At 48.7% G+C, this 40,884-nt stretch carries 31 protein-coding genes and 2 pseudogenes; 14 read left to right on the top strand and 19 right to left on the bottom strand.

Annotation, left to right across the window (positions count from 1 at the left end; translation table 11 throughout):
- Positions 1–95: 95 nt before the first annotated feature.
- The 6 genes from H6A28_RS13015 to H6A28_RS13040 all read right to left on the bottom strand — a co-directional run bounded on the left by H6A28_RS13015 (position 96) and on the right by H6A28_RS13040 (position 7,138).
- The gene (locus H6A28_RS13015; protein ID WP_204480732.1) at positions 96–329 is read right to left on the bottom strand and encodes a hypothetical protein; all 234 of its coding nucleotides are present in this window, start codon (positions 327–329) and stop codon (positions 96–98) included.
- Between the two features lie 52 nt (positions 330–381).
- Positions 382–603 carry a hypothetical protein gene (locus tag H6A28_RS13020; RefSeq protein WP_204480733.1) on the bottom strand — a complete coding sequence of 74 codons (222 nt, stop codon included), beginning with the start codon at positions 601–603 and terminating at the stop codon, positions 382–384.
- A gap of 140 nt (positions 604–743) precedes the next feature.
- The gene (locus tag H6A28_RS13025; RefSeq protein ID WP_204480735.1) at positions 744–2,417 is read right to left on the bottom strand and encodes a response regulator receiver domain; all 1,674 of its coding nucleotides are present in this window, start codon (positions 2,415–2,417) and stop codon (positions 744–746) included.
- A gap of 5 nt (positions 2,418–2,422) precedes the next feature.
- A complete protein-coding gene (locus H6A28_RS13030) occupies positions 2,423–5,305 on the bottom strand; it encodes an ATP-binding protein (RefSeq protein WP_204480736.1) in 2,883 nt (960 codons plus the stop codon).
- Positions 5,292–6,359, bottom strand: a complete 1,068-nt coding sequence (locus H6A28_RS13035; RefSeq protein ID WP_204480738.1) for a DNA cytosine methyltransferase — start codon at positions 6,357–6,359, stop codon at positions 5,292–5,294. Before H6A28_RS13035 ends, H6A28_RS13030 begins: the two co-directional genes overlap by 14 nt.
- A gap of 167 nt (positions 6,360–6,526) precedes the next feature.
- Complete coding sequence (locus H6A28_RS13040; RefSeq protein WP_204480740.1) at positions 6,527–7,138, bottom strand: HU family DNA-binding protein; 612 nt, start codon at positions 7,136–7,138, stop codon at positions 6,527–6,529.
- Positions 7,139–7,417: 279 nt separating this feature from the next.
- Here H6A28_RS13040 and H6A28_RS13045 point away from each other — a divergent pair, with 279 nt between their 5' ends.
- From H6A28_RS13045 to H6A28_RS13055, 4 genes are read left to right on the top strand one after another with little or no spacing between them, the layout of a single operon-like run.
- The gene (locus tag H6A28_RS13045) at positions 7,418–9,187 is read left to right on the top strand and encodes an AAA family ATPase (RefSeq protein ID WP_204480742.1); all 1,770 of its coding nucleotides are present in this window, start codon (positions 7,418–7,420) and stop codon (positions 9,185–9,187) included.
- On the top strand, positions 9,187–9,660 hold the full coding sequence (locus H6A28_RS15215) for a TLD domain-containing protein (protein WP_239465366.1): 474 nt from the start codon (positions 9,187–9,189) through the stop codon (positions 9,658–9,660). The genes H6A28_RS13045 and H6A28_RS15215 overlap by 1 nt, the downstream gene beginning before the upstream one ends.
- On the top strand, positions 9,657–11,315 hold the full coding sequence (locus H6A28_RS13050) for an LlaJI family restriction endonuclease (RefSeq protein WP_239465367.1): 1,659 nt from the start codon (positions 9,657–9,659) through the stop codon (positions 11,313–11,315). The genes H6A28_RS15215 and H6A28_RS13050 overlap by 4 nt, the downstream gene beginning before the upstream one ends.
- A gap of 12 nt (positions 11,316–11,327) precedes the next feature.
- Positions 11,328–11,864, top strand: a complete 537-nt coding sequence (locus tag H6A28_RS13055; protein ID WP_204480744.1) for a very short patch repair endonuclease — start codon at positions 11,328–11,330, stop codon at positions 11,862–11,864.
- On the opposite strand, the gene H6A28_RS15220 is transcribed toward H6A28_RS13055, so the two are convergent.
- Together H6A28_RS15220 and H6A28_RS15225 are read right to left on the bottom strand one after the other, a co-directional pair.
- Positions 11,851–12,273, bottom strand: a complete 423-nt coding sequence (locus tag H6A28_RS15220) for a (deoxy)nucleoside triphosphate pyrophosphohydrolase (protein WP_345944571.1) — start codon at positions 12,271–12,273, stop codon at positions 11,851–11,853. The two genes, H6A28_RS13055 and H6A28_RS15220, sit on opposite strands and share 14 nt — an antisense overlap.
- A gap of 3 nt (positions 12,274–12,276) precedes the next feature.
- Positions 12,277–13,017, bottom strand: a pseudogene (locus H6A28_RS15225) (MBL fold metallo-hydrolase); the annotation flags it as partial.
- A gap of 75 nt (positions 13,018–13,092) precedes the next feature.
- On the opposite strand from H6A28_RS15225, the gene H6A28_RS13065 reads away from it, so the two are divergent.
- The 3 genes from H6A28_RS13065 (at position 13,093) to H6A28_RS13075 (ending at position 15,007) form a co-directional block, all read left to right on the top strand.
- Entirely contained in the window at positions 13,093–13,584 is a 492-nt protein-coding gene (locus H6A28_RS13065; RefSeq protein WP_239465368.1) for a DUF4112 domain-containing protein, read from the top strand.
- Positions 13,585–13,628: 44 nt separating this feature from the next.
- Positions 13,629–14,027, top strand: coding sequence for an FKBP-type peptidyl-prolyl cis-trans isomerase (locus H6A28_RS13070; protein WP_072542485.1), 399 nt, complete (start codon positions 13,629–13,631; stop codon positions 14,025–14,027).
- Between the two features lie 77 nt (positions 14,028–14,104).
- Positions 14,105–15,007, top strand: a complete 903-nt coding sequence (locus H6A28_RS13075; protein WP_204475948.1) for a helix-turn-helix domain-containing protein — start codon at positions 14,105–14,107, stop codon at positions 15,005–15,007.
- Positions 15,008–15,040: 33 nt separating this feature from the next.
- Here the strand turns inward: H6A28_RS13075 and H6A28_RS13080 are convergent, their stop codons facing one another.
- The gene (locus H6A28_RS13080) at positions 15,041–19,198 is read right to left on the bottom strand and encodes a hybrid sensor histidine kinase/response regulator transcription factor (RefSeq protein WP_204480746.1); all 4,158 of its coding nucleotides are present in this window, start codon (positions 19,196–19,198) and stop codon (positions 15,041–15,043) included.
- A gap of 238 nt (positions 19,199–19,436) precedes the next feature.
- Between H6A28_RS13080 and H6A28_RS13085 the strand changes: the two genes are divergently transcribed.
- The 5 genes from H6A28_RS13085 to H6A28_RS13105 all read left to right on the top strand — a co-directional run bounded on the left by H6A28_RS13085 (position 19,437) and on the right by H6A28_RS13105 (position 29,163).
- Complete coding sequence (locus H6A28_RS13085; RefSeq protein ID WP_204480748.1) at positions 19,437–22,646, top strand: SusC/RagA family TonB-linked outer membrane protein; 3,210 nt, start codon at positions 19,437–19,439, stop codon at positions 22,644–22,646.
- Between the two features lie 23 nt (positions 22,647–22,669).
- Positions 22,670–24,658 (top strand): RagB/SusD family nutrient uptake outer membrane protein, encoded by a 1,989-nt coding sequence (locus H6A28_RS13090; RefSeq protein ID WP_204480750.1) that lies wholly within the window; start codon positions 22,670–22,672, stop codon positions 24,656–24,658.
- Positions 24,659–24,741: 83 nt separating this feature from the next.
- Entirely contained in the window at positions 24,742–26,199 is a 1,458-nt protein-coding gene (locus tag H6A28_RS13095) for a sulfatase family protein (RefSeq protein WP_204480752.1), read from the top strand.
- A 2-nt stretch (positions 26,200–26,201) separates the two neighbouring features.
- Entirely contained in the window at positions 26,202–27,605 is a 1,404-nt protein-coding gene (locus H6A28_RS13100; protein WP_204480753.1) for an alpha-L-fucosidase, read from the top strand.
- Positions 27,606–27,621: 16 nt separating this feature from the next.
- Positions 27,622–29,163 carry a sulfatase gene (locus H6A28_RS13105; RefSeq protein ID WP_204480755.1) on the top strand — a complete coding sequence of 514 codons (1,542 nt, stop codon included), beginning with the start codon at positions 27,622–27,624 and terminating at the stop codon, positions 29,161–29,163.
- 166 nt (positions 29,164–29,329) lie between these two features.
- Here H6A28_RS13105 and H6A28_RS13110 read toward each other — a convergent pair whose 3' ends face one another.
- The 4 genes from H6A28_RS13110 to H6A28_RS13125 form a co-directional block, all read right to left on the bottom strand.
- Positions 29,330–30,133: a TrmH family RNA methyltransferase gene (locus H6A28_RS13110; RefSeq protein WP_204480757.1), complete on the bottom strand. Its 804-nt coding sequence runs from the start codon at positions 30,131–30,133 to the stop codon at positions 29,330–29,332.
- Positions 30,134–30,221: 88 nt separating this feature from the next.
- On the bottom strand, positions 30,222–30,794 hold the full coding sequence (locus tag H6A28_RS13115) for a flavodoxin (RefSeq protein WP_204480759.1): 573 nt from the start codon (positions 30,792–30,794) through the stop codon (positions 30,222–30,224).
- A gap of 135 nt (positions 30,795–30,929) precedes the next feature.
- Positions 30,930–31,757: a helix-turn-helix domain-containing protein gene (locus H6A28_RS13120; RefSeq protein ID WP_204480761.1), complete on the bottom strand. Its 828-nt coding sequence runs from the start codon at positions 31,755–31,757 to the stop codon at positions 30,930–30,932.
- Positions 31,758–31,858: 101 nt separating this feature from the next.
- Entirely contained in the window at positions 31,859–32,467 is a 609-nt protein-coding gene (locus H6A28_RS13125; RefSeq protein WP_204480763.1) for a hypothetical protein, read from the bottom strand.
- Between the two features lie 153 nt (positions 32,468–32,620).
- Between H6A28_RS13125 and H6A28_RS13130 the strand changes: the two genes are divergently transcribed.
- Positions 32,621–33,259 carry a DUF1847 domain-containing protein gene (locus tag H6A28_RS13130; RefSeq protein WP_204480765.1) on the top strand — a complete coding sequence of 213 codons (639 nt, stop codon included), beginning with the start codon at positions 32,621–32,623 and terminating at the stop codon, positions 33,257–33,259.
- Positions 33,260–33,506: 247 nt separating this feature from the next.
- Here the strand turns inward: H6A28_RS13130 and H6A28_RS13135 are convergent, their stop codons facing one another.
- The 5 genes from H6A28_RS13135 to H6A28_RS13155 all read right to left on the bottom strand — a co-directional run bounded on the left by H6A28_RS13135 (position 33,507) and on the right by H6A28_RS13155 (position 37,550).
- A complete protein-coding gene (locus H6A28_RS13135; RefSeq protein WP_204480766.1) occupies positions 33,507–35,054 on the bottom strand; it encodes an ATP-binding protein in 1,548 nt (515 codons plus the stop codon).
- Positions 35,055–35,181: 127 nt separating this feature from the next.
- A complete protein-coding gene (locus H6A28_RS13140) occupies positions 35,182–35,742 on the bottom strand; it encodes a flavin reductase family protein (protein WP_204480768.1) in 561 nt (186 codons plus the stop codon).
- A 26-nt stretch (positions 35,743–35,768) separates the two neighbouring features.
- On the bottom strand, positions 35,769–36,815 hold the full coding sequence (locus H6A28_RS13145) for an alcohol dehydrogenase (RefSeq protein WP_204480770.1): 1,047 nt from the start codon (positions 36,813–36,815) through the stop codon (positions 35,769–35,771).
- Between the two features lie 11 nt (positions 36,816–36,826).
- Positions 36,827–37,129 carry a TIGR04076 family protein gene (locus tag H6A28_RS13150; protein WP_204480772.1) on the bottom strand — a complete coding sequence of 101 codons (303 nt, stop codon included), beginning with the start codon at positions 37,127–37,129 and terminating at the stop codon, positions 36,827–36,829.
- 13 nt (positions 37,130–37,142) lie between these two features.
- The gene (locus H6A28_RS13155) at positions 37,143–37,550 is read right to left on the bottom strand and encodes a DUF1810 domain-containing protein (RefSeq protein WP_204480773.1); all 408 of its coding nucleotides are present in this window, start codon (positions 37,548–37,550) and stop codon (positions 37,143–37,145) included.
- A 591-nt stretch (positions 37,551–38,141) separates the two neighbouring features.
- Between H6A28_RS13155 and H6A28_RS13160 the strand changes: the two genes are divergently transcribed.
- On the top strand, positions 38,142–40,076 hold the full coding sequence (locus H6A28_RS13160) for an AAA family ATPase (RefSeq protein WP_239465370.1): 1,935 nt from the start codon (positions 38,142–38,144) through the stop codon (positions 40,074–40,076).
- Positions 40,077–40,234: 158 nt separating this feature from the next.
- On the opposite strand, the pseudogene H6A28_RS13165 reads toward H6A28_RS13160, so the two are convergent.
- Positions 40,235–40,668 (bottom strand): annotated as a pseudogene (locus H6A28_RS13165) (lipocalin family protein); the annotation flags it as partial.
- Positions 40,669–40,884 lie beyond the last annotated feature (216 nt).

Here is a 40,884-nt window from a genome sequence, read left to right on the forward strand (position 1 = left end):
CAACCGGTGCTGACTGCAACATATAGGTTCAACAAAATAATAGCGACTGCAACTATTAGGTTTATAGTGACAGTCGCTATTGTTGTATATAAAGTTCAATACCTGTAGTTTAACGAATGCTTACCTTCATTGCCTGCCTGGATCAACTCTTCAGGAATACCTTCCACTTCTACAGGTACAACTTTCTTCTGTGTCTTCTTGAACCAGTCATAGAATGCCGTGTAAGGAATGTTGTTGCTAATACAGAATGAGTTGATGGAAACTCCTTTGGGTTCGCCCTCGGTCTTGTAGAGGAACCACAGTCTTTCAAAATCTTTTTCGCTAAACATAATCTTTCGAGTTTTAAGTTTAGCACGAAGGTAAAGGAAAGGGACATACTAGTCAATACGCCAATTTTGGAAGCTTACCTGTCCGAATCAACTCTTCCGGAATTCCTTCCACTTCTACAGGTACAACCTTCTTTTGTGCCTTCTTGAACCAGTCATAGAATGCCGTGTATGGAATATTGTTGCTAATGCAGAATGAGTTGATGGAAACCCCTTTGGGCTCACCCTCGGTTTTGTATAGGAACCACAGTCTTTCAAAGTCTTTTTCGCTAAACATAATCTTTCAAGTTTTAAGTTTAGCACGAAGGTATGGGAAAGAACCATGCTAGTCAATACGCCAATTTTGGAAGCTTACTATTATTCACATCGGGAAATACCACCTCTATTTCATACAATCAATTATCTGCCATAAAACTCTTACTGAATATGCGGTAAATCAACTCCAATTCTAAGGGCATGGTTAAAAATCTTATTTACAATGCGCTGGGCATAAAAATCTTTTAGCCCCCCAATATACTCTAATTGTATATCCTTATTTTCTATTTTAACAGTAATTTCCTCCTCAACATTAAATACATTATTTTCTATATAAATTGTCAAGAAGTTATCATTCCATTTAATAGCCTGATTTTCTGAAATGATAGAATAACAATTTTCTTTCTCAATATTTCGTAAAGCAGTGCTAAGTTTAACGTCATAAGTATTTCCATATGTAAAAGCATAGTTATTATGAATCTTCTTAGGATGTAAACAATCACAGCTTTGTGAAACACAAATAATATACTCCTCAAACTCAGCATTCCCAGATCCATCTTTAGAAATAGGATACAATTTCGTCTTCAATCTAAAAATATCTCCAGTTTTTATTTGGTGGCGCTCTTGATTTGATAATTTCTTTTTATCCACAAATGTTATAATCTTATTAAAGAGAGCTAATTCACAATCTTTTACTATATCTTTTTTCTCGTCATCACCTCTCCCAAAAAGGCTTTCTATTTTTCCGGTATCTATGTATGTCCTCATTGATTCCGCTATATCCTCTTTAATACACAACACAAGAAACTCAATGAGGTTATCAATATTTTTTTCTTCATAAGACTCCCAATGATGTAATAACATTCGATCAGTTATTCCACCTAAACCTTTTCCACCTATGCCTAATTCTTCAGAAAGTATATTCTTCAACATTAAAGACAACAACAATGTACGTTGATTTGGAATATTACAAATAGCATCTGTTACTTTTCCATAAACATCATCAGGAGTTATCTCTTTCTTCAAGACAAAAATGACAGTCCCATTAATTAAAAGATAATTTCTACCCAATATATGGACAGAGTATTTTTTTTCATCCACCCTGTGTAATATCTCTAAATTTTTACTAACAATCTCATAATATGTCAATAAAATATTTAAATCATCTTTTACTATATCCCTCAACTTCTTACAACATTCACGACTATCCTCTTGAGGGAACAAACTATAAATATAATGCTTAAATTCTTTAATTATACAGTCTTGCTCTTCTTTAGGACTTAGCGTAAAAGCTGAAACAATATCATTAAGTTTTTTCATAAAATCAGTTTCAACATCTTCTGCTTCTGATTTTTCCTCAACTATTCCCAATACTTCAAAAAATTTATCATTAATTTCCGCCTTGAGTTCATCAGATGTTTTCCTAATACAAAAATAAGCGTATATATTTAATAAAATATTATAATCATCCTGTTCGTTAGTATATATTGCTACCCATCTTATATACTTATTAGCAACTGCATTATCTAAAATCTTTAATGTGCTCTCATGCTTTATTCGGAAAGTAGCATCTAATTCCCAATCAAGAATCATCAAGTCTTTATGATTCAGCAAAAAGTCTTTATCGTTATCAAATCCATCATAACCTCGAAATTTATATATGTCAAGATCACATTTTCCATCTTTCCTAAATGAAATATACAATTCTTTTGAATCATCAAAATATTTCCGATTTTCAGGGATGTCACAATATGGAGACTCATATTGATCATCTATACAAATAGCTGAATTAATTGCATTATATATAACAGCTTTTTTATCTTCTGTACTTATCATAATTGTTATTTTTTATATGGCCTAATGACAAAACAAGCTCCATTTAACTTATTATACTCTTTGTCATTACTTGCGATAATATCCAGACCTATAGAATTCAAATTTCTTCTAGCTAAGTATAACCCTATTCCACGCCCATTAGATTTTCTTGTAAAAAATAAAGTAAATATATCTTCTAATAAATTGTCAGCTATTTTTTCACCATTATTCATTACAAGAATTTCTTCATTTTCAGTACAATATTCAATATATATCCTACGCTCAGAAACAGGAATCAGCCAATACAATGCATTATTTATTATATTGATAAATGTCGAATAAATCACCGATTCAAATGTAAAAAAAGTATAATTCTTAAAATCATCACTAGCATCAAAATTGACCTCCAAATCTCTAATTTTAGAAGCAAAAAACAATTTTAGAGATTCTAACAAATTCAAACCTGTAAAAGTCTTTTTTTGCCTACGTGACATTCTATATAGAGGCTGTAACATTTTATAATTAGCCTCCATATGCTCAAATGCCACTTTTAATTGACTATATTGATTTGATATTTCAGAATGATTTGCTGCATAATCTCCTAAATAACGAATAGATGCAGCCATTTGGGAATGGAGCACATTTAATTCATGATCTATAATTTCAGCAGAAATACCTAGTTGAGCCAATTCATCAGTAGCCTCCAACTTTTCTTCTAATTTTTTATGTTGTTCTTTATACCATCCAATTAAGACGTCATCATCTATATCAAAACTCAGATTTTCAATATGTGTAACAAATGATGAATATCTTGAATCAATTTGTGCTAAAATAGATTCTTTACTTGACAATATACACTCTATAGCCTTTTCATACTCTTCTTTTGTGTTTAAGGTACTAATCATATTTGAAATCTCTTCTTTAAATGAGTCACTATATGATTTACCTTCCTCCATAAAATTGTTACGAATATTTTCAAATGCTAAAGATGTACGTTTCACATATGAATTGACAGTAGTTGTTATTTCTCTTAATACTGCAAGATAATTGTTTTCATAATCCTTTCTAAGATTCTCAACATCAAATTTTTGCCTTACTTTTATTATTTCATTATCACAAGCAATCAATGACTTTATAATCTGATTATATACTCCAGTATATTCTGTATATTTTTTCTCCTGAATTGAACTTAATTTTATACGCGACGGCTTTTGTATTTTCAAACTTCGAAGCTGTTCTTTCTTTTGAGAAAGCAACTTCGCTAAATCCTGGTACTCATTATAAGTTGTTTCCAAAGATTTAGATTTCAATTCTAATTGGAGATGGAGTTCTATTATCTCATTCTGTAACTCAAGAATTTTTACTTCATTAGCTTTCAAGTCTGAATTTAACTTTGCTTTTGTCTGCTTAGCTTTTTTCTTTTCAGCCTCTAGAACTTTTTCATTTTTTCGAGCAATCTCATCCATTTGGATAGAATGAGCTGTGACATCATCCTTAGAGGAAGCAAAAAAGTTCTTAGCTATATCAGTAAAGAAATCTATTAAATTCTTTTTGAATTCTTTATAAGCTTTATTTTCTATAAGCCCTTCCCTCCCAGCTTTATCTGTAAGAGTTTTATTTTTCTCTCGCGTAATAGCTATATATCCATACATATTACGATGACTAAAGAAATAGTGCCCTGCACTTTTAGATCTACGTTCCTCAAATTTAAGGAAATCGTAATCTGTTCTACCATAAGGTAGGACCCTAAAATTATCTCTATAAATATATAGTCCTCCAAACTTCTTGGTTTTTTCATCCATGACGTCATATTCTTCAGGGGACAGCAATGAATATTTTTGACGTCCTTCAATTTCACCAAGTTCTATTTCAAATGGGCCATAAGGTGTTTTACCTGGCAATCGAACAGGTCTAAATTTATAAGAAAAGGTCTGTTTATAAACTCGCACAATACCATCAAAAACGCCATTTTCATTAAAAGATCCCTTTATATAATGGTCAGCCTTTTCAAAATCACTATGATCAAAAAAATCGCGAATTATATCATACTTACCATTTTCGTCCCTAATATTAAAAGCTGTATTAAAATCAGGCTTTTGCTGCATAAACAAATTATATATTCCACTGAGAGAACGTTTAAGTTCAGACAGTGTAGAATTATCATCATCATTAGCATTGTAATAAGCCAAATCTAAAAGTTGTTCATCAGGTTGAAAGATGAGAAAGCGTGTTCCATGTTTATCTTGCGAAAGAAACAAATCCTCTATTTCTTTTTCTATTACATTAGGAACTTTAACGGAAGTAACACTATCTACAATATTTTGATGCAAACTTTCTTGTTCACTCCAAGCACTGATATTATTTTGAAAGTTACTCAAAAATTCCAATTTCATAATTTGAAGATTATACCGAAATTGTTCAATATTTCTAAACTCAGAAAGAGGAATATTTACATCATCAACAAATAGATTATAATTTTCAAGAATTCGCCAATCCATTAAAAGCATTTGACAAGGCTCTTCTTTTTTTTTGGTTAACATCAACATTGGAGAACCTAAATATGCTACAGACAAACGACCAATACCTTTCTCACCCATAGGTGTTCTTGGGCTTAAATTAAAACGTTGTTCATCCGTTAAAAAAGTTTTTCCTCTTGATTTCGAATCTGTGCCTAAAACAATCCACTTTGTTAATATGTCATTTTGCGTCATACCGAAACCATCATCCGACAAACTAAAAATAGGAGATTCAACGTCTGCATAACCGGGTAAATACAAATCACAATTTAACTCTTTTGCATAAGCATCATATCCATTCTTCCATAACTCAGAAATAGCTGTTGGCAAATCTGCAATCTGACCTTTTCCCAATAAATCAACAGCTCTCGCTTTTGTTCTAAATTGTGCCATTGTACTTTTCTTTTAATTCATATAATAAAATTCCTAATCTTCTTGCATATTCAGGAGGTACCGCATTTCCTATAATTCTTGCATTGGCTAGAATACTATTTGCACAAAACTTATAATCTTTAGGAAAAGTCTGTAACGTAGCACCTTCACGTATAGATAATCCTCTATTCTCCGTTGGATGTGCAAAACGTCCACTTGTAATTTTTACAAAATTTGTGGTAATAGTAGAAGAAGGTTTATCCCAACGCAGTCTACCGTATACATCAGTAAAGCTATGATCTTTACCTACATAACATTTAAGTTGAAGAGCCGGGTCATCCTTCCACACCAGGCGTGAACCTCCATTCAAAGGAGTTATTTCCAACCTTTTAACATTGATTGGAGCTAATTTTGAAGCTGTATGCATAAATTCTGTTTCATCTTTATGTCCAGCTTCAATACATGGGAATCCATTCTCCGGGCCTATAAATTCGCATAATAAAGATGGCTTTTCATCTGGTTTAGGTAGCTCCACATCACCTAATCTTGAAGCAATAAGGGAAAATCTCTTCCTTGTTTGTGGAACCCCATAATAGCACATATTTACAATTTCAAATTTGTATAAATAATTTTTACTTTTAAGGAACTGTTCAAATTCAGGGAAAACGCTATCTGATTTAGAAAGAATGCCAGGAACATTTTCTACTAAAACAAATCCTGGATTATAATAATCAACAAACCTTATGAATTCTTTTAATAAATCCTTACTACCTCTTGATTTATTTTTACTTGTATTTATTATGCTGTAATACTGACAGGGACTACACCCTATCAATACTAAATTATCATCATTTCGTTGAATAGAAAAATGCTTTTCAAAATAATCAACTTCCAACTGTTTTATATCTGAATATACAAACTTTGAAGTTGGGTTATTTATTTCATAAGTTTCTTTACATTCTTTAGCAAAGTCAATGCCGGCAATTACATCAACACCCGATTGGCGAAGACCATACGTCATACCGCCTCCTCCACAAAAAAAATCAATTGCTTTTAATGAACAGCTATTCTTCATTATTGTTATTCAAAAATTACTTCGCAAATTTAACCTTTTTCCCAATTAAATTATTATTCCACACTGCAAAAAACTTTAACATATGGGCTTCTATTTTATTTAGTACAAATTCACACAATAAAATTTGTCAAAACATATTATCAAAATTATGTTAGCAAGTATCGAAATCAACCAACCAAACTGTCATATATACTCAAATACACCGGCTGAAACTTCGTCCCCGCATTCTTCAACACCCCTTTCTGCACCAGCTCCCGAATCACCCGCGTAGCCTTCGACTGGTTGAAACCCGTGAGCCGTTCAAAGTCGCGGCGTTGCAGGAAAGAATGAGTCTTGAAGAACTCCGCCAACTTCTGTTGCACTTCTTCTTCGTCCAACTTGGCAGAATGATGTGCCTCGTCCACCTCCCTCTCCAGATACACACTCCGGAAACGGTCAATCAAGTCTTTGTCGGGCGTGAACTTGATACTTCTCACCTCTACATCGTCGTCCTTCACATACTTCGGGTTAATGTCCGGCGCACATTTCAGGCTCAGACTGAAATACCCGATGCCGTCCAAGTGCACAGCGTACCCGTTGCTCAGGTACTCATAAAGTTCATCGTTCAGGGCCGTGATGACGGCAGCCACATCCGCCGGGGCCACGGTACATTTCCTGTGTATCGCCTCCCGGATTTCGCGGGTGGTCACCACATCCTTTGTAATCACTTTTGCATGCAGCTTCGGGGCAGCAATTCCGTCCTTTACCGGATTCTCAAACAAGTCAAATTTAATAGCCATAACCGTATCTGTTTTATCGTTTCACTCTTCCTTTCCAAACTCTTCCACAAAAATACCTCGACACGTAGCTGCCGAGACCTCATCACGAACGTGACGAGACATCCGCACGAACGTGTCAAGACCTCGTCACGTTCGTGTCGAGGTAAATTTACAAAATTTTTCAAGAAAAAACAATGATAAAGCAACACAAAAAAGAATATTTCTGTCATTTATTATTGTGTTTTATAATACCTTTGTAATTACATAACTCAATGAATTATCTATCAAAATAAAACCATTATGTCACAATATACACCACTCCACAAGAACGATTCATCCGAAAACGGACAAATACGAATAATAGATGAAGACAGGCTTTGCTATCTTGTAGAGTCTACAAGTAAAGGAGCATACGGTTTGCGCACTATATCAAAATCTCTCCTGAAAGAATATATCGACTATTTTGAGAAACACCCTGATGCTTCACCTACTGATGCTCGTAATGCCCTGTCTGGACTAACCCAAATTGATAAGTTTGAATATGGATATACTTCCACATTGACATTAATGGCCAAAATGGCTTTAGGAAAGGAGAAAGTCATCAATACTGCAACCAACAACAGAGTACCGCACAAAGACAAAAAGCCACACCAGATTATCTTTTACGGTGCTCCGGGTACAGGTAAGTCATACACCATTAATGAAACAACCAAGGATGAAAGCGTTATCCGTACCACATTCCATCCAGACAGTGATTATTCCACATTTGTCGGTGCCTACAAACCTACGACCATCCAAGTAACGATGCGTGACGTAGCTGGTCATAAGATTATCGAAGGAGGAGAAGAAGTCAAGGAAGACCGGATTGTATATGAATTTGTCAATCAGGCTTTTCTTCAAGCCTACATACAGGCATGGAAATTCTATGCAGAAACGGCTGAGGACGCAGAACCTCAAAAGCAATATCTCATTATCGAAGAAATCAACAGAGGTAATTGCGCCCAAGTATTCGGCGATTTGTTTCAACTTCTTGACCGAAATTCTACAGGATTCTCTGACTACCCCATCTATACAGACACCGACATGAAAAAGCAGCTTTTCAAAGCGTTCAATGGGCTTTCCATTCCTCAGTCGGAACGAATCAATAACTTATACAACGGGCGACAGATTACAGAACAAGTGCTGAAAGGAGAAATTCTGCTTTTGCCGAACAATCTTTATATATGGTCAACCATGAACACCAGCGACCAGTCACTCTTCCCTGTGGATTCAGCTTTCAAACGCCGCTGGGAATGGCAGTACATGCCTATAGGAAAAGGTTATGATGATAATGGAAACGAGCTGAACTGGAAAATCAGTGTAGGTACTAACGAATACGACTGGTGGTCATTCATCGAAAAAATCAATCTTCAGATTGGCTCAACCACTAATTCAGAAGACAAAAAACTAGGTTTTTTCTTCTGCAAAGCCGAAAACGGCTATATCAGTGCAGAAACTTTTGTGGGAAAAGTCATCTTTTATCTATGGAATGATGTATTCAAGGATTATGGATTCGACGGAACCATCTTCAAGGATACAGACGGAGGTACACTTTCTTTTGACAAGTTCTATAAGGCTGACAGAAGCGGTAAAGCTATTGTGCAGAATGAGAAGATTGACTTATTCCTGAGCAATCTGGGTGTTGAGGTTTCCAACAATGACCTTGAAGTAGATGCAGAAGAGAACGATGATGAGGGAATTGATAAAAATGGGAATAGCAGGCTGAAAGTTCGATTCCCAGATGGAACTGAGATTGTCGGAAAAACTCGTTTTGATGCCTATCTCAATACCATAAAGAAGATTGGAATGACACAAATAGCACCGATAATTCCAGATTTGAAATATTCACGTTTAGGCTGTCCAATAATAAGCTCCAACAAATATGAGAAAATAGAAAATAATACTGGAAAATATTCATACATTGAATCTGATGGTTTCTATTTCATAAAAGGAATGAATGGAAAAGCAATGTGCAATATTTTAAAGGCTATATCTAACAAATTAGGCCTTAACCTAAAAGTCGAATACTGATGAGAATTATCATAGAAGGACATAAATATCTTGCGGCAAGCGTAAAAGACATTCTCCATGGCATTGATGCCTTGGAAAATGTGGAGGGCTACGTGGTTCTGAATTACGTGGGTTATTTTTACAATACCCAACTGCACGACTGCGTATTTATCTTGCCCAAGGTTCTTCTGGAAGACATAGATGGGAAAGAAATGGTTTTCGGTAAATATAAGCCGGAGGACATCATTCATCTTGATAAAAACACCCAGCTTACCCAGAAGGAAAAGGACTTCATTTATGAGTTTTCCGTATGGATTTACCGCACGATTGATGTATTCAGAACAGATCGAAACAACCAGACGGACATCGTATATCACAAAAAGATTATTCAAATAGGAAAAGGCAGTCGCAGGTTAAGCAACACGTTCCTGGACATACTGCTCTCGCTTATCCAATTCAACAAGAACAACCGAAACTTTTTTTCTTCATCTTGAAAAACCTGCATTCAGGATACAACAAGATAAACTGGACACGTACCATAGGTACAACCACAGCCATCGTTCAAAACAATCGTCCTGTATACCTGAATCCGGTCAACAAAAAAAGGCAGATAAACTTTGACGAGGAACTTCTGATTATATTTTTCTCCATCCTGAACTACATCGGTGACCATTACGGATTTGCCAAAGAAATAGACTGCCACTTTAATCTGATCAAGGGGAAACAGTTTGAAACATACTTGAACGGAATCGGTAAAACACGCCTGCTGCAAATCAAATACAAATATTTCTCCGACAAGGCACTGGAATTATGGAATCTTTGCTATGCCTTTTTTGATGCGGCAAGACAGGTACAGATAAATACGGATTTGCAGGAATACCTGCTGGTAAAGAATTTCAACATCGTTTTCGAAGCGATTATTGATGAACTTATCGGTGACAAGAATATTCCTGACGGACTGAAGGAGCAGGAAGACGGCAAGTTGGTAGACCACATGTACACCTACAAGAGTCTGACAACTACCGAGGAACAGCCTATCTACTACATAGGTGATTCTAAATATTACAAGAGAGGCAATGTTATAGGTCGCCACTCTGTGTACAAACAGTTCACTTATGCACGCAATGTGATTCAATGGAACCTAAACCTCTTCATGAATGGCGAGGACGAGAAAGTCAACCTGTCCAAAGCAAAAGGTGTCTCCAAACTGCGGGATGACCAAACTGAAGGTTATAACATCATTCCAAACTTCTTTATCAGTGCCCGTCTGAATGAGGAACTAAACTACAAAGAAGAGTTGCAAATCACTGACAAACAGCACACTTATTTCTGTAACAAGCAATTTGACAACAGACTGTTCGACCGCGACACCTTGCTTGTATGCCATTATGACGTGAACTTTCTTTATGTGGTTTCTTTGTACGCCCGAAACAATACCCTACAAAAAGATTCATGGAAAGCCGCAGTCAGAGAGAAATTCCGACAGGAAATACAGAAAATGCTAGAAGATAATTTCCAGTTCCACGCCATGAAAGCTCGTAGCGGAGTAAACGCAGCATCCTATATCAAAGAGCACTTCCAGGAATTGCTCGGAAAGATTTATACTCCCTATCCAGAAAAAGACATTTATTCTCTGGCTCTCAGCAAAGACTTTCCAGATGAAAACAGGATTCTCCTGGATAAATTGGATGAATATTTTGTCATTCAGGAATGTAAAATGGGAGAAAATCCGAGACCGATGTTTGAACAGTATGATTCGGAAACACATAGCGCAATTCCAACGGAAATGGTAACCTCTGTAAAAAATGTGTTTACAGGACTTATCCGTGTCAAGGATGAGAATTATAAAACTTTCCGCACCCATCAGGCCCAACTATACACGATGGAAAAAATTCCGCCAACTAATCTGATTGAAGTCAAATACTTCCTGCCTATGGTGAGCGGAAAAATTGACGGCTTCTATCAAATAGAGAAACTACAGTTCGGCAGTTACAAAGACAAAGAAGGTAATACACAACCTTGCCTGAAGTTCAAGCTGGGGAAATATATTCATATCGGAGATACCTGGAAATCTATTTATGAGATAATGCGCCCGGGAGAGGTTATCTCCATTGAGGATGTAATCAAGATGTATAATTACATAAAATAGCAAAACAGAATCATGGACACCCTCTCTCAAGACCAGCGGCACAAAAACATGGCTGCCATTCACGCGGCCAACACCAAGCCGGAAATGATAGTCAGAAAGTACCTGCTCGCCCACGGATTCAGGTACCGGCTGAACCATCCGCGTCTACCAGGACGTCCGGACATCGTGCTGCGGAAATACCGCACCTGCATCTTCGTCAACGGATGTTTCTGGCACGGACATGAAAACTGCAAATATTACACTATTCCCAAAACCAACACGGAATTCTGGACACGGAAAATCACACGCAACATAGAACGTGACAAGCAGGTGCAGCAGAAACTGGCACAAATGGGCTGGCATTGCATGACGATATGGGAATGTGAGCTGAAGCCTCAGAAACGAGAGCAGACGCTACTGGCTCTGGAATATACGCTCAACCATATTTACCTGAAAGACCACGCCGTGAGCTACTCCATCGAGGAAGAAAAACCACTTATGGCTGCGGAAGATACAGAAGATACCTATCACACTACTCCCCCAACAAACAATCCAGTCACTCATGAATAAAGTTACGGCTGGAAGAAGCTAACTGACTCTTTATCTCCTCCACCACCCTCACATCTGCCGGAAGCCACGCTACACTCTCCAGCTCCTCCCGCTTCAGCCAAGCGGCATTCTCGTGCTCCTTCAGCACCAGGCTACCGGAAACCACCGAGCAAAGGTAGCAGTGCATGGTGAGATGGAACGACGGATACTCGCAGTCCACCGTGGTGAGGAAGGCATCCACCCGAATGTCCGTGTCCAGCTCCTCGCGGATTTCCCGCACCAGAGCCTCTTCCCTGCTCTCGCCCGGCTCCATCTTCCCGCCGGGGAACTCCCAGTAGTCCTTGAACTCGCCGTAGCCGCGCTGGGTAGCGAAGTACTTCCCGTCGCGGACGATGACCGCCGCCACCACTTCGATGCGCTTGCCCACCACATACGTCTCTCCTTCTTGCCGGATGCTCCAGAACGGGACGGACTTGGCGTCGGTGAACTCTTTCATCCGCCAGGCCGATTCGAAACCGCTGGCCACGAAGTGCATGGGCACGAACAGACCGACCTGAAACACGTCGAGAAACTGACGGGCCCCACGGGTGTAGCCGTTGCCGATGCGCCCGTCTACGGGGAACATTACCACGTCGAAACGGTCGGTGAGCTTGCGGATGTCTTTCAGCTCGCCCAGGTAACGTTTCTCTTCCTTCAAGGGGTCGATGTCCATGCCGAAATCGGGACTGTAGACCATACCTCCGTGGTAGTCGTCGGTCAGGAAGCGGGCGTACCAGTTGTTCAGGTCGCCGGCATGGAAGATGCGCTTGCCGCCGGTCTCAATCACCCACGACACGCCGCTGTCGGTGCTTCCGGTGGCGGCCACGTGCACCAGCTCGTCTGCCCACGTGGCCCCCTTGCCCAGCCAGGCGTCGGCTTCGTCCTTCTGCGCACGGCGGTGTTTCAGGATGTCTTTCGAAAGGATGTAGCGGAGGTCCGTCTTCGTGGTCCGCCAGGAGAAGATGTCGCGGTTGAAATGGTCTTCGTGGAAATGGCTGGAGAAAACGTACATCGGCTTGGGCGACCGCAGCAGACGGGGCATCACGCCGGCAGGGTCCATCCAATAATCAAACACGAGGATGCAGCGGTCGGTCTCGAGGGCAAAGCCGCTGTGGAAGATATAGGTGAGTTGCATAGGTTTCTTGAATAGTTTATGCAAAGATAGCGTTTTTGCCGGGATTTACTATCTTTGTACCTGACAAGCCACCCAATGAAGACTACAAGACAAAATATCCAACGTATGGAGTGGGAAACCGACCCGCTCTACCGACTGATCAGGACCATCAAGAACGTGATGGACCGGTATTTCCTGGACCCTCTCATCGGTCTGCTTTTTCCGACGGCGGGCGATATCTTCTCGTCTGTCATGACGCTGCCTTTCCTCGCCGTGTCCCTGTTCAGAATCAAGTCTATTCCTCTCACCTTAGCCATCGTCTACAACATGCTGACAGACATGCTGCTGGGCATCATCCCACTCTGGATTGGCGACTTGCTGGACATTTTCAGCCGCTCGTACACCAAGAACTTCCGGCTGATTGTGGGCTTCGTGGAGGGCGACCAGGAAATCATCCGGGAGGTGAACCGCAAGGCCGTACTCACCGCCGTGGGCATCCTGTTGCTGTGCGTGCTCATCTATTGGCTCGCCCAAGCGGTGGTCTACCTCAGTACGGAGCTGTGGGAATGGATTCAGGGACTGTTTTAACTTTCCGGGGAAAATCCGTACCTTTGTCCCAAAATCATTTGTAAATGGGAAAGAAAGAATACATGCAGGCCAACAAGGACTGGCTGGCCGAAAAGGCGAAGGAAGAGGGAGTACAGGCGCTCCCCAAAGGAATCTATTACAAGGTACTGGCTTCGGGAGCGAACGACGGCAAGCATCCCACGCCGCGGAGCATCGTCACCGCTCACTACACGGGATGGACCATCAACGGGAAGAAGTTTGACAGCAGCCGCGGAGGTGCACCTGCCGCTTTCCGCCTGAGCGACCTCATTGAGGGATGGATCATCGCGATGCAGCAGATGTGCGTGGGCGACAAATGGGAGATTTACCTCCCGGCAGAGATGGGCTACGGCAAATTCTCACAACCCGGCATCCCCGGAGGCTCCACCCTGATTTTTGAGATTGAATTGTTGGGGATAGCGTAAGGAAAGGCCACCAAGGGAATATTGCGGTTTCCAACAATAAATCGTAAATTTGCCAGAGAATAAACGGAGGAAAGACGATGAAAGAAGAAGTGATTGAACTGGATTCAGTGGAAAAATACAACCAGCTCTTCGGACTGGAGACCCTGCACCCGATGGTCAGCGTGGTCGACTTGTCGAAGGCTACGCGGTGGCCGCAGGAGTTTAAAGTCAACTATGGAGTGTATGCCCTGTTCCTGAAAGAAATCTGTTGCGGAGACATCACCTACGGACGCCAGCCCTACGACTACCAGGAGGGGACGATTGTCTGTTTCGCTCCGGGGCAGGTAGCCTCTTTCCGCATGAAGGAAGGTACGCTGCCCCAATGCCACGGACTGCTGTTTCATCCGGATTTTATCCGAGGCACGCAGTTGGGACGGGACATCAAGCATTACTCCTTTTTCTCCTACGAAACCCGCGAAGCCCTGCACGTGTCGGAAGACGAACGGCGCACGGTGATGGATTGTCTGCAAAAGATTGACACGGAACTGCGGCGTCCGGCCGACAAGCACAGCCGCCGCCTGATTACGGCCAACATCGGACTGCTGCTGGACTATTGCATGCGGTTCTACGAACGGCAGTTTACCACACGCGAGGCTTCCAACAAAGACGTCATCGTGCGCTTTGAACAGTTGCTCGACGAGTATTTCGACAGTCCGGCACCGCAGGAAGAGGGACTGCCCACGGTGAAATACTTCGCAGAAAAGGTCTTCCTCTCACCCAACTATTTCGGCGACATGATCAGCAAGCAGACGGGACGGACGGCTTCGGAATACATTCAGGGAAAGGTGATTGAAAAAGCGAAGGAATTGCTGCTTTCCACCACCAAGCCCATGAGCGAGATTGCCTACAGCCTGGGCTTCCAGTACCCGCAGCACATGAGCCGCATGTTCAAGCGGCTGGTGGGACACACCCCGAACGAATACCGGAGCCTGTGCGGATAAACTTATCCGCACAATATTTCTCTGATTGATTTATCACACCCCGGTCCCGGCCTCTGGCTGGGACTTGTTGTTTCCGCCCTGCCCGCTCTCGGCATACTTGGAAGGGGAAACACCGAACATGTCCGTGAAATGCTTGCGGAAGGTGGGCAGGTCGTTGAAACCTACGCGCTCGGCCACTTCCGTCACCGAAAGACTGGTTTCCATCAGCAGCAAGGCGGCCTTGGTCATGCGGATGTGGCGAATCAGTTCCACGGCCGAAAGGTCGGTATGCTGCTTCAGCTTGCGGTAGAGGGTGGCCAGGCTCATGTGAAGTTCCCCAGACAGCACCTTGACATTGAAATCGGGATTGCTGACATTCGCCTCGATGCAAGCCCACACCTTCTGCATAAATTCGCTTTCCGTGCTTTCCGCTTTCTCCGTCGAAGCTGACGCGGCAGACGAAGCATGCAGCAACGTACGGGTGTAAATCTGTTTCAGACGGCGACGCATGTCGAGCAGACAGGCCACTTTGGCCAGGAGCACTTCCGGATTGAACGGTTTGCGCAGGTAGTCGTCGGCTCCCCGTCGGGAAGCTTCCACACTGTCTTTATCCTCGGCCTTGGCAGTGAGCAGCAGAATAGGAATGTGGGCGGTTTCCTTCCGCTTGCGCAGTTCGGCACAGCAGGTGAACCCGTCCATCACGGGCATCATCACATCCGACAGCACCAGATCAGGCACCTGCTCTACGGCTGTTTTCAAACCCTCTTCTCCGTTTTCGGCTTCCAGCACCCGATACTGCTTCCGCAACAATTCGCACAAGTAGTGACGCATGTCGGTATTGTCTTCTATGACGAGCACCGTCTGACGGGCGGCAGATGGCTTTTCTTCCTTCGCCTCTGCAACATGTTCCGATGTCACAGGGAAAATCATTTCCGGTACAACAGAGGAGACTTCCGGAGCAACGGCGGCCGCTGAACCTTCTTCCCATGTACAATCGTCTTCTCTGAAATGCGATTTTCCTTCGGGCAGGTACACACAGAACAGGCTGCCCTTGCCCGGCTCACTGTCCACGGTCACCCGTCCGTGGTGCATTTCGACGATGTGTTTCACGATTTTCAGGCCGATACCCACATGCGTAGAAACAGCGGGCGCTTCCTTTCCAGTCACGAAAGGATCGAATATATGCTGCAACAGATCCGCATCAATGCCTTTTCCGGTGTCGCTCACCGACAGGCAGCAGAAATGCTCTCCGTCTATTTCTTTCCGTTCTACCTTCAGGTGGATGCTTCCTCCTTCCGGCGTGTATTTGAAGGCGTTCGAAATCAAGTTCTGCACCACCGACGAAAGCTTTTCGCGGTCGGCCCATACCGGCACACAGTCGGGCGCCAGTTTCCAAACGTAATCTATCTTCCGTTCGGCCGCCAGCGACTGGAACCCCTGCGCCACGTCTACCAGCAGGGCTTCCACATCCACCTCTGACAAACGGAGCTTTACCATCCCGGCTTCAGCCTTCTGCACGTAGAGCAGACGGTCGGTCAGAGTGTGTAGTCCTTCGGCATACTTGAACATCATAGACAGTTTGGCATAGGAAGGATTTGAGGCCGGCGTCTTGGACAGAAGCTCACGCAAAGGAGCCAGAATCAGGGTAAGCGGGGTACGCAGCTCGTGAGCCGCCATCGTGAAGAAATTCTCACGCTCCTTGCGGAGTTCAACTTCCTTGTTGCGCTCCATGTTCACCGTAAAAAGTTCATGTTCCAGCCGCAGTTCATACTGCACGCGCTTTTCTTTCAGCCGTACGCGGTGGATATAGACCAACAATATTCCCACCAGTCCGAAAGTAGCCAGCAGACGGAACCACCAGGTCTCGCTCCAATGCGGGGCAACCACGATGTCCAGACTGCTCACCTCTCCCTCACTCTGGTCCTGAAAGACTGTCTTTACCTGAAACGTATATTTGCCGGCTGGCAGACGGTCGTAGGAAATCTTATCACCCTCATCGGCCATAATCCAATCCTCCTGATACGGGTACAGGCGATAGAGGTATTTCTGCAGCTTATTCAGGTAAAGCAGGTTGGAGAACGAAAGCGAGAAATTGCGGTTGGCATGGTTCAGGTGTAGCTCCTTCGTGTAAAGTAAGGAATGTGATAATACCACCTGTCCGTTCACATGCTCGCCAATCTGTACCGAAGCATGGTTGACTTCCAAGTCGGTAAACACCACTCTTCCCTTCTCAATGGGATAATGAAACCGAAGCCGCGACGGACGGAAATAGGTCAACGTACTGTGGTTTCCCCAAAACAGACAATCTTTTCCAAAAAAGACAGAACGGTTGCTGCCCGAGATATAGAAATTGTAGAACGACTGTAAATGACGACTCAAACGGGAGATACCGGAATTGGAACCCACCCACAAGGAATGATCGCCGTCTTCGGCCAAAGTGGTCACGAAATTGCTGCACAAGCCCTCCTCGGTGGTGTAACGACATACAATGCGGTCTGCTTCTGGTGAACATACGCCGAGTCCGTTGCCGGCATACCCCACCCACAATTTCCGGTCGCTTCCCCATAGGAGTGCCCGCACTTCCACGTCCGTTACCGGCATGCCTGCTTCTTTTTCATAACCAGTATGCGAGCGCATCACCCGGTTTCCTTCCATCGTGAGGCGCAACAGGCCGCGAGCTGTACCTAGCCACAACGTGTGGGCATCACTACGAGCCAATGCCCGTACATGCACACGATTGGAAATCTGGGAATTCTTCCATTCCACCTTCACCGAAGTTCCTTTACGGAGATTCACGCGGTAAAGTCCGCTGCTGGTACCCGCCCAGGCCTCATTTTCCGACAGAGGCAACAGGCTCCACACCTCTGGTGATTTTCCTTTTTCCGGAACAATTTCCACCACCTGCCAGCTGCCGTCCTCTCCATAACGGAGCACTTTTCCACCCTGAGAGCCGAACCAAAGTCCGCCACGGACGTCTGCGGCACTGCACAACACGGTACGTACCACCGCCACGCCCGGTTCCACCGAGCGGAAATCCACGGGCACAGCCGCATCAAAAGGCCGCGTGCTGCGCAGCAGTCCCTTGTGGAAAGTGGCCAGCCAGAGGTAGCCTTCCTTATCCATCTGGATACCGCACAGCTCGTTGGAATGTGCCTGTGCATATTGCTGATAGAAAAGCTGGCGCAGGTCAGAAAACAGCACGCCCCCTCCTTCCGTTCCAATCCACAGCAATCCTTCGGGGTCGTAATAGCCGGTCACCATGCGGGTCTCGATGTACTGGTTACCGCTGTTCTCGAAAGAATGAAAAGCCCGCATCTTCAATTCCCGCTCCGGGGTCAATGTAAGCAGCGTATAGCCGTTCCATGTCAAGGCCATGTAGCGGGAGTCCCCCAGGGGCAAAAGCTGGAACACATCGTTGTGCGAGAGCTGTTCGTTGGGGTTGGCCGGATTGTAGCGCCAGTGATGCATCACACGGGTGGTCAGGTCGTAAGCATACAGTCCGTCGCCAATGGTAGAAATCCAAAGAAAATCGTCGCCCTGAAGAACGGAAGTAATCCGGACCTCTTCCGACATTTGCCGGACACAAAGGGTCATCATCCTCCTGGTTGTGCGGTCATAACGACAGACTGTTCCTCCCTTGCCGATACAATAAAGACTTTTCCCATCCTCGCCGACACAAAGTGACAGAAATTCACATGCCGGATTGGCCTCCGCTGTCGATTGCAGATGGACGAAGGCCGTATCTTCCCGAAAAGAAGCCTCAGCCAGGTCCATTTCCGAAAGTGCAGAACCGGTTATTCCCCAACAATGCCCATCGGAGGTTGCCACAAAACGGGTGAAGGCCACGGTCTGATTCCGCTCCTCGTTCCAAAGAGGAAGGAAGCGTTCCCGCTGCTTGTCGAACAGAAACAGGGTCTGCTCCGAACGGAGCAACAGATAATCCTTATTAAGTGAAACCACCTTCTCCACTGTGCGATGGGGAGCATCTGTGATACGGAAGGTCTTGAACGATTGCCCGTCGTAGCGGCTCAATCCGCTGCTGGTACCAAACCAGATAAAGCCTTCGGCATCCTTTTCAATGGAATGAATGTCATTGTCGGCTATTCCGTCGTTCATGTTCAGCACCTGAAAATCTTTTTCCAGCAACCTTTGGGCTCCAGACGGAAGCACGATTCCGACAAAAAAGAGGACTATAAGTGTGTAAATTTTCATTCTTTAGATTTAGCCTAGTAAACAAATGCAAAGAAAACAAAAATCCACTACAAAACATCCTCCACAAGGCAGAAAAAAAGGATTTTATCCCCTAAAAAGCACAAATAAGAAGAATACCCCCTATGAATGCAACGTTTACCCACCTTGACAAATCCTTTAAATTCATAGCTTTGCAAAAGGTGAAGACACCCAATTTATTTAACCATCTAATTAATAACTTAATCTAAAAAGGAACCTTATGAAGACACAATTCATCACTCTGCTCATCGCAGTGCTGGCAGGTTTGCTACCGCTACACGCGCAACAGATGAGCATCTCCGGAATTGTCACAGACAAGAAGCTGAATGAACCCATCATCGGGGCGTCAGTAGTAATTAAAGGTACGACCAACGGCGGTATCACCGACCTGGACGGAAACTTCCAGCTCAACAACGTGGCTGCCGGAAGTACGCTGGTCGTATCGTACATCGGTTATCAGACATTGGAAATCCCGGTACAGAAAGGCAAGACCTCTTATCAGGTAGCCCTGTCGGAAGACACCCAGACACTCGACGAAGTGGTAGTGGTAGGGTTCGGTACACAGAAGAAGGTGAACCTGACCGGTGCCGTAGCTACTGTCGATACCAAAGCACTGGAATCACGTCCGGTATCACAGGTGGGACAGGCCTTGCAGGGAACCGTACCGGGCCTGAACTTGTCGGCAGCCGATTTGGGCGGCCAGCTCGGACAGTCCATGAAAGTCAACATCCGCGGTACAGGTACCATCGGTACAGGCTCCAAAGGAGAACCGCTGATCTTGATTGACGGAATGGAAGGCGACATGAACACCCTGAACCCGGAAGACATTGAAAGCATCTCCGTGTTGAAGGATGCAGCCTCTTCTTCCATCTACGGTTCACGTGCGGCATTCGGTGTCATCCTGATTACCACCAAAAAAGGAAAGGCCGGAAAAATGACCATCAATTATAACAACAGTTTTCGTTACTCCGGTCCGACCAACCTGCCGAACCAGCTCGACTCCTACCGCTTTGCCAACTACTTCAACGAGGCTTCGGTGAACCAGGGAGAGAAAATCATTTTCGATGATGAAACCATCGGCCGTATTCAGGACTACATGGCGGGAAAAATCACCACAACCACCATCCCGAACGGAACCAACTGGCATTTCCATGAAAAGGCCAACGACAACGTGAACTGGTACAAGACTCACTTCGCCTGGGCATGGAGCAACGAACACAACCTCAGCATGAGCGGAGGAACCGAAAAGCTGCAATATTATGTATCCGGAAGTTACCTGAACCAGAACGGTAACCTGCGTTACGGAAACGATAACATGAAGCGTTACAACTTGAGCGCGAAAATCAACACAAAAATTAATAAATATATTGATTTCAACCTGAGTACCAAGTTCATCCGCTACGACCTCGACAACCCGATTTACCTGGAAGAAGGTGGCTTGTTGTATCACGACATCGCCCGCATGTGGCCGATGATGCCGTTCAAGGACCCCAACGGACACTACATGCGCAACGGCAAACTGGCACAGCTGACCGACGGCGGACGTTCGAAGACCCACAACGATGATATTTACCTGCAGGGCCAACTGGTACTCCATCCGCTCAAGAACTGGAATATCTACGCAGAGGCCGGCATGCGCGTCATCAACCAAAACAAGCAGGTGAACCTGAACAAGATTTATGAATATGACATCAACAACAATCCGGTAGAACTGGCATTCAGCGGAAGTTATGCACCGGGAGCAACCTTTGCCCGCATGAACTACCTGAACAGCAACTTCTATACCACTTCTTTCTATACGGATTATACCCTCGAAAAAAACGACCACTACCTGAAGGTGATGCTGGGTATGAATACGGAAGAATACATCGTGCGTTCTCTTTCCGCACAGCGCAGCGACGTCATCACCAGCCTGATTCCGGAAATCGGCGCAGCCGTAGGTGAAGACAAAATCAACAACGACGACAACAACCCTACTCAGTATAAGAACTGGGCTACTGCCGGTTTCTTCGGACGTATCAACTACTCTTACAAAGAACGTTACCTGTTTGAAGCCAACCTCCGCTACGACGGTTCTTCACGCTTCCTCCGCGACCAGCGCTGGAACCTCTTCCCGTCATTCTCTTTCGGATGGAACATGGCACACGAATCGTTCTTCGCACCGCTGACCAAGGTCATCAACACCTTCAAGCCGCGCGTATCCTGGGGTATGCTGGGTAACCAGAACACCGATGCCTTCTATCCGTTCTACCTGACACAAAATGTAGTGGCCAACGGAGGAAGCTGGCTGATGGGCGGTGTACGTCCTACCACTTCCGGCGTGCCGGGACTGGTCAGCAGTACCCTCACCTGGGAAAAGATTTACAATACGAACATCGGTTTCGACTTCGGACTGCTCAATAACCGCCTGACCGGTTCATTCGAATACTTCATCCGCCGTACCAAAGGTATGGTAGGCCCTCCGGCTGAAATCGGTGCCGCTCTGGGTACTTCCCTCCCGAACACCAACAACGCCGAACTGGAAAACAAGGGATGGGACTTGAACATCTCCTGGAGAGACCGCATCGGACAGGTGAACTACGACTTGGGCTTCAACCTTTCCGACAACCGGGCTACAGTGAAGAAATACCCGAATGCATCCAAAGCCATCTTCCAGTCCGACGGTTCCACTTACGCTTACTATGACGGAAAGACCATCGGTGAAATCTGGGGATATGAAACTCAGGGCATCGCACAGAGCGACCAACAGATGCAGGAATGGCTGGCTTCGAACGACCAGAGCAAGTTGGGTTCACAATGGGGTGCAGGCGATATCATGTACAAAGACTTGAATGGCGACAAAGTGGTGGACGACGGTTCCAAGACTGTAGACGATCACGGCGACCTGAGAGTCATCGGTAACAGCGAACCACGTTTCAATTTCGGTCTTCACCTTGGTGCCGACTGGAAAGGCATCGATATCCAGATGTTCTTCCAAGGCGTATTGAAACGTGACCTCTGGCTCAGCGGTCCGATGTTCTGGGGAGTTGACGGAGGCGAATGGCAGTCTGTCGGTTTCGAAGAGCACCTCGATTACTGGCGTCCGGAAAACACCACTTCCATCTTCGGCCCGAACACAAACGCTTACTACCCGAAAGCTTACATCGGCGACAAGGGAAACAAGAACAAGCTGACGCAGACCGGTTACCTTCAGAACGGTGCCTACATGCGTATGAAGAACCTGCAGGTGGGATACACTCTCCCCAAAGCATGGACCAACAAGGCACACATTGAAAAAGTACGCGTATATTTCAGTGCCGAAAACTTGTTTACCATCAGTGGCATTGCCGATATGTTCGACCCGGAAGCCATTGCCGCCAACGGCTGGTCTAACGGTAAAACATATCCGCTTTCACAGACCTTCTCATTCGGTATCAACGTGACACTTTAACCCTTTAACTATTCGAATAAACCATGAAAAAGAATATATTATTCGCCATCGGAATGACGGCACTGGCCTGCTCCTGCAACGATTTTCTGGACAGAGAGCCACTGGATGCAGTGCCCGTAGAAAAATACCTGCTCAGCGAAAACGACCTGGCAGCCTATACAGCCAACTTGTATGAGACTCTTCCTTCACATCAGCCGGGAGTTTACAGCATCGGTGTGTTTGCCACCGACAACAACAGTGATAACCAGGCGGCATCCAATCCGGAGAAACTGTTTGTAAACGGTGAAAACCGTGTGCCACAGTCGGGAGGTGCCTGGGAGTTCGGCGGCATCCGCTCAACCAACTACTTCATCAACCGGGTACGTCCGCTGCTGGAAGCCGGCGAACTGGGAGGCAATGAAGCCAACAACAAGCATTATTTGGGAGAAGCTTATTTCTTCCGGGCCTTCTATTATGCCAACAAACTGGACTCACTGGGCGACTTCCCCATCATCAAAACCACTGTAGCCGATAATTACGAGGCGGTGAAACAGGCCAGCCAGCGCCGTCCACGCAACGAAGTGGCCCGTTTCATCATCGAAAATCTGGATTCAGCCTATTATTTCATGGCAAGTACCCCTCCGACCAGCAACCGCCTGACCAAGGATTGTGCTGCCCTGCTGAAAAGCCGTGTAGCCCTGTTTGAAGGTACATGGGAAAAATACCACAAAGGAACGGCACGTGTACCAGGAGGACCGGGATGGCCGGGTGCACAAAAGGATTACTTGAAGGACTTCACCATCGACATCGATGCTGAAAGCCGTTATTTCCTGGAAGAAGCCAAGAAAGCCGCACAGATTGTGGCCGACAACCATCCTTTGTACAATGACTATCCTGCCCTCTTCAACAGCAACTCACTGAGCGGCATGCCGGAAGTGCTGCTTTGGAGAGCCTACGATGCCAAACTGACTCCGGCGGTCAACCACTTTGTGGTGGGCTACCTGCAACGCAACGGAGGTGGAAACAGCGGTTATACCCGCAGTATGATCAATACCTACCTGATGAAAAACGGACTTCCGATTTATGCAGACGGAGCCAACTACAAAGGCGACCGCACTTATCAGGACGTAGCCGACGGACGCGACCCGCGTCTGACTTACAACACGATGATGCCGGGCGACATGCTGACTGAAAAAGCGGCTATGACCGAGGCCATCATCGACGGCGCAGGCTATTACTACCGTGCCCCGATTACGGAAATGGCAGAAAACCGCAGCACGACAGGATATTCGGTCAAGAAAGGACTGACCACCGACCCGTCGCAAGGTCCTACCCTGCCGGCTACCACAGCTTGTGTCATCTTCCGTGCTGCAGAAGCTTACCTCAACTACATGGAAGCCGACTATGAACTGAACCATTCACTCGATGCCAAAAGTAAAGAATACTGGAAAGCCATCCGCGAACGTGCCGGAATGGATACGGACTTTGAAAAGACCATCCGAAACACCAAACTGGATCAGGAAATCGACTTGGCACGCTACTCTGGCAACAATCTGGTAGATGAAACTCTCTACAACATCCGCCGCGAACGCCGCATCGAACTGGCTGCCGAAGGATTCCGTCTGCGTGACCTCCGCCGCTGGTGTGCACTCGACAAGATGCAGAACTACCGAGTGGAAGGTTTCAACCTGTGGGAAGAGAATTACAAACGTTATACGACTCCGGATACGGGCATCAACGGAAAGAGCTTCGACAAGGCACTGACGGTCATCGAACTGAAAGAAGCTGGCACTGACGGAGCCAACGTATCGGCCAAGAGCGATGGCAACTATCTGTTGCCGTATCGGATTATCTCGACCAACATCGCCTACAACGGCTACAACTGGAACCCGAACCGTTATCTTTATCCGATTGCCTTCGACCATTTCCGTCTGACCACCGACGTGGAAGGCTCCGGCGATTATGCTTCTTCTCCTATCTACCAGAATCCGGGATGGAAGATTGAGACCAATAGCCTGCCGGAAGGTGAATAATCTTTTCGGCGTATGAATAATGAAAGGAGAAGATTCTTGGAAACAGGAAACTTCTCCTTTTTATCACTATCTTTAGACCGATTATGAAACTGACACACCTACTCTACACATCCGCCGCACTGGCCGCACTTCCAGCAGCTGCGTCCGCACAAGGAAACCCTTCGCAGCCCAACCTGGTCTTCATCATGGCCGACCAGTTCAGGGGCGATGCGCTGGGCTGCCTGCAACAGGAACCGGTGCAGACTCCTCATCTGGACCAGCTGGCAAGCGAAGGTATCCTCTTCACGGAGGCCGTGAGCAGCTATCCGGTATCCTCGCCCGCCCGGGCCATGCTTATGACGGGCATGTATCCCATGGCCAACGGGGTAACGGGCAACTGCAACTCGCTGAACACGCCCTACGGGGTGGAGCTTTCCACCGAGGCGGTCTGCTGGAGCGACGTACTGAAACAGGCGGGTTATGCCACGGCCTACATCGGCAAATGGCACCTCGACGCGCCGCATCCTCCCTACGTGGATACCTACAACAACCGGGGGGCAGTGGCCTGGAACGAATGGTGTCCGCCCGAACGCCGCCACGGCTTCGACCGCTGGATAGCCTACGGCACCTACGACAACCACCTGCATCCGATGTACTGGGATACCTTGGCGGGAAGAGACGAGTTCCACTACGTGAACCAGTGGGGACCGGTCTACGAGGCCGACCGTGCCATCGAGTTCATCCGCACGGAAAGCGTGCAGTCCGACCGCCCCTTTGCCCTGGTGGTTTCCATGAATCCCCCGCACACAGGCTACGAGCTGGTACCCGATAAATACAAACGGCTGTACGACTCGCTCGACGTGGAAGCACTGGCCCGGCAGAAACCGTATATTCCGGAGAAAGGAACTCCCGAAGGCGACTATTTCCGGGCAAATATCCGCAACTACTACGCCTGCATCACCGGAGTGGACGAACAGGTGGGACGCATCGTACAGGCCCTGAAAGACTGCAAACTGTTTGAGAATACCCTCCTCGTTTTCACGTCCGACCACGGCGTCTGCATGGGCGGACACGGAGTGGAAGGCAAGAACGTGTTCTACGAGGAAGCGATGCGCATCCCGATGATATGCTGCTGGAAAGGCAGACTCCATCCGCAACGGAGCGACCTGCCCGTGGCCTTTGCCGACTTGTATCCTACCCTGCTCTCGCTGATGGGAAAGAAGGCGGAGATTCCGTCCACCGTGCAGACACACGACTGGAGCCGGTATTTCCTGCAGGAACAGATTCAGACACCCGAAGACGCTTTCCAGCCTTATTACTATTGTGTGCCTTCCGACCCCACATCCGGACGACGCGGCATCCGTACCGCCCGCTACACCTACGTGGTGGATGTGCAGAAAGGGAAAGTGACGCAGACCTGGCTGTACGACCGGACCACCGACCCCGGCCAGCTGCACAACGTGGCGGAAAGCCAGCCGACGCTCTGCGATTCGTTGCACCAGACCCTTATCCAATGGCTTGGAAAGACCCATGACCCGTTTGTAAAATACTTGACACATTGAATATGAAAAAAACACTCTTTACCCTACTGATGCTGCTCGCCACCTGCGGTGCAGCCGTTCACGCCCGGAACACCGAACCCGAAGGACCGAAACCGGCTCCCCGCCAGATGAAATGGCACGAGGCCGAACTGGGCGTGGTATTCCACTACGACCTGCACGTGTTCGACGGACAGGTGTACGGACAAGACAACAACCGTATCAACCCGATTGAAGACTACAACATCTTCCATCCCGACCACCTCGACACCGACCAGTGGATTCAGTCGGCCAAGGCGGCCGGCGCCAAGTTTGCCATCCTGACCGCCACCCACGAGACGGGCTTCGGACTGTGGCAGAGCGACGTGAACCCCTACTGCCTGAAGGCCGTGAAATGGCGCGACGGAAAGGGCGACATCGTGCGCGACTTCGTGAACTCCTGCCGCAAATACGGCCTGCAGCCGGGCATCTACATCGGCATCCGCTGGAACTCCCTGCTGGGCATCCACAACTTCAAGGCGGAGGGCGAAGGCGAGTTTGCCCGCAACCGTCAGGCATGGTACAAGCGACTGTGTGAAAAGATGGTGAAGGAACTCTGCACCCGCTACGGCGACCTCTTCATGATTTGGTTCGACGGGGGTGCCGACGACCCGAAAGGCTTGGGTCCCGACGTGGAACCCATCGTGAACGAATACCAGCCCGACTGTCTGTTCTATCATAACGTGAACCGGGCCGACCTGCGCTGGGGTGGTTCGGAAAGCGGTACCGTGGGCTATCCCTGCTGGTCGAGCTTCCCCTACCCGTACAGCCACAGCAACGCTACCGACGGCGTGACTGACCACAACAAGTTGCTGGCCCACGGTGACCCCAACGGCAAATATTGGGTGCCAGCCATGGCCGACACGCCCCTGCGCGGCTACAACGGACGCCACGAATGGTTCTGGGAACCGGGCGATGACGACAAGGCAGTCTATCCGCTGGAAAACCTGATGGAGATGTACGAGAAATCGGTGGGCCGCAACGCCACGCTGATGGTGGGACTCACTCCCAACCCCGACGGTCTGATTCCGGAGGGCGACGTACGCCGTCTGAAGGAATGGGGCGCGGAAATCAACCGCCGTTTCGGCCAGCCGCTGGCAGCCACTTCGGCCACTGGAAAGAAGCGGTTGTCGCTCTCGCTCGACAAGGCGCAACCCGTGAACTACTACCAGATTCAGGAAGACCTGAACGGCGGCGAACGCATCCGGGCCTACCGGGTGGAAGCAAAGGTGAACGGCAAGTGGACCACCGTGGCCAAAGGCTCTTCCGTGGGACACAAGCGCATCGAATCCTTCCCTGCCGTCGAAGCCCAATCCTTCCGGCTGGTGGTGGAGGAATGTACCGCAGAACCTCTCATCCGAAACTTTAGCATTTATCATGTAAACAATTAATTTATAGCAATATATTATGAACAAAAATCTACTCGCACTCTTGGGACTGGCTCCCATTCTTTCCCCGTTGAATACCATGGCCAACGACCGTCCCGACCCGCGTCCGAATATCATCTTCTTCCTGGTGGACGACATGGGATGGCAGGACACTTCCCTGCCTTTCTGGACACAGAAGACGATGTACAACGAGCGTTACGAAACTCCCAACATGGAACGTCTGGCCCGCCAGGGAATGATGTTCACTCAGGCCTACGCCTCCAGCATCAGCTCGCCCACACGCTGCAGCCTGATGACCGGAGCCAACGCCGCCCGTCACCGGGTGACCAACTGGACCTTGCAGAAGGACAAGACCACTGACGCCCAAAGTGACGTGCTGCAACTGCCCGACTGGAACTACAACGGCATCGCGCAGGTGGAGGGCACGAACCACACCTTCGTGGCCAAGTCGTTCGTGCAGTTCCTTAAAGACAGCGGCTACCACACCATCCACTGCGGAAAGGCGCACTGGGGGGCCATTGACACCCCGGGAGAGAATCCCTGTCACTTCGGCTTCGAGACGAACATCGCCGGACATGCAGCAGGGGGACTGGCCACGTACCTGAGCGAGCTGAGCTACGGACACGACGACAAGGGAAACCCTACCTCGCTCATGTCGGTGCCAGGACTGGAGCACTACTGGAAGACGGGCACGTTCATTACGGAGGCCCTGACGCAGGAAGCCCTGAAGGCCCTCGACAAGGCCAAGGCCTACAACCAGCCGTTCTACCTCTACATGTCGCACTATGCCATCCACATCCCGATTGACAAGGACGTGCGCTTCTTCGACAAGTACAAGAAGAGGGGCATGTCGGACAAAGAGGCAGCTTATGCGTCCCTCATCGAAGGCATGGACAAGAGCCTGGGCGACATCATGGACTGGCTGGAGAAGAACGGTGAGGCGGATAACACCATCATCCTGTTCTGCGGTGACAACGGCGGATATGCCACCGGCAAGGAATGGAGAGACGAACCGCTCTACACGCAGAATGCGCCCCTCACCTGCGGGAAAGGCTCGGCCTACGAGGGCGGTATCCGCGAACCGATGATTGTGAGCTGGCCGGGTGTGACGAAACCCAACACCCGCTGCGACAAGTACGTCATCATTGAGGACTACTATCCCACCATCCTCGAGATGGCCGGTATCACCGACTGGAAAGTGCCGCAGACCGTGGACGGCGTGAGCTTCGTGCCTCTGCTCAAGCAGACCGGCGACCCCTCGGAAGGCAGAAGCCTCTACTGGAACTGTCCGAACCTGTGGGGCGAACAAGGCCCGGGCATCGGCGCCACCTGCACCGTCCGTCAAGGAAAATGGAAACTGATTTATTTCTACGAAACGGGAAAGAAGGAACTCTATGACATCCCGGCGGACATCAGTGAACAGCACAACCTGGCCCAGCAGTATCCGGAGGTAGTGAAAGCCCTCTCGGCCAACCTCGGGGAGTTCCTCCGCAGCTCGGGAGCCCAGCGTCCGTCGTTCAAGAAGACCGGAAAACCCTGCCCTTGGCCGGACGAAATCTGACCTTGAAAAAACGCCTTTGCGTTTCAGTGAAAACGCAAGTGCATTTCATACAAAACGTCCTTGCGTTTGAATCAAAACACAAGGACGTTTTAGTCTAAACGCTTTGACGTTTCCCCGAACGTCAAGGCGTTTTTTATGTACTGAAAATAATTGTCAGTTTGAAGATTTATTCCCGGCTCCGCAACTCCCAAAAAGCCACGGCCGAGGCCGCCGCCACATTCAGCGAATCCACCCCGTGCGCCATGGGAATACGCACCACGTAGTCGGCTCCTTCGATAGCTGCTTCCGGCAGTCCGTCGCCCTCGGTACCCATCACCAGGGCCAGGCGCGGTTCCTCCTTCAACGGCGGATAGTCCAACGGCACGGAACGGTCGGTCAGCGCCATGGCAGCCGTGCGGAAACCCAGTGCCTTCAACCGCTCCAGCGGACGGTCGACCCACGTCCAGGGTACTAAAAACACCGAACCCATCGACACCCGCACCGCCCGGCGGTTCAGCGGGTCGCACGAATCGGGGGTGAGCAGCACGGCATCGATGCCCAGTGCGGCTGCCGAACGGAATATGGCTCCGATGTTGGTGGTATCGACCACCCCGTGGATGACCACCACCCTGCGGGCCCCGCGGCAGACCTCCTCCACCGGGTGAAAAGCCGGACGCCGCATGGCACACAGCACGCCCCGCGTCAGCGTATAGCCCGTGAGCCGGGCCAGCAAGTTCCGGTCGCCCGTATAGACAGGCAGGTCGGCCATCCGCCGCACGAGGTCCTCCGCATCGCCCGTGAGGTGCTTCCGCTCGCAAAGCAGCGACACAGGTTCATATCCGGCCTCCAGGGCCACCCGGATGACTTTCGGACTCTCGGCAATAAAGATACCCCGCTGCGGGTCAAGACGGTTGCGCAGCTGGGCTTCGGTCAGGGTGCTGAACACGTCCACTCCGGGATGCGTCAGCGAGGTGATTTCGATAACGGGCATAACACAGTCTGTTTTCAATGTGCGGCAAAGTTACGACATCTGCCGCACATTCCGCGAATCTCCCCGCCGGAAAATCACGTGTCGCCTGTCAGCGGAGGCAGCCGAGTTTCTCCACCCACGAGCGGATGTCACTCTCGCTGGCCCGGTTGAGCAAACGCCCTTCCGTCCATTGCAGTGACGGATACGCCGCCTTGAGGGCCTTCACGCTCGAAGCGATACCGCTGCCGCCCGAAGTGGCAAAAGGCACGAGCGTCTTACCCTTCAGGTCATGGCTCTCGATAAAGGTATTGATGATTCTCGGTGCCACGCCCCACCAGATGGGATAACCGATGAACACCACGTCGTAGGCCGCCATATCCGCTTTTTTCGTCTTCAAGGCCGGACGCGCCTTCTCGTCGTTCATCTCTACCGAACTCCGCGACTGCTTATTGTGCCAGTCGAGGTCGGCTGCCGTGTAAGCCTGTTGGGGAGTCACGGCAAACAATTCCCCACCCGTCACGCGGGCCAGTTTCGCTGCTGCCTCGGCAGTAGTGCCTGTGGCCGAAAAATACGCCACCAGGATTTTCGCATCATGTGTCATAGGCTGAGTCTTTTGTTTCTGGGCACAGGCCGTCAGGTTCACGCCGCAAAGTAAGGCCAGTGCCATCAAAATCTGTTTCATAGTTCTTCCTCGTTTCATTGGTGATAGGGCAAAGATAGTCCGTTTCTTTCTCATCCCCACAACCCGTTTCACTGCGGAAACTACCCCGTTTACGGTTTCCGACTCAGAATTCCACCTGCTTCTGCTGCACTGCGTTCAACGCTCGACCCGCATCTCCGTAGGTGACACTCCATACCTTTCCTTGTAAATCTTGGAAAAATGCGACAAATTCTTGAAACCCACCTTCCAACATACCTCCGACACCTTCTGCCGCGAAGTGCGCAACAGCTCACAAGCCGCCTCCAGTCTGCGCTGGGTAATCCACCGCTGAGGAGTGAGTTCACTGTATTTCTGGAAATCACGCTTGAACGTAGACAGACTGCGGCCCGTATAACTGGCCATCTCCTCCAGTGAAAGGTCGTTCATGTAATTCTGCTCCATGAAATCCATGAGATCAATCTTCCAGGGGGCTGTAAAATCGAAGAGCGACGCATACAGATTCTTGTCCGTGTTCAGCAATACGTACAGCCCCTCCACCATCTTGCGGCGAAGCTGTTCCTCCGAAGGCTTCACCTCCGCCTCGAATAAACGCAAGACCGACTCGAAAAGGCTCCGGATGTCGGGACGATTGGCCGGTAGCAAATACAGGCTGTCGCGGTTACGTTCCGCATGCACAGGCAATGCCCCACTATCCAGTGTCTGGTAGAACTCGCGCAGGAAATTCCGCGAGAACTCCCATACCACCGCACGGTAAGGTTTCCCCGCTTGCACCCGTTCCTGTAACCTCATCCGGTAGTCGCGGCGCATAAACGCACATTCCCCTTCGTGGAGCACCGTCCTTCGTCCTTCCTGTTCAATCTCCAGTTTGCCCGAGCAGAGATAAATCAACGTATGCTCGCAGTTGTGATGCGCACACGGACAATCGTCGGTGAAATAACTCTCCCTCAACATATTTGAAAAATCAAGTGCCTTCAATTCTTCCATAGTCTACTTCCTCTTATTATTTCTTACAAAAATAGACGGGAGAGGAAATTCCCCTTTTACTCTCCCGTCCAATGAAACGATCTGAAATGTGAAAACACAGTTCAGAACGCACGGGCCTCCTGCAACGGAGTCTCCCCTTCTTCTCGTTCACGGGGGCCCGGTCCCGGCCGATCGCCCTTCGGCATCGGCGGCAGGATCTGCGGTTTCCGTGTCTGCCAGATTTCATACTGTTCGTCAGTGAGAATCTTGCGGATTTTCTTCTCCCGCTTTTCCTGCTCTTTTTGGATTTCTTCGCCACGGGCTTTCATCCGCTCCTCCGGCGTCATGTCGTCCATATCTCCTCCCATACCAGGGAATCCTCCACCTTGCGGAGGCATACCTCCTCCCATGGGCAGGCGTCCTCCTCCCATAGGCGGTCTCCCTCCCATGGGAGACTCACCGTTCATTCCCTCGGGATGACGCTCCATCAGGGCTTCCACTTTTTCCTTCTCTTCCTTCAGAAAGAGCTTGTAAATCTTCTTGTACTGCTTCTCCGTGAGGTCCAGCATCTTGTCCATCTCGTCGGTCCGACGTTGCGCCGCCTTTTCCGGATTGGGCACTTCTTTCTTCTGCACCTTCTCCTGCGGGTCGTCAAAGCGGTTCATGGCATTGGCCCCCATCGGGGCACACAGCAAAGCCAGTCCACAAGCCATCCACATCAATTTCTTCATCTTACACACAATTTAAATGAAAACTAATCGGAAGCGAATGTAGACATCTGTTCCCATTTCTGAAAATAGAATCCACCAAATGCGGTTTTCTATCTACCAATTGGAAAGAAATCTCGTATATTTGTCCCCAGTTTAACCAATCACACTCGTCGCATGGAAAAAGAAACGACACCTACCTGTGTGGACTGCGGCACACAGAACTGCAAATTCAAAGACCGCACTTATCCTGATTTCTGCCTGACCACCCACCTGAAGGAGGAAGACCGCCAATGGGCACTGGAGCGTTACGAAGAGGGCCGCAACCACGACATCATGGTTGCCAGTGCGGAAGTGGAATACGAAGGCTACTGCCAGTGGACCCGCGTACAGGAAATCATGGAGTTCGCCCGGAAAATCGGTGCACACCGCATCGGCATTGCCAACTGCATCGGGCTCATCCGCGAGGCACGTATCTTCGCCCGCATCCTCCGCGCCAACGGTTTCGAGGCGTATTCCGTCATCTGCAAGGTAGCCGGACAACCCAAGACATCAGTGGGCATCCCCGCCCAGTGTGAGAGTATCGGGGCCGCCATGTGCAATCCGATTCTGCAAGCCCGCCTGCTGAACAAGGCACACACCGACCTGAACGTGGTCATCGGTCTCTGCGTAGGACACGACAGCCTGTTCTACAAATACTCGGAAGCGTATGTCACTACCCTCGTCACCAAGGACCGTGTGACGGGCAACAATCCGGCAGCGGCACTCTATACCGCCGAATCGTATTACAAGAAGAAGTTCTTTGGAGGGAAATAAATGAGTCTAGAGGATGAAGTCCCTTGCGTGCCTTCAGGCGCTGTATACATTCCTTATCTTCCAAGACCCTCATACAAAAATCAGAGAACGGATCCACTATCTCATCCACACAGGCCTTTACTGAAAACCCATTGTTTCTACTAAATAAATTGGATGAATCATAGATTTCACAAAACAATAAGGCCTGACCCCATTGAATGGAATCAGGCCTTATTCATCCTATATTTTCAAAATTGAAACGTAATTTTCACGCCACAATCCACCGCTCAATGCTCCGGGTCTCGTCACTGAAGTTCACTCCGACCTTAATCACCTTACGACCGTCCGCTGCAAAGGCGGAAGCATAACCTTTCTCCTCAATCTGTTGCAGAGCCTCCTCGGCGGTTCCGTTCAGTTTGAACTCTATCACGTAGATGTAATCGGCAGTCTTCAGCACCAGGTCCACCCGGCCGCGTGATGTGTGATATTCCACCTCGGTATGGAAACCCATCAATTTGAACACGATGTAGAGGATATTCTGGTAATGCACTTCCCGGTCGCGGGCCAGCTCGTAGGGCGTATCGTCGAAGAACGTCTGTAGCCGGCTCAGGAAACCGTCCACATCCCCCTTGCGCACCTCGCCCACAAAGCACTGAATCTCGTAGGGCGACTTGCTGGTGCTCACTGACGCATAGTTGGGCAGCAGGAAGCGGAAGAAGCCCTGCTCCACCTCCCGGTTCGGGAAACCCAGCGTATAGTTTTCAAACTCCGCATTGTAGTCCTTGATGGTGAGGTACCCACTCTGGTAGATGACCGGCACCGGGTCGGTAGAGGCCGCATCGATGGAGTCCAGCACCGGACCGCTGGTCACGATGTGTTCGATTTCATCCACCCGGTAATGGTGAAGCTTCATCAGTTCCACCAGGTAGGTCGGCGTACCCGTCTCGAACCAATAGCTCCCAATCTGCTTCTTGGCAAAGGTATTCAGCAGACTGAAGGGATTGTACATCCCCACCGATTTATAACAGAAATGATAGCCGTCGTAGTTTTCCTGCAACAAAGCGCAGGCCTTTGCGTAATCCACACCCAGATTGTCCGCCAGCGCGTGAATGTCCTCCTCAAAATACGCATGAAGTTCCGCATCGCTGATACCGCAAAGTTCCGCATAACGGTTATCCATAGAAATGTCCATAAGGTTGTTCAAGTCGCTGAACACGCTCACCTTGCTGAACTTCGTCACGCCCGTCAGCATCGCAAAATAAATGGAACCGTCACACGACTTGAGCGCCCCGTAAAACGCCTTGAGCGTGTTGCGGAATTTGGTCTGCAAATCCGGGTTCGTGATGGCCTGAAGCATCGGCTTGTCGTACTCGTCAATCAGAATCACGACCTTCTGTCCGGTTTTCTTCGCTGCCCGGCGGATTACTCCCTCAAAACGGGTCGCCACGGAATACTCATCCGGATTATAGCCATATTCCGCCTCCCACTGTTTCAGGGTCAGTTCCAGCTTGTTTTCCAGACTTGCCTCCGTATCATATTTTTCCGTATTCAAATCCATGTGCAGTACGGGATGCACCGTCCAGTCATTCTCCAAACTTTCCATGGCAAGTCCTTTGAAAAGTTCCTTCTTTCCCTGAAAGTAAGCCTCCAATGTGGAAATCATCAAGCTCTTCCCAAACCGACGAGGACGGCTCAGGAAATAATACTTTCCTGTCTGTACCAGATTATATAAAAGAGAGGTCTTGTCTACATAAATATATCCCCTGCTGCGGAGATCTTCGAAATTCTGTATGCCTACCGGATAAAGTCTGTTCATGGCCATTTCGTTTTTATACCTACACAAAGGTAAGGTTTATCTGCCGCAATTCCTAATCTGGCAGAATGAAAAAACCGCCACGCATCCTGCTGAAGACACGTGGCGGCTTCTTTTTACTTCACTGATTCTACTTCAATGCTTTCCCGTCGGAGAAGGCATTGCCCACTTTCTCACCGATGGCCAGATACTGGTGATGAATCGGGTCAAAAGTAATCGGTTTCAGACGGGCAGGATCAATCTTTCCATTCTCGTCCAGAATCTCTTCTGCGGCCGACACATTGACAATACGGCCTACCAGGTGGTTGCTCTCCTTGTCGTACGAAACCAGTTCACATTCCAAGGTCATCGGCAACTCCTCGATAATCGGGGCATTCACGAACTCCGACTTCACGGCATGGAAGCCCGCCTTGGCAAACTTGTCCAGCTCTCTCTTTCCGGAAACAAGACCTACATAGTCGCAAGCCACTACCTGACCGACTGTCGCCATGCTCACGGTGAAAGCCTTCGTAGCCAGGATATTCTGGGTCGTCTTATGGCCCTCAGACAGGCAGATGCCCACCATGTTATCCGTATAAACTCCACCCCACGCGGCATTCATGGCGTTGGGCTTTCCATTCTCGTCGTACGCAGCCACGATAAAGACGGGCATCGGGTACAAGCATGTGTTTACTCCAAAATTCTTTCGCATAGTCTGTATATTTTTATGTGGTACAATCATTTGTCATTGCGAGGGGTTACCGCCACCTTAATCACCCCATCCAGACGATTCTCGAAGATGCGGTAAGCCTCTTCTATCTCGTTGAGGGGGAAGCGGTGCGTGATGAGCGGCGTGGTGTCAATCTTACCTTCCGCAATCAGCCGGAGGATTTCGGCACAGTCACAGCCGTCTACCCCTCCCGTCTTGAAGGTGAGATTCTTGCCGTACATGTCGGGCAAGGGAAGCACCTGCGGACGGTCGTACAAGGCGACGACGGTCACGATGGCATTCGGACGGGCACATTCCCAAGCCAGACGGAAGGTGTCATCGGCTCCGGCCACCTCGATGACCACGTCGGCTCCACCGTGCGCACTGTGGGCTTTCACGAATGCCTGACACTGCTCCGGGGTAGTAACCAGTACCTCGGGATAATGCGTCTGCACGAAACGGATGCGCTCTTCCGATTTTTCACACACGATGAGGCGGCGCGGATGCTTCAAGCGGGCACAGAGCAGCGTGCAGATTCCCGTAGGTCCGGCCCCAATCAGCAGCACCGTATCGTCGGGCGTGATTTCCGAGATACGTGCAGCCCAGAAGCCGGTGGCCAAAATGTCACCCACGAAAAGCGCCTGCTCGTCCGTCACCCCATCGGGAATACGGTTCAGTCCCTGGTCGGCATGCGGCACCCGCACGTATTCCGTCTGACCGCCGTCGATACGGCAACCCAATGCCCAACCCCCGTCGAGGTCCTCGCAGTTGTTCACATACCCGTGGCGGCAGAAAAAACACTCTCCACAGAAAGTCTCCACGTTGACCGTCACCCGGTCGCCCGGCTTTACGGTCGTGACTTCCGCTCCCACCTGCTCCACGATGCCCACCATTTCATGGCCCACCGTGATGCCCGGTACGGCCCGCGGCACACTGCCGTGCTTGATGTGCAAATCGCTGGTGCAGATACTTCCCAAGGTGACGCGCACCAAGGCATCCTTCGGGTCTTTCAGCACAGGCATCGGCTTCTCCAACAAGGCAAACTGCCCCTGCTTCATATAGGTATAAGCTAACATATTCTTCGGTATTAATCGATTACTTCTATCAGGAAACTTACCGGACGGAAACCGTCGTTGCACGAAATCATGGCCGACCGCTCGTTCTTCATCCAGCCGTCGTAGAAATTACTTCCCCCATGCGCCAGTGCCATCACGAAAGGCGACATGCTCTGCCACGCACTCTCACACAGTCCCTCGGGCTTCTCCCAGCCGTGGGCGATGAACACCTGCCCTTCTTCCATATCACAGGGATGTTCAAGGGGATTCTCATACAGCGCCATCAAGTCGCGGTAGCACGCCTTGCGCATCACGGTTATTCGGATATCTTTCATGGCTTCCTCCTTCTTATTTAGTAGAAAAATAGGCTTTCAACACCTCGGCAAACACATCGTCCGGGGAGACCTTGTCGAACAGCTGCATCGAGCTGCGCAGTTTCAACACGTCCACCTCCGAACCCATCAGTTGCCGTACCGTACGATGTCCGCGATGCGCCAACAAAGCACGAGTGATTTCCCGCAGACGAGTTCCTAACACCGGATGTGCCAGATAGGCCCGTGCCTCTTCCTCGCCATCCAATCCATAGAATTGGGAGTTGTAACTATAGCCCAGCCCCTTCTCCTGAGGGAAGATATACCAAATCCAATGGCTCTGCTTGCCGCCCTTGCGGATTTCCTTCAATGCTACGGGATACATGTCTTCCTGGGCATCCAAAAATCGTTGCAGATTATAATTTGTGTCACCCATATTCTTCATTTTTATCTACACTCAAAATTAGGGATAATCTTCCAATTCTACAAACGCATTACCTGCATTCTTTTTTCTTTGTTTTGTGGATGTTTTCTTTTTTCAGACAGAAAAACAAAAGAACATATTTTTTGTGTGCACCCCACTCCGTCGTTCTTTAATTTTTTGTTCTTATGTTCTTCTGTCTTTTAAGTATAGACATAAGCACAAAAGAACAGATTCTCAGTGAATAGTTGAAAATTAAAAGTGTCCTTAGTTGCTTATTCCCAAAAGAATATCTATCTTTGCCTCCGAACCTCCGTCTAAAGGAGATTTATCGCACTTTGATTTGATATACAACAAATGATCGTTAAAGAAGTCACACTAAGTTTTCGTTACGTTCCGCTGAGGTCCTGACCGGATTTTTCTCAGCTTAGGAATCGAATGAACGATTGCTTCCGACAAGGAGGCCGGGATTGTTGTGCTCTTTGACGTACCAGCCGCGTACCTCTCTTTCAATGGGGAAACGAGAGGGACTCTACCTACTCCCGCAGACCGTTCGTGCCTGCAGGTTTCAACTCTCTTCATTTATTTTTTCACTTTAAAATCCATTTGTTGTATATGAAAAATCTTATGTTACGTGTTTCCCGCACTTTTTCTGAAGAACTTTATGCTCCCGAATATGCTCAGAACCACCTCGCTGTGGAACTCTCTCATCCCGATGGCTTTACCGATACACAGGAACTTTCCATCCGCGTATATTCCGATGAATACCGCTTCTTAGGTTGCGACGCCCGCGAACTGCCGAGAAAAAATCTCCGCAAAGTCCGCTTCGACATCTGTTCTGATGAGGTATGGGGTGTCGGCCTCTACCGCATCTATGTCTACCGTAACGGGCACCCGATGGGATGGGCCCTCGTGGAACTCTATGCCGGCTACGAACGCTGGGACAAGACCGAGGTGGAGGATTTCCAGAGACGACCCGAAGAAAAATACTTTGCCGAAAAATTCTGCTTCCTGCCCTTGTTCGACCGACTGCTGCGGGAGGGAAGCGACGGCAACTATATCCGGCAGTTCATCGAGCTGTTCCACGCCCTCGACAGCCGTCAGCTTCCCGTGCCCCATTTGCTCGTGACAGGCGACCAGGCCCGTACCTGTGCCATCCGTCTGTTAGCTTTCCATTTCTGTGAGAAGAAGGCATCGCTCTGCTATCATTTTTCTTTGCGGGAACTGCTGAACAGCTCCCTGTCATGGAAACAGTTGCAGCAGAAAATCAGTCAGAAGAAGGTGGTGTTAGTGGAAGTGCCCTACCTGACCTACTCCGACCAGGATACCCTTCTGGTCGACCTGTTAGGACAGTGGCTGGAGCAGAACGCCTCGTCTGGCCCCCGCTTCATCTTCTACGGACTGTTAGCGGCCACCTGCCAGCTGCGGACCTACAGTGAGGGGATAGAACGGCTCTTTACCGAGCAGAATACGATTTATACTCCCGACCGCCCTGCCGATGCCGACCCGGATGAAGAAACTCCGGCCGGCTTGCTTGCCCTACCGTTTGACGAGGAAGACATGCTGCTGAAAACCGACATTCTCACGCCGGAAGGAACCGATACCCTCAAGTTGGAAGATTCTGACGACCAGCCAACGCAAGCATCCACCGAAGAGGTTCTCGATGCCGAACAGGCCTTGCAGGAGATGGTGGGACTGACGCGACTGAAAGAGGATCTGGAGGAAGCCCGGATGCTGGCCCGCTTCACCAAGAAACGGCAGGAACTGGGACTCGACACCTCGCACGAGAACCGACACCACATGCTGTTCCTCGGCAATCCCGGAACGGGAAAGACCACGGTGGCCAAGCTCATCGGACAGATGTACCATCGGATGGGACTGCTTTCCGTGGGACATACCGTGGAGACCTGCCGCACGAACCTCGTGGGCGAATTCATCGGAGAGACGGAAAAGAAGACCAGAGAGGCCATCCAGGAAGCACGGGGCGGCGTACTCTTCATCGACGAGGCCTACACCTTAGTGACCACCCGGGAGGAAACAAAGGACTTTGGCAAGGAGGTTATCCATGCACTGCTTCCCGTACTCTCGGAACCCAATCCCGACCTGATTGTCATCCTGGCCGGCTACGAGGACAAGATGCAGTTGCTGATGCGCACCAACCCGGGCTTGCAGGACCGCTTCCCACTCCAATTCCACTTTGACGACTACACGGCGGACGAGCTGCGGGAGATGGCGCACCGCTACCTGGAGAAACAGAATTTCCAGCTGACGCTTGCCGCAGGCGAGGCCCTGTACCGCCTCATCGTGGAAGCTACCACCCACCGCGACGAACATTTCGGCAACGGGCGCTGGGTACACAACCTGATAGAGCAAGGCCTCATCAAGAGCATGGCCCGGCGCATCATGTCACTGCCTACCCTGCCCGACGACACCCTCCTGTTCCGTACCATCGAGGTGGAAGACGTACAGGCTGCCAGCCGTCACCTCTTCGGCAACCGGGTGCTGAAACTGGAACCGCAGCCCACACGCCGCATCGGCTTCCGGGCCTGAGACACTAACCACAAAAGGGTGCCTCAACACAGCACCATGAAAGCAACCATCTTATTGATTGGAACCCACAAAAAAAACTCCTGCTTTCGTCCTATTCATCAAGACAAAGCAGGAGATTTTTTATATTACAAGCGCTTTCCGCCATCAATATCCTTCCATTAATTGAACACCAGCCTATCTGTGTCGTATCCGCGTTTCCGCAGTTCGTCGAGGAGTTTCTGAAGCACATCGTCAGGCAGTTTCTCTTCCCGGCTCATGATCCAGAGATACTTGTCACTGCTGCTACCAATCAACACATAGCGGTAATCCGGGTCAATGTCGAGCACATAGTAATCAGCATAGAACCACAGGAAGAACGATACCTTCAGTTTGCCGGGGTCGTTCGGGTCAGGCTGTTTCGCCTTGCCCTTGATTTCCTTGTACTTCCCGTCCTTGTATCCCGCGTTCAGTACCTCGATACGCCCTTCGGGAGCAAAGTGTAAGTGGCTGTCACCCGGCTCATCCCCTTTTCAAAACGATGGTCATAACGGGCTATTTCGTACCATTTACCCATGAAGCGGGCCACATCAAATTGTTTCACCGTCTGGTTGTCTATTTGGGTGGAATTTCCGCCCTGGCAACTGCCCAATCCCAACAGGGCACACAAAAGAATCAAGATTTGTTTCATCACGCAATCTATTTTAACGTGAGTTCGATATAAGGAATAAAATTATTCGTTTGATAATTAGGAACATAGCGATAAAAGCATTAAATTTATAGTGTCAAGTTATAACATTTAAGCGATTACCACTATGTTCTCAGAGGATAA

It is taken from the genome of Bacteroides mediterraneensis (assembly GCF_016900355.1).
GTDB lineage: Bacteria > Bacteroidota > Bacteroidia > Bacteroidales > Bacteroidaceae > Phocaeicola.

What these genes read in the sequence shown, in the direction of transcription:
- H6A28_RS13095 (WP_204480752.1), top strand. Translation starts at nt 24,742, where the DNA reads ATGAAACTGACACACCTACTCTACACATCCGCCGCACTGGCCGCACTT.
- H6A28_RS13020 (WP_204480733.1), bottom strand. Translation starts at nt 603, where the DNA reads ATGTTTAGCGAAAAAGACTTTGAAAGACTGTGGTTCCTATACAAAACC.
- H6A28_RS13065 (WP_239465368.1), top strand. Translation starts at nt 13,093, where the DNA reads ATGAAGACTACAAGACAAAATATCCAACGTATGGAGTGGGAAACCGAC.
- H6A28_RS13055 (WP_204480744.1), top strand. Translation starts at nt 11,328, where the DNA reads ATGGACACCCTCTCTCAAGACCAGCGGCACAAAAACATGGCTGCCATT.
- H6A28_RS13080 (WP_204480746.1), bottom strand. Translation starts at nt 19,198, where the DNA reads ATGAAAATTTACACACTTATAGTCCTCTTTTTTGTCGGAATCGTGCTT.
- H6A28_RS13155 (WP_204480773.1), bottom strand. Translation starts at nt 37,550, where the DNA reads ATGAAGAATATGGGTGACACAAATTATAATCTGCAACGATTTTTGGAT.
- H6A28_RS13070 (WP_072542485.1), top strand. Translation starts at nt 13,629, where the DNA reads ATGGGAAAGAAAGAATACATGCAGGCCAACAAGGACTGGCTGGCCGAA.
- H6A28_RS13100 (WP_204480753.1), top strand. Translation starts at nt 26,202, where the DNA reads ATGAAAAAAACACTCTTTACCCTACTGATGCTGCTCGCCACCTGCGGT.
- H6A28_RS13135 (WP_204480766.1), bottom strand. Translation starts at nt 35,054, where the DNA reads ATGAACAGACTTTATCCGGTAGGCATACAGAATTTCGAAGATCTCCGC.
- H6A28_RS13150 (WP_204480772.1), bottom strand. Translation starts at nt 37,129, where the DNA reads ATGAAAGATATCCGAATAACCGTGATGCGCAAGGCGTGCTACCGCGAC.
- H6A28_RS13125 (WP_204480763.1), bottom strand. Translation starts at nt 32,467, where the DNA reads ATGAAGAAATTGATGTGGATGGCTTGTGGACTGGCTTTGCTGTGTGCC.
- H6A28_RS15215 (WP_239465366.1), top strand. Translation starts at nt 9,187, where the DNA reads ATGAGAATTATCATAGAAGGACATAAATATCTTGCGGCAAGCGTAAAA.
- H6A28_RS13045 (WP_204480742.1), top strand. Translation starts at nt 7,418, where the DNA reads ATGTCACAATATACACCACTCCACAAGAACGATTCATCCGAAAACGGA.
- H6A28_RS13040 (WP_204480740.1), bottom strand. Translation starts at nt 7,138, where the DNA reads ATGGCTATTAAATTTGACTTGTTTGAGAATCCGGTAAAGGACGGAATT.
- H6A28_RS13145 (WP_204480770.1), bottom strand. Translation starts at nt 36,815, where the DNA reads ATGTTAGCTTATACCTATATGAAGCAGGGGCAGTTTGCCTTGTTGGAG.
- H6A28_RS13025 (WP_204480735.1), bottom strand. Translation starts at nt 2,417, where the DNA reads ATGATAAGTACAGAAGATAAAAAAGCTGTTATATATAATGCAATTAAT.
- H6A28_RS13090 (WP_204480750.1), top strand. Translation starts at nt 22,670, where the DNA reads ATGAAAAAGAATATATTATTCGCCATCGGAATGACGGCACTGGCCTGC.
- H6A28_RS13085 (WP_204480748.1), top strand. Translation starts at nt 19,437, where the DNA reads ATGAAGACACAATTCATCACTCTGCTCATCGCAGTGCTGGCAGGTTTG.
- H6A28_RS13105 (WP_204480755.1), top strand. Translation starts at nt 27,622, where the DNA reads ATGAACAAAAATCTACTCGCACTCTTGGGACTGGCTCCCATTCTTTCC.
- H6A28_RS13075 (WP_204475948.1), top strand. Translation starts at nt 14,105, where the DNA reads ATGAAAGAAGAAGTGATTGAACTGGATTCAGTGGAAAAATACAACCAG.
- H6A28_RS13120 (WP_204480761.1), bottom strand. Translation starts at nt 31,757, where the DNA reads ATGGAAGAATTGAAGGCACTTGATTTTTCAAATATGTTGAGGGAGAGT.
- H6A28_RS13115 (WP_204480759.1), bottom strand. Translation starts at nt 30,794, where the DNA reads ATGAAACAGATTTTGATGGCACTGGCCTTACTTTGCGGCGTGAACCTG.
- H6A28_RS13015 (WP_204480732.1), bottom strand. Translation starts at nt 329, where the DNA reads ATGTTTAGCGAAAAAGATTTTGAAAGACTGTGGTTCCTCTACAAGACC.
- H6A28_RS13110 (WP_204480757.1), bottom strand. Translation starts at nt 30,133, where the DNA reads ATGCCCGTTATCGAAATCACCTCGCTGACGCATCCCGGAGTGGACGTG.
- H6A28_RS13035 (WP_204480738.1), bottom strand. Translation starts at nt 6,359, where the DNA reads ATGAAGAATAGCTGTTCATTAAAAGCAATTGATTTTTTTTGTGGAGGA.
- H6A28_RS13130 (WP_204480765.1), top strand. Translation starts at nt 32,621, where the DNA reads ATGGAAAAAGAAACGACACCTACCTGTGTGGACTGCGGCACACAGAAC.
- H6A28_RS13160 (WP_239465370.1), top strand. Translation starts at nt 38,142, where the DNA reads ATGAAAAATCTTATGTTACGTGTTTCCCGCACTTTTTCTGAAGAACTT.
- H6A28_RS13140 (WP_204480768.1), bottom strand. Translation starts at nt 35,742, where the DNA reads ATGCGAAAGAATTTTGGAGTAAACACATGCTTGTACCCGATGCCCGTC.
- H6A28_RS13030 (WP_204480736.1), bottom strand. Translation starts at nt 5,305, where the DNA reads ATGGCACAATTTAGAACAAAAGCGAGAGCTGTTGATTTATTGGGAAAA.